The organism is Lacinutrix algicola (assembly GCF_001418085.1).
Lineage (GTDB): Bacteria > Bacteroidota > Bacteroidia > Flavobacteriales > Flavobacteriaceae > Lacinutrix > Lacinutrix algicola.
This window is the reverse complement of the sequence record NZ_LIQH01000027.1, coordinates 173,014-230,684: the sequence shown is the minus strand read 5'-3', so window position 1 is coordinate 230,684 and position 57,671 is coordinate 173,014. Positions and strand designations below refer to the sequence as shown.

59 protein-coding genes (2 of these 59 only partly in view) are annotated in these 57,671 nt (G+C 30.6%); 33 read left to right on the top strand and 26 right to left on the bottom strand.

Features of this window, described 5'->3' with window-relative positions:
- A protein-coding gene (locus ASC41_RS17280) for a carboxypeptidase-like regulatory domain-containing protein (protein ID WP_338034458.1) crosses the window boundary here: on the bottom strand, positions 1-81 show its 5' end (the start). The gene continues 240 nt to the left of window position 1, outside the view; only the first 81 of its 321 coding nucleotides appear in the window; its start codon is at positions 79-81; its stop codon lies off the left edge, out of view.
- A gap of 168 nt (positions 82-249) precedes the next feature.
- On the opposite strand from ASC41_RS17280, the gene ASC41_RS04755 reads away from it, so the two are divergent.
- Entirely contained in the window at positions 250-612 is a 363-nt protein-coding gene (locus ASC41_RS04755; RefSeq protein ID WP_055435492.1) for a CoA-binding protein, read from the top strand.
- Here ASC41_RS04755 and ASC41_RS04750 read toward each other — a convergent pair.
- Positions 596-2,053, bottom strand: a complete 1,458-nt coding sequence (locus ASC41_RS04750) for a sodium:solute symporter (protein WP_055435491.1) — start codon at positions 2,051-2,053, stop codon at positions 596-598. The two genes, ASC41_RS04755 and ASC41_RS04750, sit on opposite strands and share 17 nt — an antisense overlap.
- 366 nt (positions 2,054-2,419) lie before the next feature.
- Here ASC41_RS04750 and recR point away from each other — a divergent pair, with 366 nt between their 5' ends.
- The 3 genes from recR (at position 2,420) to ASC41_RS04735 (ending at position 5,580) form a co-directional block, all read left to right on the top strand.
- The gene (gene recR, locus ASC41_RS04745) at positions 2,420-3,037 is read left to right on the top strand and encodes a recombination mediator RecR (RefSeq protein WP_055435490.1); all 618 of its coding nucleotides are present in this window, start codon (positions 2,420-2,422) and stop codon (positions 3,035-3,037) included.
- A 14-nt stretch (positions 3,038-3,051) separates the two neighbouring features.
- On the top strand, positions 3,052-4,149 hold the full coding sequence (locus ASC41_RS04740; RefSeq protein WP_055435489.1) for a glycosyltransferase family 2 protein: 1,098 nt from the start codon (positions 3,052-3,054) through the stop codon (positions 4,147-4,149).
- Between the two features lie 114 nt (positions 4,150-4,263).
- The gene (locus ASC41_RS04735) at positions 4,264-5,580 is read left to right on the top strand and encodes a dihydrolipoamide acetyltransferase family protein (protein ID WP_055435488.1); all 1,317 of its coding nucleotides are present in this window, start codon (positions 4,264-4,266) and stop codon (positions 5,578-5,580) included.
- A 267-nt stretch (positions 5,581-5,847) separates the two neighbouring features.
- Here ASC41_RS04735 and ASC41_RS04730 read toward each other — a convergent pair whose 3' ends face one another.
- The 4 genes from ASC41_RS04730 to ASC41_RS04715 form a co-directional block, all read right to left on the bottom strand.
- Positions 5,848-6,564 carry a hypothetical protein gene (locus ASC41_RS04730; protein ID WP_055435487.1) on the bottom strand — a complete coding sequence of 239 codons (717 nt, stop codon included), beginning with the start codon at positions 6,562-6,564 and terminating at the stop codon, positions 5,848-5,850.
- Between the two features lie 171 nt (positions 6,565-6,735).
- Positions 6,736-7,335 (bottom strand): GNAT family N-acetyltransferase, encoded by a 600-nt coding sequence (locus ASC41_RS04725; protein WP_055435486.1) that lies wholly within the window; start codon positions 7,333-7,335, stop codon positions 6,736-6,738.
- A gap of 135 nt (positions 7,336-7,470) precedes the next feature.
- A complete protein-coding gene (locus tag ASC41_RS04720) occupies positions 7,471-8,190 on the bottom strand; it encodes a 3-ketoacyl-ACP reductase (RefSeq protein WP_055435485.1) in 720 nt (239 codons plus the stop codon).
- Positions 8,191-8,248: 58 nt separating this feature from the next.
- The gene (locus tag ASC41_RS04715) at positions 8,249-8,887 is read right to left on the bottom strand and encodes a glutaredoxin family protein (RefSeq protein WP_160318794.1); all 639 of its coding nucleotides are present in this window, start codon (positions 8,885-8,887) and stop codon (positions 8,249-8,251) included.
- Between the two features lie 88 nt (positions 8,888-8,975).
- Here ASC41_RS04715 and ASC41_RS04710 point away from each other — a divergent pair, with 88 nt between their 5' ends.
- The 8 genes from ASC41_RS04710 to ftsY all read left to right on the top strand — a co-directional run bounded on the left by ASC41_RS04710 (position 8,976) and on the right by ftsY (position 14,170).
- On the top strand, positions 8,976-9,749 hold the full coding sequence (locus ASC41_RS04710) for a 3'-5' exonuclease (protein WP_055435483.1): 774 nt from the start codon (positions 8,976-8,978) through the stop codon (positions 9,747-9,749).
- A 123-nt stretch (positions 9,750-9,872) separates the two neighbouring features.
- Positions 9,873-10,484 carry a fumarylacetoacetate hydrolase family protein gene (locus ASC41_RS04705; RefSeq protein WP_055435482.1) on the top strand — a complete coding sequence of 204 codons (612 nt, stop codon included), beginning with the start codon at positions 9,873-9,875 and terminating at the stop codon, positions 10,482-10,484.
- Positions 10,485-10,826, top strand: a complete 342-nt coding sequence (locus ASC41_RS04700) for a hypothetical protein (protein WP_055435481.1) — start codon at positions 10,485-10,487, stop codon at positions 10,824-10,826.
- 10 nt (positions 10,827-10,836) lie between these two features.
- Positions 10,837-12,084 (top strand): competence/damage-inducible protein A, encoded by a 1,248-nt coding sequence (locus ASC41_RS04695; RefSeq protein WP_055435480.1) that lies wholly within the window; start codon positions 10,837-10,839, stop codon positions 12,082-12,084.
- Between the two features lie 78 nt (positions 12,085-12,162).
- A complete protein-coding gene (gene rpmB, locus ASC41_RS04690) occupies positions 12,163-12,399 on the top strand; it encodes a 50S ribosomal protein L28 (RefSeq protein ID WP_055435479.1) in 237 nt (78 codons plus the stop codon).
- A 27-nt stretch (positions 12,400-12,426) separates the two neighbouring features.
- The gene (gene rpmG, locus ASC41_RS04685; protein WP_055435478.1) at positions 12,427-12,609 is read left to right on the top strand and encodes a 50S ribosomal protein L33; all 183 of its coding nucleotides are present in this window, start codon (positions 12,427-12,429) and stop codon (positions 12,607-12,609) included.
- A gap of 9 nt (positions 12,610-12,618) precedes the next feature.
- Complete coding sequence (locus ASC41_RS16590; RefSeq protein ID WP_083477141.1) at positions 12,619-12,771, top strand: DUF4295 domain-containing protein; 153 nt, start codon at positions 12,619-12,621, stop codon at positions 12,769-12,771.
- A 424-nt stretch (positions 12,772-13,195) separates the two neighbouring features.
- Positions 13,196-14,170 carry a signal recognition particle-docking protein FtsY gene (gene ftsY / locus ASC41_RS04680; protein ID WP_055435477.1) on the top strand — a complete coding sequence of 325 codons (975 nt, stop codon included), beginning with the start codon at positions 13,196-13,198 and terminating at the stop codon, positions 14,168-14,170.
- Positions 14,171-14,244: 74 nt separating this feature from the next.
- On the opposite strand, the gene ASC41_RS04675 is transcribed toward ftsY, so the two are convergent.
- On the bottom strand, positions 14,245-15,321 hold the full coding sequence (locus tag ASC41_RS04675) for a serine hydrolase domain-containing protein (protein WP_055435476.1): 1,077 nt from the start codon (positions 15,319-15,321) through the stop codon (positions 14,245-14,247).
- A 108-nt stretch (positions 15,322-15,429) separates the two neighbouring features.
- Here ASC41_RS04675 and rimO point away from each other — a divergent pair, with 108 nt between their 5' ends.
- Positions 15,430-16,737: a 30S ribosomal protein S12 methylthiotransferase RimO gene (gene rimO / locus ASC41_RS04670; protein ID WP_055435475.1), complete on the top strand. Its 1,308-nt coding sequence runs from the start codon at positions 15,430-15,432 to the stop codon at positions 16,735-16,737.
- A 22-nt stretch (positions 16,738-16,759) separates the two neighbouring features.
- Here rimO and ASC41_RS04665 read toward each other — a convergent pair whose 3' ends face one another.
- The gene (locus ASC41_RS04665) at positions 16,760-17,182 is read right to left on the bottom strand and encodes a hypothetical protein (RefSeq protein WP_152971416.1); all 423 of its coding nucleotides are present in this window, start codon (positions 17,180-17,182) and stop codon (positions 16,760-16,762) included.
- Between the two features lie 185 nt (positions 17,183-17,367).
- On the opposite strand from ASC41_RS04665, the gene ASC41_RS04660 reads away from it, so the two are divergent.
- Positions 17,368-17,922 (top strand): thioredoxin family protein, encoded by a 555-nt coding sequence (locus ASC41_RS04660; RefSeq protein ID WP_055435473.1) that lies wholly within the window; start codon positions 17,368-17,370, stop codon positions 17,920-17,922.
- 7 nt (positions 17,923-17,929) lie between these two features.
- On the opposite strand, the gene ASC41_RS04655 is transcribed toward ASC41_RS04660, so the two are convergent.
- Positions 17,930-18,418, bottom strand: a complete 489-nt coding sequence (locus ASC41_RS04655; RefSeq protein ID WP_055435472.1) for a hypothetical protein — start codon at positions 18,416-18,418, stop codon at positions 17,930-17,932.
- Between the two features lie 195 nt (positions 18,419-18,613).
- Between ASC41_RS04655 and ctlX the strand changes: the two genes are divergently transcribed.
- A complete protein-coding gene (ctlX, locus tag ASC41_RS04650; RefSeq protein ID WP_055435471.1) occupies positions 18,614-19,546 on the top strand; it encodes a citrulline utilization hydrolase CtlX in 933 nt (310 codons plus the stop codon).
- Position 19,547: 1 nt separating this feature from the next.
- Here the strand turns inward: ctlX and ASC41_RS04645 are convergent, their stop codons facing one another.
- Positions 19,548-21,614, bottom strand: a complete 2,067-nt coding sequence (locus ASC41_RS04645; protein WP_055435470.1) for a tetratricopeptide repeat-containing sensor histidine kinase — start codon at positions 21,612-21,614, stop codon at positions 19,548-19,550.
- A gap of 414 nt (positions 21,615-22,028) precedes the next feature.
- On the opposite strand from ASC41_RS04645, the gene argS reads away from it, so the two are divergent.
- The 4 genes from argS (at position 22,029) to ASC41_RS04625 (ending at position 27,140) form a co-directional block, all read left to right on the top strand.
- Complete coding sequence (argS, locus tag ASC41_RS04640; protein WP_055435469.1) at positions 22,029-23,831, top strand: arginine--tRNA ligase; 1,803 nt, start codon at positions 22,029-22,031, stop codon at positions 23,829-23,831.
- A 130-nt stretch (positions 23,832-23,961) separates the two neighbouring features.
- Positions 23,962-24,561: a SprT-like domain-containing protein gene (locus ASC41_RS04635; protein WP_055435468.1), complete on the top strand. Its 600-nt coding sequence runs from the start codon at positions 23,962-23,964 to the stop codon at positions 24,559-24,561.
- A gap of 8 nt (positions 24,562-24,569) precedes the next feature.
- Positions 24,570-25,649, top strand: a complete 1,080-nt coding sequence (locus tag ASC41_RS04630; RefSeq protein WP_055435500.1) for a mannose-1-phosphate guanylyltransferase — start codon at positions 24,570-24,572, stop codon at positions 25,647-25,649.
- 3 nt (positions 25,650-25,652) lie between these two features.
- Complete coding sequence (locus tag ASC41_RS04625) at positions 25,653-27,140, top strand: DUF389 domain-containing protein (protein ID WP_055435467.1); 1,488 nt, start codon at positions 25,653-25,655, stop codon at positions 27,138-27,140.
- Positions 27,141-27,191: 51 nt separating this feature from the next.
- Here ASC41_RS04625 and ASC41_RS04620 read toward each other — a convergent pair whose 3' ends face one another.
- Both ASC41_RS04620 and ASC41_RS04615 read right to left on the bottom strand, forming a co-directional pair.
- On the bottom strand, positions 27,192-27,959 hold the full coding sequence (locus ASC41_RS04620; RefSeq protein WP_055435466.1) for an ABC transporter ATP-binding protein: 768 nt from the start codon (positions 27,957-27,959) through the stop codon (positions 27,192-27,194).
- Positions 27,959-28,696 carry an MlaE family ABC transporter permease gene (locus ASC41_RS04615; protein ID WP_055435465.1) on the bottom strand — a complete coding sequence of 246 codons (738 nt, stop codon included), beginning with the start codon at positions 28,694-28,696 and terminating at the stop codon, positions 27,959-27,961. Before ASC41_RS04615 ends, ASC41_RS04620 begins: the two co-directional genes overlap by 1 nt.
- A 198-nt stretch (positions 28,697-28,894) precedes the next feature.
- Between ASC41_RS04615 and pafA the strand changes: the two genes are divergently transcribed.
- On the top strand, positions 28,895-30,556 hold the full coding sequence (pafA, locus tag ASC41_RS04610; protein ID WP_055435464.1) for an alkaline phosphatase PafA: 1,662 nt from the start codon (positions 28,895-28,897) through the stop codon (positions 30,554-30,556).
- Between the two features lie 116 nt (positions 30,557-30,672).
- Here the strand turns inward: pafA and ASC41_RS04605 are convergent, their stop codons facing one another.
- The 7 genes from ASC41_RS04605 to rsfS all read right to left on the bottom strand — a co-directional run bounded on the left by ASC41_RS04605 (position 30,673) and on the right by rsfS (position 35,850).
- Positions 30,673-31,023, bottom strand: coding sequence for an SdpI family protein (locus ASC41_RS04605; RefSeq protein ID WP_152971415.1), 351 nt, complete (start codon positions 31,021-31,023; stop codon positions 30,673-30,675).
- Positions 31,024-31,042: 19 nt separating this feature from the next.
- Entirely contained in the window at positions 31,043-31,309 is a 267-nt protein-coding gene (locus tag ASC41_RS04600; RefSeq protein WP_055435462.1) for an acyl-CoA-binding protein, read from the bottom strand.
- 4 nt (positions 31,310-31,313) lie between these two features.
- Positions 31,314-31,961, bottom strand: a complete 648-nt coding sequence (locus tag ASC41_RS04595; RefSeq protein ID WP_055435461.1) for a phosphatidylserine decarboxylase family protein — start codon at positions 31,959-31,961, stop codon at positions 31,314-31,316.
- Positions 31,951-32,772 carry a phosphatidate cytidylyltransferase gene (locus tag ASC41_RS04590; protein ID WP_055435460.1) on the bottom strand — a complete coding sequence of 274 codons (822 nt, stop codon included), beginning with the start codon at positions 32,770-32,772 and terminating at the stop codon, positions 31,951-31,953. Before ASC41_RS04590 ends, ASC41_RS04595 begins: the two co-directional genes overlap by 11 nt.
- A 3-nt stretch (positions 32,773-32,775) precedes the next feature.
- On the bottom strand, positions 32,776-33,381 hold the full coding sequence (locus ASC41_RS04585) for an LUD domain-containing protein (RefSeq protein WP_055435459.1): 606 nt from the start codon (positions 33,379-33,381) through the stop codon (positions 32,776-32,778).
- A 115-nt stretch (positions 33,382-33,496) separates the two neighbouring features.
- Positions 33,497-35,470, bottom strand: coding sequence for an ATP-dependent zinc metalloprotease FtsH (ftsH, locus tag ASC41_RS04580; protein WP_055435458.1), 1,974 nt, complete (start codon positions 35,468-35,470; stop codon positions 33,497-33,499).
- Between the two features lie 8 nt (positions 35,471-35,478).
- Positions 35,479-35,850, bottom strand: coding sequence for a ribosome silencing factor (gene rsfS, locus ASC41_RS04575; RefSeq protein ID WP_055435457.1), 372 nt, complete (start codon positions 35,848-35,850; stop codon positions 35,479-35,481).
- A gap of 106 nt (positions 35,851-35,956) precedes the next feature.
- Between rsfS and ASC41_RS04570 the strand changes: the two genes are divergently transcribed.
- A complete protein-coding gene (locus tag ASC41_RS04570) occupies positions 35,957-36,688 on the top strand; it encodes a biotin--[acetyl-CoA-carboxylase] ligase (RefSeq protein ID WP_055435456.1) in 732 nt (243 codons plus the stop codon).
- A gap of 14 nt (positions 36,689-36,702) precedes the next feature.
- On the opposite strand, the gene ASC41_RS04565 is transcribed toward ASC41_RS04570, so the two are convergent.
- On the bottom strand, positions 36,703-37,098 hold the full coding sequence (locus tag ASC41_RS04565) for an SRPBCC family protein (protein WP_055435455.1): 396 nt from the start codon (positions 37,096-37,098) through the stop codon (positions 36,703-36,705).
- A 63-nt stretch (positions 37,099-37,161) separates the two neighbouring features.
- Positions 37,162-37,806, bottom strand: a complete 645-nt coding sequence (gene pyrE / locus ASC41_RS04560) for an orotate phosphoribosyltransferase (RefSeq protein WP_055435454.1) — start codon at positions 37,804-37,806, stop codon at positions 37,162-37,164.
- A gap of 132 nt (positions 37,807-37,938) precedes the next feature.
- Here pyrE and ASC41_RS04555 point away from each other — a divergent pair, with 132 nt between their 5' ends.
- A complete protein-coding gene (locus tag ASC41_RS04555) occupies positions 37,939-38,520 on the top strand; it encodes an NUDIX hydrolase (protein ID WP_055435453.1) in 582 nt (193 codons plus the stop codon).
- Between the two features lie 173 nt (positions 38,521-38,693).
- On the top strand, positions 38,694-40,988 hold the full coding sequence (locus ASC41_RS04550) for a T9SS type A sorting domain-containing protein (protein WP_055435452.1): 2,295 nt from the start codon (positions 38,694-38,696) through the stop codon (positions 40,986-40,988).
- Between the two features lie 55 nt (positions 40,989-41,043).
- On the opposite strand, the gene ASC41_RS04545 is transcribed toward ASC41_RS04550, so the two are convergent.
- The gene (locus tag ASC41_RS04545) at positions 41,044-42,777 is read right to left on the bottom strand and encodes a M14 family metallopeptidase (RefSeq protein ID WP_055435451.1); all 1,734 of its coding nucleotides are present in this window, start codon (positions 42,775-42,777) and stop codon (positions 41,044-41,046) included.
- Between the two features lie 98 nt (positions 42,778-42,875).
- Between ASC41_RS04545 and ASC41_RS04540 the strand changes: the two genes are divergently transcribed.
- Both ASC41_RS04540 and ASC41_RS04535 read left to right on the top strand, forming a co-directional pair.
- Positions 42,876-44,537 (top strand): SulP family inorganic anion transporter, encoded by a 1,662-nt coding sequence (locus ASC41_RS04540; protein WP_055435450.1) that lies wholly within the window; start codon positions 42,876-42,878, stop codon positions 44,535-44,537.
- A 307-nt stretch (positions 44,538-44,844) separates the two neighbouring features.
- Positions 44,845-46,917 carry a tetratricopeptide repeat-containing hybrid sensor histidine kinase/response regulator gene (locus ASC41_RS04535; protein WP_055435449.1) on the top strand — a complete coding sequence of 691 codons (2,073 nt, stop codon included), beginning with the start codon at positions 44,845-44,847 and terminating at the stop codon, positions 46,915-46,917.
- 2 nt (positions 46,918-46,919) lie between these two features.
- Here ASC41_RS04535 and coaD read toward each other — a convergent pair whose 3' ends face one another.
- Positions 46,920-47,378 (bottom strand): pantetheine-phosphate adenylyltransferase, encoded by a 459-nt coding sequence (gene coaD / locus ASC41_RS04530; protein ID WP_055435448.1) that lies wholly within the window; start codon positions 47,376-47,378, stop codon positions 46,920-46,922.
- Positions 47,379-47,396: 18 nt separating this feature from the next.
- Positions 47,397-48,371: a D-alanine--D-alanine ligase gene (locus tag ASC41_RS04525; protein WP_055435447.1), complete on the bottom strand. Its 975-nt coding sequence runs from the start codon at positions 48,369-48,371 to the stop codon at positions 47,397-47,399.
- Positions 48,372-48,581: 210 nt separating this feature from the next.
- Here ASC41_RS04525 and ASC41_RS04520 point away from each other — a divergent pair, with 210 nt between their 5' ends.
- The 4 genes from ASC41_RS04520 (at position 48,582) to yaaA (ending at position 52,215) form a co-directional block, all read left to right on the top strand.
- Entirely contained in the window at positions 48,582-49,139 is a 558-nt protein-coding gene (locus ASC41_RS04520; protein WP_055435446.1) for a PASTA domain-containing protein, read from the top strand.
- A gap of 7 nt (positions 49,140-49,146) precedes the next feature.
- Positions 49,147-50,193, top strand: a complete 1,047-nt coding sequence (locus ASC41_RS04515) for an RluA family pseudouridine synthase (protein ID WP_055435445.1) — start codon at positions 49,147-49,149, stop codon at positions 50,191-50,193.
- 26 nt (positions 50,194-50,219) lie between these two features.
- The gene (locus tag ASC41_RS04510; protein WP_055435444.1) at positions 50,220-51,371 is read left to right on the top strand and encodes an erythromycin esterase family protein; all 1,152 of its coding nucleotides are present in this window, start codon (positions 50,220-50,222) and stop codon (positions 51,369-51,371) included.
- A gap of 85 nt (positions 51,372-51,456) precedes the next feature.
- Complete coding sequence (gene yaaA / locus ASC41_RS04505; RefSeq protein ID WP_055435443.1) at positions 51,457-52,215, top strand: peroxide stress protein YaaA; 759 nt, start codon at positions 51,457-51,459, stop codon at positions 52,213-52,215.
- Here the strand turns inward: yaaA and ASC41_RS16585 are convergent, their stop codons facing one another.
- Entirely contained in the window at positions 52,216-52,347 is a 132-nt protein-coding gene (locus ASC41_RS16585) for a 30S ribosomal protein THX (RefSeq protein ID WP_083477139.1), read from the bottom strand.
- Positions 52,348-52,432: 85 nt separating this feature from the next.
- Here ASC41_RS16585 and ASC41_RS04500 point away from each other — a divergent pair, with 85 nt between their 5' ends.
- Both ASC41_RS04500 and ASC41_RS04495 read left to right on the top strand, forming a co-directional pair.
- Positions 52,433-53,155, top strand: coding sequence for a TRAFs-binding domain-containing protein (locus ASC41_RS04500; RefSeq protein ID WP_055435442.1), 723 nt, complete (start codon positions 52,433-52,435; stop codon positions 53,153-53,155).
- Between the two features lie 122 nt (positions 53,156-53,277).
- Positions 53,278-53,970, top strand: a complete 693-nt coding sequence (locus tag ASC41_RS04495) for a uracil-DNA glycosylase family protein (protein ID WP_055435441.1) — start codon at positions 53,278-53,280, stop codon at positions 53,968-53,970.
- A 1-nt stretch (position 53,971) separates the two neighbouring features.
- On the opposite strand, the gene ASC41_RS04490 is transcribed toward ASC41_RS04495, so the two are convergent.
- Positions 53,972-55,231 carry a carboxypeptidase-like regulatory domain-containing protein gene (locus ASC41_RS04490; RefSeq protein ID WP_055435499.1) on the bottom strand — a complete coding sequence of 420 codons (1,260 nt, stop codon included), beginning with the start codon at positions 55,229-55,231 and terminating at the stop codon, positions 53,972-53,974.
- Between the two features lie 130 nt (positions 55,232-55,361).
- On the opposite strand from ASC41_RS04490, the gene bshC reads away from it, so the two are divergent.
- Together bshC and guaA are read left to right on the top strand one after the other, a co-directional pair.
- The gene (bshC, locus tag ASC41_RS04485; protein WP_055435440.1) at positions 55,362-56,957 is read left to right on the top strand and encodes a bacillithiol biosynthesis cysteine-adding enzyme BshC; all 1,596 of its coding nucleotides are present in this window, start codon (positions 55,362-55,364) and stop codon (positions 56,955-56,957) included.
- A gap of 55 nt (positions 56,958-57,012) precedes the next feature.
- Positions 57,013-57,671, top strand: partial view of a glutamine-hydrolyzing GMP synthase gene (guaA, locus tag ASC41_RS04480; protein ID WP_055435439.1) — the 5' end (the start) only. Its footprint extends 874 nt past the window's final position; 659 of the gene's 1,533 nt are visible here — the first part of the coding sequence; its start codon is at positions 57,013-57,015; the stop codon falls past the right edge of the window.

Genomic DNA, 57,671 nt, shown 5'->3' with positions numbered 1-57,671 from the left:
TGTGGGTAATTGTTTTACTGAAGTTTGCGCTTGTACTAATGTGGTTACTAGTAACAAACAAAGGAAGGTGATTTTTTTCATTTGATTGATTGATTGATTGATTGATTGATTGATTGATTTTGTTTTGGTGTTATTATTAAGACGACTAGTTTTATATTGTGTTACTGTTTTTAATAAACGTTAACATTGTTTTAACAAAAAAGAAGTTTTCGCTTTCGCGGAATTAACCCAGTATTAAATAAAATTTATATGAATAAAAAAACATTAGTAATAGGAGCATCAACAAAACCGCAGCGTTATTCTAACATGGCTATGCGAAAATTAACAAACTACAATCACGAAACTGTAGCTTTTGGTTTGCGAGAAGGCGTAGAATATGGTGTTACAATAGATACAGAGTTGAAGCCTTATAAAGATATAGATACAGTTACTTTATATTTAAACCCAACAAGACAAGTACAGTATTACGATTACATTGTGTCTTTAAAACCAAAGCGCGTTATTTTTAATCCGGGAACAGAGAATCCTGAATTTTATACTATTTTAAAGGAAAACGATATTAAATTTGAAGTTGCTTGTACTTTGGTTTTATTATCTACAAATCAATATTAGAAGTTTCTTTTGTTCTAATAATTAGCAATCCTAAAAATGTAATTAGGCCGTTTAAAATTAGAATAAAGAAACCAAATTCAAAACCAAACCATTTTAAACTATTCACACTTATTATGTAAGATAGGATAGGAGAAAGTATAGCAATAATTGGTACAATTTTATCTTTAATTTGCCATTTTGTAAATAGGCCAAAAGCATATAATCCTAAAAGAGGTCCATAGGTGTAACCAGCAAAAACAAAGAGTTTAGCTATAACGCTTGCGTCTTTAATAATATATTTAAAAGCAACAATAACAAGTATTAAAATAAAAGAAATTGCAACATGTATACGTTTTCTAATTTTTACTTGTTCTTGCGGCGTATGTTTTTTTTCTATATCTAAAATATCAATACTAAAAGAAGTCGTTAAAGAAGTTAAAGCAGAATCTGCACTACTGTATGCGGCAGCAATTAAACCTAATAAGAAAAATGCAAATACACCAACACCTAAATGGTTTTTTGCTAGAATAGGAAAAAGATCATCCTTATGGGCATCAATTCCATTTTTTTGAGCATAAACAGTTAGTAATAAACCAAGACTTAAAAAAACAAAGTTTACAATTGTTAGTACCAAAGTAAACCAGAACATGTTTTTTTGTGCATCTTTTAATGTTTTACAGGTTAAGTTTTTTTGCATCATATCTTGATCTAAACCAGTCATAACTATTGCTATAAATGCACCAGAAATAAACTGTTTCCAGAAGTAGTTTCCAGATTTAAAATCATCAAAAAAGAAAGTCTTACTTAAATCACTATCTAATACAAAAGTTAAAACGTTACTACCGTTTAATCCTAATTCAGCACTCACAAAATAAATGGCTACACCAACTGCAATAAGCATAAATAAGGTTTGTAAAGTATCGGTCCAGACAATGGTTTTTATTCCAGATTTAAACGTGTAAAGCCAAATTAGAAGTACGGTAATAGTAACGGTTTGCCAGAATTCAATACCTAGTTCGTCAAACAAAACAATTTGTAAAACATTAGCAACTAAAAATAATCTAAAACTCGCTCCAATTACTCTAGAAATTAAGAAAAATGAAGCTCCCGTTTTGTAGGAGTAATTACCAAAACGTTCTTCTAAATAGGTATAGATTGAAGTTAAATTAAGTTTATAGTATAAAGGCAGTAAAACGGTTCCAATTACTAAATAACCCACAATATATCCTAAAACAACTTGCATATAGCTAAACTGAGAGGCTTCAATCCAACCAGGAACCGAAATAAAAGTAACACCAGAAAGTGATGCGCCTATCATACCAAAAGCAACAACATACCAAGGAGATTGTTTGTTACCTTTAAAAAAAGCATCATTTCCTGACCTTCTTCCAGTAAAATATGAGATTAATATAAGCACGCCAAAATAGGCTGCAATTAGTAGTAATATTAAAGTTGCTGACATGTAGATTATTTTCTGAGAGCCAAAATACGGAAAAGTAAAAAGTTAAGAGTTATAAGTTATAAGTATTTAAAGTTGTGTTCTAGTTATAGAAAGGAAGACTGCAGAATGAAGGAAGAGAATAAAGAGAATAGAGAAAAGAAGAAAGAGAATAGTGTGTATAATAAAACATAGGAGTAATCAGCGAAGAGTAATAATCCGAGAAAATCTGAGAAATCCGTGTCTAGAAACACAAGAGTAATCCAAACCAAGTTAGCAGTAATTCATGATAATCAATAAAATTCATGTCTAAAACCTACAAGAATAATCGCATAAAAATCAAATAAATAAATGCGTCAATTCGTAACAAAAAGATTAATTTAGCAGGCTATGGAATTCTCTTCAAAACTTTTAGAAAATGCAGTCAACGAAATCGCACAATTACCCGGTATTGGTAAGCGTACAGCTTTACGTTTGGCATTACATTTACTAAAACAACCTAAGGAACAAACACAAAATCTATCTAATGCATTATCGCATATGCGAGAAGATTTAAAATTTTGTAAATCGTGTCATAATATAAGCGACGTCGAGTTATGCGAAATTTGCTCAAACCCATTAAGAAAAGACGATATTATTTGTGTTGTAGAAGATATTCGCGATGTTATGGCAATAGAAAACACAGCATCGCATAAAGGATTATACCACGTTTTAGGCGGAAAAATTAATCCTATAGAAGGTATCGGTCCTCACGATTTAAACATTGTAAGTTTAGTAGAGAAAGTACGGTCTGGAAATGTAAAAGAACTCATTTTTGCATTGAGTCCAACTATGGAAGGCGATACAACTAATTTCTATATCTTTAAACAATTAAACGGTTTAGAAGTTGAAACGTCTACAATTGCGAGAGGAATTTCGGTTGGTGATGAATTAGAATATGCCGATGAGATTACACTCGGCCGTAGTATATTAAATCGTATTCCGTTTGAAGCTTCATTAAAACATTAAAATACTAATTGCATTTGCAACTTTCTGTAATCATATTAAACTACAACGTACACTACTTTTTACAGTTGTGTTTGCAAAGCGTAGAAGCTGCTATTCAAGGTTTAGATGCTGAAATTATAGTAGTAGACAACAACTCTCAAGATAGTAGTTGTGTAATGGTTAAAGAGCAATTTCCAAATGTAAAACTTATAGAAAATAAAGAGAACTCAGGTTTTTCTAAAGGAAATAATATTGGAGTTAAACAAGCGAAAGGCGAATACCTTTGCATTCTAAACCCGGACACTGTTGTAGCAGAAAATACTTTTAAAACACTTTTGGCTTTCGCCGAAAAACAAAACAATCTCGGAATCGTTGGATGTAAATTAATAGATGGCAACGGAAACTATTTGCCGGAAAGTAAACGCAATGTTCCAGTTACTAAAATTGCAATTAATAAAGCATTAGGAAATTCTAAACACTATTATGCAAATCATTTAAAAGAAAACGAAATTGGTAAAGTAGATGTGTTTGTTGGTGCTTTTATGTTATTAAAACGTAGTGTTTATAATGAGGTTAAAGGTTTCGATGAAGATTACTTTATGTATGGGGAAGACATAGATTTAAGTTACAAAATTAAAACAGCCGGTTATCAAAGTTTCTATTTTGGAGAAACTTCAGTTATCCATTATAAAGGAGAAAGTACATTAAAAGATAAAACTTATGCGAAGCGTTTTTATGGTGCGATGCAAATTTTTTACAAAAAGCATTTTAAAAGTAATCTTGTTTTCGATGCTTTGGTATTCTTCGGAATACAATCTGCAAGATTATTTGAAAGTAAAGCTTCAGATAAGAGACAAACGTTTCAAGATTATACTTTGATTTCTGGTACTAGCAATAAAAGATTAGCAATTAAATTAGAAAAAGCTTTAGTACAGGCTTCTAATGTTTCCGAAGTGAAAAATAATACTCAAATTATTTTCGATGCTAATTATATTAGTTTTCAGGAGATTATCCACCAAATGGAAACTTCAGAAAAAAATAAAAATTTATCATTCAAAATACTTCCAAAAAGTACTAATTTTATACTCGGAAGTAATTCCTCGAAAAGTAGAGGAGAAGTGGTACACTTTTAAGTATCAAAGCATTACAGAGGTAGAGTTTAAAATTATATTGAATAATCAGATAAATCGACTATTTTTTAGTAATTTTGCACTCTGAAATTACAAAAAGACACATTTTTTATTAATATGGCAAGATTTGAACTAAAATTACCGAAAATGGGAGAAAGCGTTGCAGAGGCAACGATTACTTCATGGTTAAAAGAGGTTGGTGACACTATAGAACAAGATGAAGCAATCTTAGAAATTGCAACAGATAAAGTGGATAGTGAAGTACCCAGTGAAGTAGATGGCGTTTTAGTTGAAGTGCTATTTAATGTGGACGATGTTGTGCAAGTTGGACAAACGATAGCTATTATCGAAACAGAAGGAGAAGGTAATGCTTCTGCTCAAGCTCCAAAAACACAAGAAGTTGTAGATGAAAAAGCAGCTCCTGCAGTTGCTGAGGTTTCACAAACAGTTGTTGCAGCTCAAGAATCTGCAGCACCAATTAGTTCTAATGGAGAGCGTTTTTACTCACCGTTAGTAAAAAATATGGCTAAAGCCGAAGGTATAGCGCAAGCAGAACTAGATGCTATTCCAGGTTCTGGAAAAGACAGCCGTGTTACTAAAGCAGATATGCAAGAGTATTTAAAAACTAGAGGTTCTCAACCAGCGAAAGCAGTTGCGGCTCCAGTAACTAAAACACCTGCAAAACCTGCTGCTAAACAAGTAGCAGCTCCAGTGGTATCTGCAGAAGGTGATGAGATTATAGAAATGACTAGAATGGGCAAGTTAATTGCACATCATATGGTTGAAAGTGTACAAAAAAGTGCACACGTACAGAGTTTTATAGAAGCAGATGTTACAAATATCTGGAATTGGAGAAAGAAAGTAAAGAACGATTTTATGAAGCGTGAAGGCGAAAACCTTACGTTTACACCAATCTTTATGGAAGCTATAGCGAAAGCATTACGCGATTTCCCAATGATGAATATCTCTCTTCAAGGTGATACAATTATTAAAAAGAAAAATATTAATCTTGGTATGGCTGCCGCATTAGGTAACGGTGATTTAATTGTACCTGTTATTAAAAATGCAGATCAACTTAATTTAGTTGGCATGACAAAAGCGGTAAACGATTTAGCAAAACGAGCTAGAGAAAATAAATTAAAGCCAGACGATATACAAGGTGGTACTTATACGGTAACTAACGTTGGTACTTTTGGTAGTATTATGGGAACACCAATTATTAATCAACCACAAGTTGGAATTTTAGCTTTAGGAGCAATACGTAAAGTACCTGCTGTTATAGAAACTCCAGATGGTGATTTTATTGGTATCCGTTACAAAATGTTCTTATCGCATTCTTACGACCATCGTGTTGTAAATGGTGCACTTGGTGGACAATTTGTTAAAGCAGTAAAAGATTATTTAGAAGCTTGGGATTCTAATCGCGAGATTTAACAATCAATTCCTTTTGAAAAAAGGAATTTCATATAAGCTTCTTCAAATTATAAAATTTTTTAAAAAGCAAAAAGCACAGTTTTAAAACTGTGCTTTTTTTTGTTTATGTTTTAGTAAGAGTTCGTTTAACGTTGTTGTATATGGTTTGTTGCGTGTTTCAAGCAACTAATTTAGTAAATAATTACCGACCAAGAAAGTCCGCGAGGACTTTCGTAAGTAGACGAGAAGCCAGCAATAAATTATATACGGTGTTAGCAGCCGGCTTTTTCAATTTCTCAGCTTTTCAATTTCAACGTATAATTCGTTTATAGTTTCTAACTTTTTTTGACTTTTCTGTCTGTCTTTATATACTTTAACAATCTCAAATAAAGAAGTTCCCCAAGCTGTAAAGTCATAACGAGTTCCACATTCATCTCTTTGTTTATTTGGACAAAGGCATTTCCAAATGAAATCATTAATTTCTGTCCAACCAATAAGTTTGTCAGCGTTATTCAAATCAATTCGTTCTGGACTAAATAGAATAGGTCTAATAGATAAAAGACCAAATTTCGTATGTAATACTCTACTTGATTTTAAATTAGCTAGTTTAGAGTTTTCCTTTGTTTGCACTAAATCAATTAATTCAGGAACAATGTTTTCTATTTCTTGATTATCTAAAATTCCAATCCATTTCAGAATTTTCGTCCATACTTCGACTGCATTTTGTTCTTGTCTTAAAGGTTTATTAAATTGGACTGATTTTCCATTACTTTTTATTTCCGCAACAACTAAGTCAATCGTTTTTGGTATTTCTAAGAATTCAGATGAATTATGTTCAGTATCATCTTGAGAATGATTTGGAAACCTAAGTCCTAAAATATCTAATTCACCCGAAATTTTTTTCTCACTATGATGAATTATAAAACTAGTTGTTAAATATCCATTTAGTCTAAGATAAAGAGTAGATAAGCTTTCTTGAATATTAGATTTTTCCTTTGTTGTCATTCTGTTTTTCGCTTGCTGCTAATGTTTCGTTGATATAAAATCGTTTCAATGTTTTATATCATACGTTAAACGAAGTTCGACTATTTTTTTTAGAAAGTCAAGCCTTTATAAAACACAAAAAGCACAGTTTTAAAACTGTGCTTTTTTATATGTTTTATGATATACGTATTCTTAATAAACTAAAAACTCTGGGAAAATTTCATCTTTTAAAGCCTGCCATTCGTCTTTTATTATACTGTAATAAATATCGGTTCTGCTGTCTCCACTTGGTGCGACGTTGTTGTTTCTAAAAACACCTTCTTTTTGCGCTCCTAATTTTTCTACAGCTCTTTGTGCTTTTATGTTTTTACTATCGACGCAAAATTGTATTCTTTTAAAACCAATAGTTTCGAACCCAAATTGTAACAATTCATGCTTTGCAGCTTTGTTTAGTCCTGTGCCTTGAAAGTCTGTTCCAAACCAGGTCCAGCCAATTTCACATTTTTTATTTGCAGCATCTACGTTTCCGTATCTTGTGCAACCAGCAACTTTATTAGTTTCTTTATCGATAATTAGAAAGGGATAACAAAGACGGTTATTTTTGTCTTTAATCGTTTTTGCGATATAGTTTTTTAAACCTTGTTCGTTATTTATGTTCGATCCCATAAACTCCCAAATTTCTCTATCGAAAATGATATCTTTAAGTTCTTCGTTTCTTTCATCGGTAAAAGGAAGAAGTAAGACTCTGTCGTTTTCAAGTTGAATATTTGATTTTAGAATTTTTATTTTCATGTCTTAAAACTATTGTCAGTGTTTTTATTCCCGAAATTTCGAGATTAAACGAAGGTCGGCTATTTTTTTTCGGTAAAGTGAGTCTTGTTTAAATATCTAAAAGAAACGTTTCACTATTATTTAATAAATATAAAATTATGGATTTGTAGACCATAACGCTACACTTTTAAGCATAGCTCTTCTTGGTAATTTTAAACCTGCAACTACAAGCTCTGCAAAATCTTCTGGTTGTAAAACGCTGTCTTGAGAGTCTTTATCTGCAATACCTAATTCTACAGACATATCCGATGCTATTGTGCTTGGCGTTAATGTGCAAACTCTAATATTGTTTTTACGTACTTCTTTCATTAAAGATTCCGACATACCAATTACCGCAAATTTAGAAGCAGAATAGGCAGAAGTTGTGGCGTTTCCATTTAATCCTGCAGTAGAAGATACATTAATAATATCGCCTTCATTTTTCTCTATTAAATAAGGTAAAACCTCTTTAGTTACATAATACATTCCCATAAGGTTGGTTTGTATTATTTGGCTCCATTGCTTAACATCCATATCATTAAATGTCCCAAAGGCAGCAATTCCGGCATTATTTACTAAAATATCTATAGTGCCAAATGTGTCTATAATGCTTTTTATAGCGGTTTTAACTTCGTCATAATTGCCAACATCAAAAACAGAATAGATTGCATTAACTCCTAATGCTTCTAGTTCTAAAACTGTTTCTTTTAAAACACTTTCATTTCTTCCTGTTATGGCTACATCAATGCCTTCTTTTGCAAAAGCAATGGCAGTAGCTTTTCCTAAACCTCTTCCGCCTCCAGTAATTATTGCTTTTTTGTTTTTTAAATCTTTCATTATATTATGTTTTTTATTTTAAAATGTATTTTCTTATTAATTGGTTTTTAAATAAAGTTTAATTAAAAGCCTTTCGTAAAGCTGAAATAAAATCTTCAACACTTTCAATGTTATTGTAGACTTCTTTTTCCACTTTTAAAAGCGGAATACTATTTTCGAAACGGTTCTCTTTGTCCGCTTGAAATTCTTTAATTATTTTAAGATAAGTTGTGCTATCTGTATCAATATTATATTCGGTAAAAGTAATTTTATTATTATCTAAAATGCGTTTTGTGTCTGGGCAAATGGCGCAGTCGTCTTTAGTAAAAAGAGTTACTTTTTTATCTTTAATAGCGCGATCTAGTTTAAAATCGAAACCTTCAAAGTCCTTTTTAATGTCTAAAGCATAAGCAACCTCGTTAACAATAAAAACGGTGTCGTAGTTGCCTTCTTTTTCAGCCAGTTGAATAAGTGTCATTATTTTTACTTTACTATTAGCGGCAATATTTCTAATAATAGGTCGGTTACTACTACGTCTAAAATCTTTAGTGTCTACTTTTAAAAAAACATCGTAAGAAATAGAATCTGTATTGGTAACGTAAAGTGTTGTGCGTTTGCCTTTTTTTTCTTTGGAAAGCTTAACGTATTTATGGTCGTTTTGAGCAAAACTGTTTAATGTAAGTAATAAGAAAGCTATTGCTGTAAAGTATGTCTTCATATTTATAATTGATATCAAAGTAAAAATAACATAATACATTTATATTTGCATAAATCGTACCAGTTTTTGGTGCAAAACTAACAATTACATGCAATTAAATCTCACAAAACCAATTTGCTTTTTCGATTTAGAAACAACAGGAATTAATATTTCTAAAGATAGAATTGTTGAAATCTCTATTTTAAAGGTATTTCCAAACGGAAATAAAGAAAGTAAAACCTGGTTAGTAAATCCAGAAATGCCAATTCCAGCAGAAGTATCACTCATTCATGGTGTAACAGATGAGCGTGTGGCTAACGAGCCAACATTTAAGGAGTTAGCAAAAGAGATTAGTATAATGACCAAAGACTGCGATTTAGCAGGATTTAATTCTAACCGTTTCGATATTCCTTTATTAGCCGAAGAAATGCTTCGTGCAGATATGGATTTCGATATGAAAGGAAGAGTAGCCGTAGATGTCCAAACTATTTTTCATAAAATGGAAAAGCGAACACTTGGTGCTGCTTATAAATTTTACTGCGATAAAAGTTTAGAAAATGCACACACTGCAGAAGCAGACACATTGGCAACATACGAAGTGTTAAAAGCGCAATTAGACCGTTACGAAGATTTAGAAAACGACACTAAGTTTTTAGCAGAGTTTAGTGTGCATAAAAAGTTTGCAGATTTTGCAGGTTTTATTAATTTTAATGAAGATGGAGAAGAGTGTTTTTCTTTTGGGAAGCATAAAAACAAAAAAGTATTAGACGTTTTAGATAAAGAACCAGGCTACTTTGGTTGGCTTTTAAATGCCGATTTCCCTCTTTACACTAAAAAAGTATTAACAGCGATTAAATTAAGAGCTTTTAATAATAAGATTTAAAAAAAGAAAAGTGAGAATAGAGTCAAGGAGTAAGACTTTATTCTATTTATAATTATAATACAGACGAGTGGGAGTCTTTGCTCTAATAGCGAAGCAGTCTATTCTCTTTAGTCTTAAAGAAAAATGAAACTAATCTGCATAGGTAGAAATTACACAGATCATATTAAAGAGTTGGAAAACGAAAAACCAACAGATCCTGTTGTGTTTTTAAAGCCAGACACCGCAATTTTATTAAAAAAACAGCCGTTTTTTATACCAGAATTCTCTAACGATGTGCATCACGAAGTAGAGGTTTTGGTAAAAATTAATCGTGTAGGAAAATATATAGATAAAAAATTTGCACATAAGTATTATAATGAAATCGGACTAGGAATCGATTTTACAGCCCGCGATTTACAAGCACAATTAAAAGCTAAAGGATTGCCTTGGGAAAAAGCAAAGGCTTTTGATGGTGCAGCAGTAATAGGTAATTGGTTGCCAAAAGAAGACTTTAAAGATTTAAATAATTTAGATTTTAGTCTAAAAAAGAACGATGAGGTTGTGCAGCAAGGGAATACAAGTCTCATGCTATGGAAAATTGATGAAATCATAGAATATGTCTCAAAATATTTTACTTTAAAGATTGGAGATGTTATATTTACGGGAACTCCAGCAGGAGTTGGCAAGGTAATTGCCAATGATAAATTAAAAGGATACATAGAAGATAAGCAATTGTTTTCTATAACAGTAAAATAAATGGAAGAAAACTACAAACTACACAGGTTAAGAGAGCTAGCGGATAACGATGAAGAGTTTATCTTGGCATTAGCAGAAACTTTTTTAGAAGAAGTTCCTGCAGATGCTAAAATCTTAAAAGAAGCTGTCGAAAATGCTAACTTTCTTCAAACTTACCAGACAGCACATAAAATGAAGCCTACAGTCGATGTTTTCGAATTAGGCGTTCTAGATAAATTAATTATCGTCCAAGATTGGGGGAAATTTGAAAAAGCAAACGAAGATGTTTCTTCTCAATTAAAAGACGTTTTAGAAGCAGTAGAAAATGCTGCAAACGAAATCAGATCAGATTTTAATTTATAATATACAATACATGCAAGCCGAAATAATTACCATTGGAGACGAGATCCTCATTGGGCAAGTAGTAGACACTAATTCGGCGTTTATTGGTAAAGCACTTAATAATATAGGTGTTTCTGTTTACCAAATAACATCCGTTCAAGACGATAAACAACATATTTTAAAAGCATTGGCTGAAGCCGAAGAAAATGCTGATATTATTATTGTTACAGGAGGATTAGGCCCAACCAAAGACGACATAACAAAACATACCATTTGCGAATATTTTAACGACACTTTAGTTAGAAACGCATCAGTTACAGAAAACATTGAAAGACTGTGGCGTGATTATGTAAAGCAACCCATGCAGCAAGTAAATTTAGATCAAGCATTTGTGCCTTCAAAAGCAAAAGTGCTTATGAATTTAGTTGGTAGTGCACCTGGGATGTGGATAGAAAAAGGAGATAAGGTATTTATATCAATGCCAGGCGTACCATTCGAAATGAAAGCATTAATGGAAGAAGAAGTGCTTCCAAGGCTAACCATAAAATACAAACGTCCATTTATTATTCATAGAACATTACTAACCTATGGCATGGGAGAAAGTAGATTAGCGACCAAGATAGAAGCTTGGGAAGATAATTTACCAAAGCATATTAAGCTAGCCTATTTGCCAAATTTAGGAAAAGTAAGACTAAGACTTTCTGGAAAAGGATTTGACGAACAAGTTTTAAAAGATGATCTAGAAAAGCTAATTAAAGCTGTTTTACCATTAATAGAAGACGTATTTGTAGGTTTCGAAGAAGACGGTGATATTGAGGTTTTAATAGCAAAACAGCTTACTAAAAAGAATAAAACGTTAGCAGTTGTAGAAAGCTGCACAGGAGGAAAACTAGCAGAAACGTTTACAGAACATCCAGGAGCATCGTCTTTTTTTAAAGGCGGAATGATTACGTACGCAACTCAAACAAAAATTGATGTTTTAGGTGTTTCCGAGCAAACAATTAAAAAGTATTCGGTTGTAAGTGAGGAGGTTGCAAAGGAGATGGCAGTGCAATGTAGACTATTATATAAAAGTGACTACGCTATTTCAACAACAGGTACTGCAGGACCAACAAAAGGCGATGCAGAAGCAGAAGTTGGAACAGTCTTTATCGCATTAGCGACAAAAGAAGGTGTTTTTTGTGAAAAATACGAACTGGGCAATAATCGCACAAGAGTAATAAACAAGGCGGTTAATAAGGCTTTAGAGCAACTTCAAAAAGAAATTTTTAAAAATTGATAAAAAACAGATTGTCAATACTAAAACATTTCCTATATTTGCACCTCGAATTTTAATAACAATTTAAAGTTATAAGTAATGTCAAGAGTTTGTGAACTTACAGGAAAGAAAGCAATGGTTGGAAACAACGTGTCGCATGCAAAGAATAGAACTAAACGTACGTTTGATGCTAATTTAATCAAAAAACGTTTCTTCATACCTGGAGAAGATAAGTGGGTAACTTTAAAAGTTTCTACGTCTGCTTTAAAAACAATCAACAAGATTGGGATCGTAGCAATGTTAAAAGATGCAAAAGCTAAAGGATTTATAAAATAATAGCCAAGCTATATAACGAATAAGAAAATGGCAAAAAGAGGAAACAGAGTACAAGTAATATTAGAGTGCACAGAGCACAAAGAGTCTGGACAACCAGGAACTTCTCGTTATATTACAACTAAGAATAAAAAGAACACACCAGATAGAATGGAGATTAAGAAATTTAATCCAATCTTGAAGAAAATGACTGTTCATAAAGAAATTAAATAATAAGGAACCATGGCAAAGAAAACCGTAGCGTCTTTACAGACATCGTCAAAAAGATTATCAAAAGCAATAAGAATGGAAAAGTCTCCAAAAACAGGAGCTTACATGTTTGTTGAAAAAATCATGGCACCAGATTTAGTAAATGATTTCTTAAACAAGAAATAATTTTTACTATTTAGTATTTTGTTTATCAAAATACATAATAATATACATCCCACGCTATAGTGGGATAGATTACAATATTAGCTGCTCTCTAAAAGAAAGCGGCTTTTACTTTTTATATCGTTTTTTCTCCTTCCTTAAAAACAGTATACAATAAATCTAGTTTTATAACTGGTGCTTTTAGTATGCTCGAATAAATATCTTCAATAATTCCAAAATATTGCGTTACTTTACAAATATTAATGACAAAGTAGCAGTTTTAATAAAAAAGGCTTAACAATTGTTATTATAATTTTGGCGTTACCTAAAGGTCGGGCTTTCCACTGTATCTTTTTGTAGAAAAACAAAAAGGATGCCGTTGCAATCCCTAACGCAGAAATAACGTAGAGTATCAACTTTACCACCCAACAACAAACAACAAACAGTAATGAGTTTTTTTAAAAAAATATTCTCTTCAGAAAAAAAAGAAACCTTAGATAAAGGTTTAGAAAAAACAAGCACAAGTTTTTTAGGTAAACTAAGTAAAGCAGTTGCAGGAAAATCTAAAGTAGATGCAGATGTATTAGATAATTTAGAAGAGGTATTAGTGTCTAGTGATGTTGGTGTAAACACAACATTAAAAGTAATAACTCGTATAGAAGAACGTGTAGCAAAAGATAAATATTTAGGAACAGACGAGCTAAATAAAATTTTAAGAGAAGAAATTGCAGGATTATTAAGTAAAACAAACTCTGGAGAAGACACAGAATATACAATCCCTAAATTACCACCTCAAGCCAACGGCACAAAAACACCTTATGTATTAATGGTAGTTGGTGTTAATGGTGTAGGTAAAACAACTACAATTGGAAAACTAGCTTATCAATTTAAAAAGCAAGGATTAAATGTAGTATTAGGTGCGGCAGATACATTTAGAGCAGCAGCAATAGATCAATTACAAGTTTGGGCAGATAGAGTAGATGTGCCAATGGTAAGACAGGACATGGGAAGTGATCCAGCAAGTGTGGCTTTCGATGCTTTAGAATCTGGAGTTACACAAAATGCAGATGTTATTATTATTGATACCGCAGGACGTTTACATAATAAGATAAACTTAATGAATGAGTTAACAAAAGTGAAACGCGTTATGCAAAAAGTAATTGGAGATGCGCCACACGATGTTTTACTTGTTTTAGATGGTTCTACAGGTCAAAATGCATTCGAACAAGCTAAACAATTTACAGCTGCGACCGAGGTTACATCATTGGCAGTAACAAAACTAGACGGAACAGCAAAAGGAGGAGTTGTTATTGGTATTAGTGATCAATTTCAAATTCCTGTAAAATATATAGGTGTAGGAGAAGGCATTGAAGACTTACAAGTTTTTAATAAACATGAGTTTGTAGATTCTTTCTTTAAATAATAAATTCCTGCGAAAGCAGGTTTTTTTGATTAAAACTTACATAGAAAAATGTGTCGTTTTTTTAGTATGGATGATTAATCTATTAAAAAATTAATTTTCTCCCATAAATCATTATCAAAAGTAGAGAGCGTAAAATTAGAATTATCTGCTGCTGCTCCCATTCTTACAATAACTAAATTTTTACTAGGCACAACGTATATTTTTTGATCGTTCTTTCCTAGAGCAGCAAACATATCGCCAGGAGCGTTAGGAATTAGTTCTCCATTAAATTCAAGCTGACTTTGTGGTAAATAGTAACAGTTTTTTCCGTTTAGCCACCATAAATAACCATAAGCTTTATTAATATCTTGAGATGTGGAAGTTGCTTCATTTATAAAGTTTTCTGGAATAATTTGAGATGTTTCCCATTTACCATTTGCAGACATTAATAAACCAAAACGAGCCATGCTTCTTGTGTTACTCCAATATACACTTAAGTCATTAAAAGGAATCCAAGTCCCTGTCATGCCAATTTTATCTCTAAGTTTTGTATTGAAATAGTTAGGCCAATTTTGGTTACTTGCTTGTGCAATTATATCTTGCATTTTTACATAAACATTATGGTATGCCCATCTTTCTCCTGCATTTGCAACATATTGTAAGTTTTCTGGTAAAACCGAATCACCCAAACTATCATCAATACCTGTTGTCATAGATAATAAGTTTTTACAAGTTATTAATTGTTCTTTTTCTATTGAAGCGCTTGTCCATCCAATACCTAAATAATCAGATACTTTATTGTTAATATTTATTAGGTTTTCGTCTTGAGCAATTCCCGATAGGGCTGTTGTTAGTGTTTTTCCTGCACTTGCCCAATACCAGTTAGATTCAACATCATGATTATTAAAATAGTTTTCGATAACAATTTTACCATTGTGAAGCACAATAAAACCTTTGGTATTTTTTTCTTCTAAATAATCTAAAAGTGGTTGTAATTGGCTTTCATTCCAATTCAAGTTATTTGTAGATTTTGTTTCCCAATTAGTGCTATCAATTGGAGGAAAATAAATTGATTCTATTTCTGTAACACCTTGAATTACTGTTTCATTTGTACTACAGTTACTAATTAAAAGAAAGAATAATAAATAAAATGACGGTATTAAAACTTTCATGGACAGTGATTTTTATAATTAGACCATAAAGAAAACAAAAAGTTTAATAGTTCACTATTAATCATATATCTTAAATCATTGCGTATATTTGCAGTCCAAAATTAAGATATGCGTACTAAGTCACTTAAGAAGAACAAAATCAATGTAATAACACTAGGTTGTAGTAAAAATGTTTACGACAGCGAAGTGTTAATGGGACAACTTAAAGCCAGCGGCAAAGATGTTGTGCATGAGGAAGAAGGTAATATTGTTGTGATTAATACTTGTGGTTTTATTAATAATGCCAAAGAAGAAAGTGTTAACACAATCTTAGAGTACATGCAGAAAAAAGAAGATGGAGATGTAGATAAAGTATTTGTTACTGGTTGTCTTTCTGAAAGATATAAGCCAGACTTACAAGAGCAGATTCCTAATGTTGATCAATATTTTGGAACTACAGAATTGCCAGGCTTATTAAAAGCTTTAGGAGCAGATTATAAACATGAATTAATAGGTGAACGTTTAACAACAACACCTAAAAATTATGCGTATTTAAAAATTGCTGAAGGTTGCGATAGACCTTGTAGTTTTTGTGCTATACCATTAATGCGTGGAAAGCATAAAAGTACGCCTATAGAAAATTTAGTTATCGAGGCAGAAAAACTTGCTGCAAACGGTGTAAAGGAATTAATACTTATTGCTCAAGATTTAACATATTACGGATTAGATATCTACAAAAAAAGAAACTTAGCCGAGCTACTTGAAAACTTAGTAAAAGTAGAAGGTGTTGAGTGGATTCGTTTACATTATGCATTCCCAACAGGTTTTCCTATGGATGTGCTTGATATAATGAACCGTGAACCTAAGATTTGTAACTATTTAGATATACCATTACAACATATTAGTGATTCTATATTAAAAAGTATGCGTCGTGGTACTACAAAAGAAAAAACTACTAAGTTGCTTAAAGAGTTTAGAGCTGCTGTTCCAAACATGACCATTAGAACAACATTAATTGTTGGTTATCCAGGAGAGACTCAAGAGGATTTTGAAGAGCTTAGAGAATGGGTTCGCGAGATGCGTTTTGAGCGTTTAGGTTGTTTTACTTATTCTCATGAAGAAAATACACATGCCTTTAATTTAGTCGATGATGTACCTCAAGAGGTTAAACAGGATCGTGCTAATGAAATTATGGAAATTCAATCTCAAATTTCTTGGGAGTTAAATCAAGAAAAAATTGGTCAAGAATTTAAAGTAATTATCGATAGAAAAGAAGGTGAATACTTTATTGGAAGAACAGAGTTCGATTCTCCAGATGTTGATAATGAAGTCCTTATTAATGCTACTACTACCTATTTAAAAACAGGAGAATATACAACAGTAAAAGTTACAGAAGCAGCAGATTTTGATTTATACGCAGAACCAATTATTAAATAGAAATTAGTTTCTAATAATAATTTTATAATTGCGCTAAAGCAGTGTAAGCATCTATACTAGAGAAATTAGCTTCTTGAGAGAATACGTTGTACTCTAATATCTCAACAACTTTCATAAGCTTATTAAAGTTTTTCTTTTTGTAAATACGCATTAAGCTATCATCTGCTTTAAAATACATTTGTGTAGTATTTTTTGCTATATCGTTTCCGAAGAAAAATAAAATTTCATTTTTTTTTGGTTTAAAATAACGATAGTCTGAAGTAATGTCTCCATCTTTTAAATAATAAATTTTAAGATTTATTTTTTCTGCTTCAACATCATTTTGAATATTTAATTCTGTCGGATGCAGCTTGTAACGTGTAACTTGTAATAAGTTGTTACTATTGTTTTGAGCTGAAATAAAAAAGGACACAAAAAGAAATGCGAGTATAAGGGAATACTTCATTTAAGGGATAATGTTAAGGGTTGCTATTAATCTTTGTCAAGAAAACAATAATTTTTGAAATACTCTAACAAAATGGTAAAAAATATTAAAAACACTTATCAAATTGATTATTGGTGTTTGCGTGATATACTTAATTGTTGCAAATCTCTAAATTTTCGAGTAATTTTAAATTCAAAATAAAAAATATGGCATTAACAGAATCTAATAGTTTCGAAAACGGAACACTTGCACCTCAATTTTCATTACAAGATGTTGTCACAGGTAAGTTGGTTAACCTTCAAGAGCTTAAAGGAGGTAAAGGAACTGTAATAATGTTTATATGTAATCATTGTCCATTTGTAGTACATGTAAACACACAATTAGTAAAATTAGCTAATCATTACTTGTCTAAAGGTATTGGATTTGTTGCAATAAGTAGTAACGATGCTAATAGTTACCCTCAAGACAGACCAGAGTTAATGAAACAGGTGGCGACAAATTTAAAATATCCTTTCCCTTATTTATACGACGAAACTCAAGAGGTTGCAAAAGCATATGCTGCTGCTTGTACTCCAGATTTTTATGTGTTTGATGCTAACTTAAAAGCAACATATCATGGGCAATTAGATAATTCTAGACCTGGAAATGGTGCTGCTGTAACTGGAGAAGAATTAAGAAAAGCTATAGATGCTGTATTAAATAATGTACCACCTTTAGAAAATCAAAAGCCAAGTATAGGTTGTAATATTAAGTGGAAGTAAAATTAATTTATAGCGCTTTTATTATTTCCTTTTTATAAATTTTAGTGTAACGTTCTCCAAAAGTATCTATAATGGTGGCCATTGCAAGATGAATCATTAAAGCTGTTAAAATCCCAAAGGTTATAGATTTTATATCTGTTTTAGATAAAACGATTGCTAAAACCAAGAAAAGTGTAGCGTAAGTACATTTTAGAATAAAGAAAAGTTTTAAGTTTCTTTCTATCATTATTTTATCTTTTTCAAGGTAGCCTTTAGGCGACTCTTGATACGTTTCTATTTTACTATGCACCTTGTTTGTGTTGTTTACTAGAAAGTATCCTGTGATAAATACGCCAGCTTCTATGGCACCCAGTATAAGCATGGTAATAGCAAACACCTTAAATTGAGGTTTAGATATTAAAAAGAATATTCCTAGAGAAATAGAAAATAGACCAAAAAGTCCAGTGCTTAATCCTAGCAAGCGTTCGCTTTGCAAATAATGAGATACAAATTCCATAGTTATTAATTTTATTGAAGTTTATTTTTTTGATTGTATTTTATTGCTACTAGCTTAGTCCTTTGTTAATTATTGGAATAATTATTTTATTTTTTGCAAGTAAACATTTTTAAAAATATGTAATACATAATTTTATGAAAAATAGAATATATCATTTACATATTCTCTATTTTTACACTCTAAAAATTACAGATAATGCAACAAACAACAAATACTATATTAATGATTCGTCCGGTTCACTTTAGAATGAACGAACAAACTGCAATTAATAATTACTTTCAAGAAGACTTAGATATTAAAAATGCTGATATTAATGCAAAAGCACAAGAAGAATTTGATGCTTATGTAGAAAAATTAAGAGCTGTAGGGATTAATGTAATTGTTGAAGAAGATGATAAATTATTAGATACTCCAGATTCAATTTTCCCTAATAATTGGGTGAGTTTTCATGAGAATGGAAATGTAGGTTTGTATCCTATGTTTGCCGAAAACAGAAGAAAAGAACGTCGTGAAGAAATATTTACGCGCTTAGAAAAAGAAGGTTTTAAAATTAATAATATAGTAGATTATACAGAAGCAGAAGCAGAAGGTGTCTTTTTAGAAGGAACTGGTAGTTTGCTTTTAGATCGTGTAAATGATAAAGCATATTGCGCATTATCTCCTAGAGCAGATGAAGGTTTGTTTATAGAATTTTGTGAAGATTTTGAATACACACCAGTTGTTTTTACAGCTTTTCAAACTGTAGATGGTAAACGTATGCCAATTTATCATACAAATGTAATGATGTGTTTAGCAGAAACATTTGCAGTTATTTGTTTAGACACTATAGATGATAAAAAAGAACGCAAAAGCGTAATTAAAAGTCTTAAAGAAGATGGTAAAGAGATAATTATTATTACCGAAGATCAAGTTGCTAATTTTGCTGGTAATATGTTACAAGTAAAAGGAAAAGATGATAAGTTATATTTAATAATGAGTCAAGCAGCTTTCGATTCTTTATCAGTAGAGCAAATAAAAACAATAGAAAAGCACTGTAATATACTGTCTAGTTCTTTAGAAACTATAGAGACTTGTGGTGGCGGAAGTGCACGATGTATGATGGCAGAGGTGTTTTTACCAAAAGCGTAGTTTAAGTAATTACAAGTTCTTCAACTTTAGGCAGCTCTATAAAAAAGGTGCTGCCTACATTTAATTCGCTATCTACCCAAATACGTCCTTGGTTTAGTTCTACTAATTCTTTACAAATAGTTAAACCTAGACCTGTACCTTTTTCATTTTCGGTTCCAATAGTTGAAAACGTATTATTATCAAATATTTTATGTTGATTTTCTAAAGAGATACCAACGCCAGAATCCGTAACACTAATTATACTATAGCCATTATTTACACTATTAGCTATGGTAATTTTATCGTCTTTTTTACAAAACTTAACGGCATTTGCTAATAGGTTTTGAATAATAATTTCGACCATACTTCTATCTGCATAAACAAAATCACGTACCGTAGTATCTATTAAAAGAATACCTTTTTTGTGCATCTTTTGTTCAACTAATTTTACTTTTTCGTTAAAAACTTCTTGTACATCAAACAAAGAAGGTTTTGGACTTAAAGACTGCATTTGCGACTTAGACCAATTTAGTAAGTTAAAGAGCAAGAGTGAAGCGTTATTTGCATTTTCACTCAATTCTGGCAATAAACTATGAAACTCTTCATTAGATAATTGTCCATCTTTTAATAAATCGATAAATCCTTTTGTAGAGGTGAGCGAATCTTTTAAATCATGAGAAACAATAGAGAACAATCTATCTTTAACTTTATTAATGTTTTCTAGATGTTTACTTTGTTCTAAAATAGCTTCGTTTTGTAATTCTATTTTTTGATTTTTATCTTCTAAATCTCTAGTGTATTTGGTGCTATTGCCACGTTTTATATAAAATAAAATAAAGAATATTAATAGAATAGCAAATGCTGCTAGTACAATATAAAACGCAATATTTAAGCGGTCTAGCTTCTTTTTACTATCATTATTATCCATTTTAACAGGAGCAATGGTGCTTAAAGTAACTAAAGGTTCTTTCTGCACTTCAATTATAGAGTCTTCTTTAAAAATAGGAGCAATATCTTTTTGTTTTTTAGCATCAATACTTGTTTTTATTTTAAAGTATTCTCTTTGCCATGCAAAGGCTCTTTCAAAATCACCTTTTGTAGAATCTAAGGTTTTCATAAGCTTGTAGTTTTTTAATAACTCAAGTTTATTGTTATTTTGTCTGCCCATATTACCTGCCTCTAAAAGCTGTAACTCTGCAGTTTTGTAATGTTTTTTGAGGATGTTTAATTCCCCTAAATTATTAAGCGATTTTAAAATGCCTTGTTCGTTTTTTACGGTTCTATTTAGTTTTATGCTTTCTGTTAAATAATCCGAAGCTATTTTTAAGTCCTCATTTTTTATATAAGCAGCTCCTAAGTCTGGAAGAATGCTTGCTTTTAACTCCAGGTTATTATCCTTTACATGTTTAAGAGCATTCTCGTAATATTGTATTGTTTTTTTTAAGTCGTTTTGCTCAAGATATAATTGAGCTAAACTTATATTGCTTTTAACAATACCTTCAATGCTATTAATGCGTTCTTGTACTTCTAAGCTTTTTAAATTGTAATCGATTGCTTTTTCTGTAGATCCAGTTTTTTGGTAAGCCTTTCCTAAACTTTGATATGCAATTGCTAAATCTTCAAATAAATCTCTTTTTTCTAGCTCATTAATGCCTTCGAGAGCATATTTTAAACCTTTTTTGTAATTACCACGTTCTATTTCTAAAATTCCTAATTGGTTTTTTGTTCTAACTATAGATAATGTATCTTTTAATGCAATAAATAACTGTTCTGCTTTTGTAAATTGATTAGAAGCATTAATATAATCGTTTCTTCTATTGTAAATAAGTGCCTTATAAAAAGTTATCTCAGCAATACCTTTTCTGTATTTTAAATTCTCAGATAATTTTTCGGCTCCATTAATATACTTTAAAGCACTATCGTAATCCTTAGTGTTATATAGTAATTTTATTATTTTAAGAGAAGTTTCAATTTTGGTAGTATCGGGATTCTGAAAAGTTAATTCTATGCGTAAACTTTCTAATTCTTCATCTTGCGAAAAAGCAGTTAGAGAAAATAAAAAGCAAAAAAGAACAATTAGTCTTATCATAGGTACTTGCAACAATGCAACGAAAATTAACTAAAGGTTTTTAATGTTTTATAAAAACATAAACATTAGTTGGTTAAGGGTTTAATAGCTTACCAAAAATTAAAAAAAGACATCTATTATACTAATTTATAGGTTTTAAAGCCAATATATTAGTTTAAGTGAGTCTATTAATAAAACACTTCGGTAATTTATCGATGAATAGGAAAAATAATACAAATATGCTCGGTTTTTCGTTGAAAGGCATTATGTTGTCTTTTTGGTAATTACATAAGTAATACTAAGATATTAGAACAGTAATTTTTAATATAATACATAAGATTAGTATTGCATTTAAATCAAATATAGAAATCAATAGATAATAAATTATGTTTAGGCAATATATACTATATTTGTCAGTCTAAAATTACAAATAAAATGAACCTTCAAGTAACATTAACACAAGCAGTAAAACAAGCTGTTAGTACAATTTATAAAGCAGAATTAGAAAACGTAGAATTTCAAGCTACTCGTAAAGAGTTTGCAGGAGATATTACAGTAGTTGTGTTTCCAATGTTGCGCGTAGTTAAAGGCAATCCTGTACAAATAGGAGAAGCAATTGGTACATTTTTAGTAGATAACGTTGATGAAGTAAAAGCATTTAACGTAGTAAAAGGCTTTTTAAATATTGAAATTGTAGATGCACACTATGTTTCATTTTTTAATACAATTAAAGACGACTCTACTTTTGGGTTTACAGCACCTAAAGCAGACGACAAAGCTATAATGGTAGAATATTCTTCACCAAATACAAACAAACCTTTACACTTAGGACATATACGTAATAATTTATTAGGTTATAGTGTAGCCGAAATTATTAAAGCCTCTGGAAAGAAAGTTTATAAAACGCAGATAATTAACGATCGTGGTATTCATATTTGTAAGAGTATGTTAGCTTGGCAGCGTTTTGGTAATACAGAAACACCTGAGTCTACAGGATTAAAAGGAGATAAGCTGGTTGGAAATTACTATGTAAAATTCGATCAAGAATATAAAAAAGAAATAGCAGCTTTAATAGCCGAAGGTAAAACCGAAGACGAAGCAAAAAAAGAAGCACCAATTTTAATTGAAGCACAACAAATGCTTCAAAAATGGGAAGCCGGAGATAAAGAAGTCGTTGCATTATGGGAAACCATGAACCAATGGGTTTATAATGGTTTCGATGTTACTTATAAAAATTTAGGAGTAGATTTCGATACTTTGTATTATGAAAGTCAAACTTATCTATTAGGAAAAGAATTTGTTGATGAAGGTTTAAAAACGGGAGTATTCTTTAAAAAAGAAGATGGTTCTGTTTGGTGCGATTTAACCGAAGACGGCCTAGACGAAAAAATAGTACTGCGTAGCGATGGTACAGCTGTCTATATGACACAAGATATTGGTACGGCAATACAACGTTTAAAAGATTTTCCAGATGTTGGCGGTATGGTTTATACTGTTGGTAACGAACAAGATTATCACTTTCAAGTCTTATTTTTAATTCTGAAAAAATTAGGATTCGATTGGGCTAAAAACTTATTTCATTTAAGTTATGGAATGGTAGATTTACCTAGCGGAAAAATGAAAAGTAGAGAAGGTACTGTTGTAGATGCCGACGATTTAATTTCAGATATGGCTACTACAGCGCAAGAAATCTCTGAAGATTTAGGGAAACTAGACGGGTATACAGATCAAGAAAAATTAGATTTATATAGCACAATAGGCCTAGGAGCTTTAAAATATTATATACTTAAAGTAGATCCGAAAAAGAGAATTTTGTTTGATCCAAAAGAATCTATCGATTTTCAAGGTAATACAGGACCTTTTATACAATATACTTACGCTAGAATACAATCTATTTTACGTAAAGCAGAGGCAACTTTAAAAAACGATAATATTACATTAAGTAGTATTAATGCTGATTATACGTTAGAAGATAAGGAAAAAGCAGTATTAAAACATTTACAGCTTTTTCCAGAAGTAATACAAAATGCTGCCCAAAATTATAGTCCAGCTTTAATAGCAAACTATATTTACGAATTGGTTAAAGAGTATAATTCATTTTTTCAAAACTTACCAATTGTAATGGGTAACGACAATAAAGATTCTATAGCGTTTAGAGTTCAATTGTCTAAAGCGGTAGGAAATGCAATTAAAAATGCTTTCGGATTGCTAGGTATTAGTGTGCCAGAGAGAATGTAGAACAAACATATATTAAAATATAAAAATCCCAAAATTTAATAGTTTTGGGATTTTTTATGCCACTTAACTAATTATGAGTTATAGCATAAAAATTATATAAAATTAATTCCCTTTTATTATTTTTGTTTCAATGCAGAATACTATAATAAACCACATTCCAGAGCAAGCTATTTCTAAGGTTTTAGAACTTTTAGAGCATGATAATTTAACGGTTTTAGTAAAAAAGGAAAGGAAAACTAGGCATGGAGATTACAGGAAATTATCAAACGGAAAACATCAAATAACAATAAATAATAATTTAAATAAATATCGTTTTTTAATTACACTTGTTCATGAAGTTGCTCATTTTGAAGCTTATAAAAACTACGGAAGACTTATTAAACCACATGGATTAGAGTGGAAACGTACGTTTCAACATTTAATGTTACCTTTTATAAATCCAGAAGTATTTCCTTTAAATTTATTACCTTTATTAGCAAGACATTTTAAGAATCCTAAAGCAAGTAGTGATACAGATTCTGATTTAGCTTACGCATTAAAACAATTTGATGCTAATAGTGACAAAACATATGTTTTTGAGGTGCCTTTTGGAACTGTTTTTAGATTTAGAGACAAAAAAACTTTTAAAAAAGTAAGCAAACGTGTAAAACGTTTTGAATGTGTTGAAATTAGTACAGGAAAAGTGTATCTTTTCAGTCCTAATGCAGAAATAGATATTATTGAAGAATGAGAGATAAAATGAATAAAAATTATTATGCCATATTAATGGCTGGAGGAGTAGGTTCTAGGTTTTGGCCAGTAAGCACAACAGATTTTCCAAAGCAATTTCACGATATGTTGGGAACTGGAGATACGCTAATTCAAAAAACGTTTAATCGTTTAGCGACTTTAATTCCGAAGGAAAATATTTTTATTCTAACTAATGAGATTTATAATGATTTAGTTTTAGAACAACTACCAGAAGTAACTAAAAGGCAAGTTGTTTTAGAACCGGCAATGAGAAACACAGCACCTTGTATTTTATATGCTTCTTTAAAAATTCAAAAAGAAAATAAAGATGCAGTAATGATAGTTGCACCAAGCGATCATTGGATTGAAGATGAAAAAGCGTTTACAGATAACGTAGAACAAGCTTTTAAATACTGCGAGAATAATGATGCCTTAATGACTTTAGGTATTAAGCCAACGTTCCCAAATACGGGTTATGGTTATATAGAATACGATAAGGACTCAAATAGTCCTATAAAAAATGTAAATCAGTTTAGAGAAAAACCAGATTATGAAACGGCTAAAAGCTTTATCTCTCAAGGTAATTTTTTATGGAATGCAGGTATTTTTATATGGAGCGCAAAAAGTGTAGTGGAAGCCTTTAAAAATAACCAACCAGAATTATTTCAACTTTTTGAAAATGGAATCAATACTTATAATTCAGATTTAGAAAACGATTTTATAAAAGAAAATTATGGCAAAGCCGAAAATATATCGGTAGACTATGCTATTATGGAAAAGTCTAAAAATGTATTTGTTTTACCTGCTACTTTCGATTGGAATGATCTTGGAACTTGGGGAAGCTTATACGATAAGTTAGAAAAAGACGAAGATAATAATGCTGTAGTAAATGCAAGAACACTAGCAGAGGATGCCTCTGGAAACATGATACGTACCAAGACGAATAAAGTAGTGGTTGTAGATGGTTTAAAAGATTATATAATTGTGGATAAAGATGAAGTTTTACTTATTTATCCAAAGGCAAAAGAACAAGATATAAAAAAAGTACTTCAAAAAGTGAAAACTCAATTTGGAGACCATTTAGGATAATATATGAGTGACGAAAACAAATTTAATTTTGCTGAAGATTCTAAAAAAGATGAAGCAGAAATATTAAAAGAAGTAGCAGATAAAAAAGACGAAGCTGTACAGCAGTCTAAAGAAACTGTAAAGAAAGACGCAAAAAGTTTTTTTGAAAGCATAAAAAAATTCTTTATTGAGCTTCTTGATTTTAGAGAAGATACAGATAGAGATGCAACAATAGAAGCGATTAAGGCAGATATTCCTTTTAAAGGAGCAACTGCGTGGATTTTAATTTGTTCTATTTTTGTGGCCTCCATAGGTCTAAATGCTAATTCAACCGCAGTTGTAATTGGAGCCATGTTAATTTCTCCATTAATGGGACCAATATTAGGTATTGGTTTAGCTATTGCAATTAACGATATCGATACTCTAAAACGATCGTTAATAAATTTAGCAACTATGATTGTGTTGAGTTTATTAACCGCTTTTTTATTCTTTTATTTCTTTCCATTAAGTGAAGATACCTCAGAACTTTTAGGTCGTGTAAGTCCAGATATTAGAGATGTGTTAATTGCCTTTTTTGGTGGTTTAGCATTAATAATCGCACGTACTAAAAAAGGAACTATAGCTTCTGTTATTTTTGGTGTAGCTATTGCAACTGCATTAATGCCTCCACTTTGTACAGCAGGTTATGGATTAGCTAAAGGTAATTGGGTTTATTTTGGAGGAGCAATGAACTTGTTTACTATTAATACCATTTTTATTGCATTGGCAACTTTTATAGTTTTAAAAGTATTACGTTTTCCAATGCTTAAATATGCTAATTCTGCTAAACGAAAAAGAATTGCACAATTTGCAGCACTTGTAGCAATTATTGTCATGATTTATCCAACTATTACTTTTGTAAAAGTGTTAAGAGAGAGTCAATTAGAAATTAATTACGATAATTTTATTAAAAATGAAATTGCTCCAAATAGTGAACTTTGGTTTCAAAAAGGAATTCCTAATTATGAAGAAAAATTAATAACGCTTTATTTTAATGGTGAAATTACTGAAGCCACAGAAGTAGATTTACGTAACGAATTAAAAGGTTATGATAAAATAGGAGAGTTTGAATTAAAAATAAATGGAAACAAAAATAGAAGTTTCGATAAAATTTCTGATGCCTACGATAGAGCAATAAGAATCTTAGACGAAAAAGATAATATTATTTTAGGCTTGCAAACTGAAGTCAATAATTTAAGAAGTGAACTACAAAGAGTTAATAATGATAATAATACTATTTCATTCTCTATTTTATCAAAAGATGCTAAAATAAAATTTAATGATTTACAGTATTTTGGTTATTCTAAAATGTTAGTGTCTAATAATTTTACATCGGTAGATACAATAGATGTTGCAACTGCAAAATGGAAAGTTGGTATAAACGATAGTATTGCAGGAGTTAAAGATAAAGAGTTGGTTGAATGGCTTAAAACAAAAATTAAAACAGATACAATTGTTTTAAAAAGACAATAATCAATACGTTTTAGATTATGTTTTTAATGTATTTAAGAAGTTGTAAATGACTTATTTATTTTCTTTAATTATAGCTTCACGTACTTTTTTAAATAAGTTCGAAGAATAAACAAAGTCTGTAACAACTTCATTATCTGTTCTAAATATTGTGTCTTTAGTGCCTTCCCAGGCTTTCAATCCATCTTTTAGAAACATAATATGATCTCCAATTTCCATAACAGAGTTCATATCGTGAGTATTAATAACAGTTGTTATTTGATACTCTTCTGTAATTTCATGAATTAAATTATCTATTACAATTGCTGTTTTAGGATCTAATCCAGAGTTAGGCTCATCGCAAAATAAGTATTTAGGATTGTTTACAATTGCTCTAGCAATGGCAACACGTTTTTGCATACCACCAGAAGCTTCACTTGGCATTTTTTTGTGGGCACCTTCCAGGTTTACACGCTTTAAAACAACGTTTGCACGATCTCGCATTTCGTCCTTTTTAAGTTTAGTAAACATACGCAAAGGAAACATTACGTTTTCTTCAATTGTTAAAGAATCAAACAAAGCACTACCTTGAAATACCATGCCAATTTTCGCACGCATATCTCTTTTTTTGTCTTCACTTAAATCTGCAAAAATTTCACCATTATATTCTATGCTGCCTTGCTCGTAAGAATATAAACCTAATAAGCATTTCAAAAATACAGATTTTCCAGAACCACTTTGTCCAATAATTAAATTGGTTTGCCCTTGATGAAATGTTGCGCTAATACCTTTTAAAATATGAGCTTCTCCAAACGATTTATGTAAATTTTTTACTTCTATCATTAGCTTAGTAATAATTGAGTTGCTAAATAGTTTATAATAATAATTGCAACACTAGTCCAAACAAAAGAGGTTGTACTTGCTTTTCCTACTTCAAGAGCACCACCTTTCATATAATAGCCATGAAAAGAAGGTATTGTAGCCAATACAAAGGCAAATAAGAATGTTTTAATAAAAGCATAAACAATATGAAAAGGTTCAAACTCTTGTTGTATACCTGTAATAAAATCATCTACAGATGCATAACCTCCATATATACATGCCATTAATCCACCAATAACACCTAGAAACATAGCAATAGATATTACAAAAGGATAAAATGCCATTGCAATTAATTTAGGAAAAACAAGATAGTTTAATGAGTTTATACCCATAACCTCTAAGGCATCAATTTGTTCTGTAACACGCATGGTTCCTATACTAGAAGTAATAAAAGAACCTACTTTACCTGCCATAATAATAGACATAAAGGTAGGAGCAAACTCCAATAGAATAGATTGTCTTGTTGCAAAACCAATTAATTCTTTTGGAATCAAAGGATTATCAATATTTAATGCTGTTTGAATGGTTACTACGCCACCAACAAAAAAAGCAATAAATGCAACAATACCTATAGAACCAATTATTAAATCGTCTATATCTTTAAGTATAAGTTCTTTCATTACAGACCATTTCGTTGGTTTACGAAATAGCTCTATAATCATTAAAAAGTAAGCGCCAATATTATGTAGATACTGCATATAAGTATTGAAACGATTTTTGTTTCATTATTAATTTAAAAACCGAATTGTATTAATTGCTAAAGTATAAAAATCTAAAACCAATGTTCTATAAAATGGTATAATATATTCAGATAATTATAACAGGTATTTAACGCTGTTTTTAAATTAGAATATTTTAAATAGTTTATTTTTGTCTTGTAAACTAAAGCTTATAACATGAGATTTTTATCAAGTATTTTTATAGTATTATTTTTTTTTAACTGTACAGCACAGAATAAAGTAATACAAACTAATTTAGAAAAAGAAGTATCACTGCATGCTAAACCTAAATTAGTGATTGGTATAGTGGTGGACCAAATGAGATACGATTATTTAACACGTTTTTATAATAAGTTTGGAGACGATGGTTTTAAACGCTTAATTAACGATGGTTTTAATTGCAAAAACAACCATTATAATTATGTGCCTACTTATACAGGACCAGGTCATGCTTCAATATTTACTGGAACTTCTCCAAAAAATCATGGAATAATTGCTAATTATTGGTACAATAAATTTAGTAAGAAAACGATGTATTGTGCAGACGATTCTACTGTTATTGCTATAGGTAGTAAAACTGATACAGATCGTATGTCTCCTCGTAATATGAAAACAACAACTTTTGCAGATGAGAATAGATTATTTACTCAAATGCGAGGAAAAACTATTGGAATATCTGTTAAAGATCGTGGTGCAATTTTACCAGCTGGTCACTCTGCAAATGCTGCTTATTGGTTTAGAGGTAAAGATGAAGGTAATTTTATTACTTCTAGTTATTATATGGATAGCCTTCCAGAATGGGTAAAAACTTTTAATGCAAGTAATACTGCTGAAAACTATTTACGCGAATGGAATACACTGTATGATATTAATACATATACAGAAAGTGGAAGTGATTTAAATTCGTTTGAAGGCGGTTTTAAAGGTAAAGAAAATGCGACTTTTCCTTATGATTTAGCAGTTTTAAAAGACGATAATAAAGGATTCGATATTATTAAAGCAACACCATTCGGAAATAGTATAGTAGCAGATTTTGCAATTCAAGCACTTGCAGGAGAGCAATTAGGTAAAGATGATATTACAGATGTTTTAACGGTTAGTTTTTCGAGTACAGATTATGTTGGTCATAATTTTGGTGTTAACTCTAAAGAGATAGAAGATACATACATTCGTTTAGATAAGGATTTAGAGCGTTTATTTAAAGCATTAGATGCCCAAGTTGGTGCAGGTGAGTATACTTTATTTTTAACTTCAGATCATGGTGCAGTAGAAGTGCCTGCATATTTACAAAGTGTAAAAATACCTGCTGGGTATTTTAATAAAAAAGAATTTAGAAAAAAACTAAACGGATTTTTAGTTGAAAAATATGCTACTTCAGATTTAATAGAGAGCTTTAGTAACGATCAAATATTTTTAAACAAATCACGCTTAAAAGCATTGAACTTAGATTTAAGGGAAGTGCAATATGCTATTGTAAACGAAGTAATAAATTATAAAAATATTGATAAAGTATATTCATCTGAAACGATGCAGAATACTACATTCTCTAATGGAATTGAAGCTTTAATACAAAATGGTTACCATCAAAAGCGATCTGGAGATATCATTATTATTAAAAATCCTGCCGTAATTAGTTATAGCGAAACAGGTTCTACACATGGTTCTGGTTCTACTTTTGATACTCATGTACCATTATTATTTTACGGAAATGGTATTAAAAAGGGAAGCACATTGGCTAAAACTGAAATTATCGATATCGCTCCAACAATCTCTGCACTATTAGGAATAAGCTATCCTACAGGGACTACGGGTAGTGTGTTAGATTTTGTTATAGATTAAGAGAGACTACTTTATTACTGTGGGTTTCTGCTAAGGCAGAAACTCATTTTTTTTTATATTAGATGAAGTAAATATTTTGACAAGAAAGTCTTAATATATTAATAATTTAAAACAGCTTAATGTTTCTTAGAATTTGTTCTAATAGCATTTTCTGTTTTTAAGAATAAGTATAGAACACTAAATAGAAGTAGAATAAGACCAATAATTATTATTTGATTGTTACTGAAGTTTATTACTATAAAATTGATGCTTATAAGAAGCATTATAATCCCAATTACTATCATTTTTTTAGCAGAATAAACTTGAGCAAAATCCCAATTTTGTTGGTTTTTCATGGATGCTGCAGTTCTGTAACCGTAAAGAGAATTTATTTTCTTTGGAGGAAATTTATACATAATAAAACCAACAATAATAAAAACAATACCGCTTAAAGATAATGGATTGATTAAATGTTCTAGGTTTTCCAAAATGTGCTTATGTCTAGGCTTACTTTCTGTAGATAAAGTAATTGTTAACCAATTCTATATAGGTTTGTTTGGCTTCATCATTGGTAATACCCTGAATTTGAAAAAGCGCATTGGTTTTAAAAGCATTAATAATAGGAGTACGACTACTTGGTCTTTCGTAGTTGTTAGTAGCCTTTTTATAATATGCATACAAACGTAGAAGGAAATCTGCAGGGAAAGGTTCTGTATGAGCGTTAATACGTTCTACAGCTTCATTAAATGCGATATCTATTTCTTCGGATGTCATTTTCTTACAATTCGGCAATTACACTTTCTCCTCCTTTTACTTTTTCGTTTAGTTTTACTTTAATTTTAGTGTCTAAAGGTAGATATAAATCTACTCTAGAACCAAATTTAATAAAACCAGAATCACTACCTTGAACAGCTGTATCATCTACTTTAGCGTAGTTTACAATACGTTTTGCAAGTGCTCCTGCAATTTGTCTGTATAATACTTTGCCGTAGGTTTCATTCTCTACAACTACTGTCGTACGTTCGTTTTCTTCACTTGCTTTTGGGTGCCAAGCGACTAAGTATTTTCCTGGATGATATTTGCTAAACAATACTTTACCATTAATAGGGTAGCGAGTTACATGTACATTTAAAGGAGACATAAAAACACTAACTTGTAATCTCTTTTCTTTAAAATATTCTTTTTCAAAGACTTCTTCAATTACAACAACTTTACCATCAACAGGAGATAATACATGATTGTTATTATTTACAGTGTTCCTTTTCGGGTTTCTAAAAAACTGAAGTATCAAATATAGAAATACTGCAAGTGTTGCAAATACTAAATATTTAAGCCATGCAATATTTATGAAATCTGCAGCCAAATACGATGCAATGACAATAATAAAAGTAATGACAATAATTTTATGGCCTTCTTTATGAAACATAGTGTAGAATTCTTAAAAATAAATATATGAATGGTGCGGCAAATATAATACTATCAAAACGGTCTAACAAACCACCATGACCTGGCATAATTACACCACTATCTTTTACGTTTGCTTGACGTTTAAATTTTGATTCGATTAAATCTCCTATAGTACCAATAACACTAATAATAACAGCTAAAATTAACCAGTTATTAAAGTTTAAAGTTTCGGTATAAGTAGCAATAAAATAACTTGCAATGCATGAAAATAATAAGCCTCCAAGAAAGCCTTCCACTGTTTTTTTAGGCGAAATACTTGGAAACAGTTTCTGTTTACCAAAGTTTTTACCAACTATGTAAGCAAAAGAATCATTAACCCAAACAATAATAAATGAGCCTAATAAAAGCTTAGGAGTAAAAGTGTGATTAAAGTTTGCAATTAATATTAAAAATACAAATGCGCTGGAAACATAAAATGTAGTTAGTATAAAGCGTTTTGTTATAAATAATGGTATTACTTTTTCTGAAAATAAATCTTTAATTAGTAGTAACTGAACAAATATAGTTATGACTTGTAATATCTGCGTAGCTTCGTCTAATCCTTCCGAAGAATTCATAAGTAGCTGCCAATAACCAAATATAAAATATAGTATTGTAAATACAATGTATGGCACAAAGCTCTTTAATCCAATTAGTTTTTTAAACTCTGCAATAGCTATAATTCCAAAAATAAAAAATAAAATTATTAGCGCATGCTGATTTAATAACGATGCTACAAGCAACGAAATAAATAGGATACCTGAAAGTGCTCTTGTAATGGTTTCTTTCATTAATTATAAATCTTCAAGAAGCAACAAATATAGGTTTTTTGAAGCACTACCATAGGTTAAAAAGTCTTTTTCATCAAGATCTTTAAAGTGTTTAATAGTAGTAATATTTGTTGGTATTTTTTGCGCGTTTTTGTTTTTTATTTGGCGTAATCCTTCGCCAATATTTGTAACAATCTGGCTTGTAGTAGCAAATACTATAAAATTGTTTGGAAACTCTATTAGTTTAGATTCTGCTATTTGATGAGAAGATATAAGTATAGAACCATCGTCTGCAATTAAGTTTTCGCAAGTTGTAAAAAAATAGGTAGCATCTTTAAGCGAGTCTATCTTTAGGTTTAAACTTTCAAAACGTTCTTTTAGATTTTTATCGTAAAAATAGCCTGATTTATCTACCCAATTATTTTCTTGAAAAATAAGGTTCGTATTTTCAAATACTTCGTTCAAATTCTCGCAATACAAGAATTTACCACCATTAGCTTTAAAGTTTATTGTAAAACTTTCGTCTATTGGTAGTTTAACTTGAGGCATGTATTTACCTCTATTATCAGTACTAATCTCCTCTTTCTTATTGTTAGATTTAGAACGGAAAAAGTTTTTAAAAATGCTCATTTATCTATTGCTATTAACCTAAGCCATTAACGTAATTATCAAATATAAAAAATCTCAAACTAACATAAGGGTTAATTTGAGATTTTAAGACTATTTTATTATTAAGTAGTACTTATTATTCGTCTGCTTTCGTTTCTTTATTCTCTGTAAGGAGTTTTTCAGAAGGTTTTTCTGCAGCAGAATCAAAAGGACGTTTCCCTAAAATTTCTTCTAAATCATCTTTAAAGATAACTTCTCTTTCCATAAGTCTTTGCGCTAATTTTTCTAACACATCACGTTTAGAAGTTAATAACTCTAAAGCACGATCGTATTGTGTTTCAACAATGTTTTTTATTTCATTGTCAATAAGCTCAGCAGTACTTTCACTATAAGGTTTTACAAAGCCGCTTTCTCCAGCAGGATCGTAATATGTTATGTTTCCAACCTTTTCATTTAAGCCATATATCATAACCATAGCTTTTGCCTTTTTGGTTACATTTTCTAAATCGCTAAGTGCACCTGTAGAAATCTCGTTAAAGATTATTTTTTCGGCAGCACGTCCACCCATAGTTACACAAATTTCGTCTAAAAACTTGCTTGTTCTTGTAATGTATGCTTCTTGTGGTAAATACCATGCAGCACCTAAAGAACGTCCACGAGGAACAATCGTTACTTTAACTAATGGATCTGCATGCTCTAAGAACCAACTTACAGTTGCATGTCCTGCTTCGTGGTATGCTATTGTTTTCTTCTCTTCAACAGAGAAAAGGTGACTTCTTTTTTCTAATCCACCAATAATACGGTCTACAGCATCTAAAAAGTCTTGTTTATCAACTGCTTTTTTATTGTTTCTTGCTGCAATTAAAGCGGCTTCATTACATAGGTTAGCAATATCTGCACCAGAAAAACCAGGAGTTTGCTTTGCTAAGAAATCTAAATCTAAACCTTCAACCTTTTTTAAAGGTCTTAAATGTACATCAAAAATAGCACGTCTTTCAGTTAAGTTAGGTAAATCTACATGTATCTGTCTATCAAAACGTCCAGCACGCATTAAGGCTTTATCTAAAATATCTGCTCTGTTGGTTGCTGCTAATACAATAACATTTGTATTAGTACCAAAACCATCCATTTCTGTAAGTAGTTGATTTAGCGTGTTCTCACGTTCGTCGTTACTTCCAGACATCGCATTTTTCCCTCTTGCTCTACCGATAGCATCAATTTCATCTATAAAAATAATAGCAGGAGATTTTTCTTTAGCTTGTTTAAATAAGTCTCTTACACGAGAGGCTCCAACACCAACAAACATTTCAACAAAATCTGATCCAGATAATGAGAAAAATGGCACTTTTGCTTCACCTGCAACAGCTTTTGCTAATAAGGTTTTACCTGTTCCTGGAGGGCCTACTAGTAAAGCTCCTTTTGGAATTTTACCACCTAAAGAAGTATACTTCTCTGGGTTTTTAAGGAAATCTACAATCTCTTGTACTTCTTCTTTAGCTCCTTCTAAACCTGCAACATCTTTAAAAGTTGTTTTAACTTTAGTATTCTCATCGAATAACTTGGCTTTAGATTTTCCTATATTAAAAATCTGTCCACCAGCACCTCCGCCAGCTCCACCAGACATACGACGCATAATAAAGATCCAAACACCAATTAATAGAATAAATGGTAACAGACTAAATAATAAATCTGCTAGAACATTTTCTTCTCTGTCATTATCGTACTTTGTAGTAAGATTGTTTTCGTCTATAATTTGAGTATACTTATCTTCAAAATTACTTAAATCACCATATTGAAAAACATAGTTAGGTAATTCTGTAGAGCCAAGTTTAAAACCTGTAGATACAGTTTTTGCGTGCTTTTTTAATTTAGCAGCATCATCTGTAAGGTATACTTTTACATATCCTGTATTTTTAATAATATCAAAATGATCTATTTCACCAGCTTTTAGAGTTTGAAAAAACTCTATTGGTGTTATTTTTTTATTATCATTAGTATCGCTTGTGCCAAAAACTTGAAATGCAATTAATGCAATTAAAAGCGCTCCAGAGATCCAATACGGATTAAACTTAGGTTTTTTAGGAGCTTGTGGTTTTTTATTTTCTGCCATGTATGGGTTTAAAATTTAGATTCGATAACTGTAGTCTTGGCATCTCCCCAAAGACTTTCAATATCATAATATTCGCGAATATGTTTTTGGAAAACATGTACTACAACATTTACGTAATCCATTAAAATCCATTCAGCATTATCTTCACCTTCAATATGCCAAGGCTTATCTTTAAGTTCTTTGCTTACCTTTTTTTGTATTGAACTAACGATTGCGTTAACTTGAGTATTAGAAGTTCCTTCGCAAATTATAAAATAATCGCAAACAGTATTATCAATCTCTCTTAGGTCTAGAATAATTGTTTCTTTTCCTTTTACATCTTCAATGCCACTAATAATTGTTGCTATTAGTGTATCTACATTTGCTTGTTTTTTAGTCATTAATGAAATTTAATTTGTGCAAAGTTATTATTTTTTGGTTCTTTATACTTTAAAATTATTATAAACATTTGTTATAAAAATTTAATCACGAAGATAACCAATTTATATGCGTATAATCAAACTTGATGCCATCGATTCTACAAATACTTTTCTTAAAGGGATTAGTAGTACAGAAACACTTGAAGATTATACAGTTGTTGTTGCAAAACAACAGACCAATGGGCGTGGACAAATGGGTAAACTATGGGAAGCAAAAACAGGTGAAAACCTTACGTTTAGTATGTTTAAAGGTATTAGAGGTTTAACTTTTTCTAATCAGTTTTATCTTAGTATTGTTACTTCTCTTGCATTGTATAATACGTTAAAAGTGTATAATGTGCCTAATTTATTTGTAAAATGGCCTAACGACATTTTGTCAGCGAATAAGAAAATAGCAGGTGTTTTAATAGAGAATGTTGTAAAACAAAATAGATTAGAGTATTCTGTTATTGGTATTGGATTAAATGTTAATCAAATTGAGTTTAATAATTTAACGAGTGCTACTTCTTTAAAAGAATGCTGCGGTAAGCATTTTGATTTAGATGAAATACTTTATAAATTTTTAATCGAGTTTAAAAGTGCTTATAAGAGATTAGACTTTGGATCTTTTGAGTCACTAAAGGCAGATTATGAATCTAAACTCTTTAGAAAAAACAAACCTTCAACATTTAAAAATATTGAAGGCGATTTATTTTCAGGTTTCATAAAAGGTATTTCTTCTAATGGTAATTTAGTCGTCTTATTAGAGGACGAAATTATTAAAGAATTTACTTTAAATGAAATTACTTTATTGTATTAATATAAACTGTTATCTTAAACAGCAGCTACCATATTTGTTGCCAATGTATCTATAAAGTTGCTTATTGGTCTTTTAATCATCATGGCCATCATAGCATTAAATTCGCCATCAAAGTTAAGTTTTACTTCACTTTTGTTACTGTCAATTTCTGTAATAGTTGCTATTAAAGAAAAATCTAATTTACCACCAGCAGCACCAAGTACTATTTTGTTATTAGGTATCGTTTCTTTCTTTTTAAGTACAATCTCTGGCATTCCTTTTAATGCGAATAGAAATTTATCTTCACCAAGAAGTTCAAACTTACTTATAGTATCTGGCATAAGTGTTTCAAAGTTTTTAACATCGCTTAAAAAATTGAACGTCTCTTCAGCAGATTTTTCTATTGTTACTTTTTGTGATTCTAAATTCATATTAGGGAGTGTAATTATTAATTCTTTATAATAGCTGAAATAGCCTTTTTTTGTATTTAGATATCAAGAAGCATTCCATTCGCTTGGATTACTGTTCCAAGCAGACAAAGTTTCTAATTGTTCTTCTTTTATGTAATTGGTTTCGGCAGCTTCAATAAGTAAATTATCATAGTTACTTAAAGTTTGTAAGTCTATGTTTTCTGCTTCAAAGTTGGTTTTAGCAATATCAAAACCATAAGTAAAAATAGCAACCATGCCTTTTACATTTACATTTGCTTCTTTTAAAGCTCTTACCGCATTAAGACTGCTTTTTCCTGTACTAATAAGATCTTCAACAACAACAACATTTTGTCCGCTTTCAATAAAACCTTCAATTTGGTTTTGGCGACCATGTCCTTTTGCTTCAGGTCTTACATATATAAAAGGTAGCCCCAAATATTCAGCGACTAGTATCCCAATACCTATTGCTCCGGTTGCAACACCAGCAATAGCATCTGGTTTACCATAGTGCTGTTCTATAAATTTTGCCATTTCCTCTCGAACATAATTTCTTACGGGTGGGAATGATAAAATAATACGGTTGTCGCAATAAATAGGAGATTTCCATCCAGAAGCCCATGTAAATGGCTCTTTAGGACTTAATTTTATAGCGTTAATTTGTAATAATACCTTAGCGGCTTGCCTTGCAATGTGTTTGTCGAAAATCATAAGAGCAAAAATAAACAATAATTTAAATTTATTGGCTTAGATATAAAGCTAAAAAATATTTTTTTAAGAGGTGCTTAACTAAAATAAAAATAATATTTTTACAGAAGTTAACTATTAGCTAGATCTTAAATTATGCATTACATTTTTGTAAACGATAAACCAATCATTCTAACAACTTTAGTTGAGAAGGAAACAGACTTTAAAAATTTTCTTTTAAAGGATGTTGATATTGAGCAGGCTTTAAAGGTGTTAAAGAAGAAAAGAATAAAATCTATTAGATTTATTCATCATAATGAAGACACAATTCTAAAAAAGTTTCTAAAAAAATTACCCAATGTTATTGCAGGTGGAGGTAAAGTATATAATAAGAATAATGAAATCTTATTTATTTATCGAAACAATAAATGGGATCTGCCAAAAGGTAAAGCCGAAAAAAAAGAGACTATTGAAGATACTGCAATCCGTGAGGTAGAAGAAGAGACAGGTGTTTCTGGATTAAAAATAGATAAGCCCTTAGAGACAACCTATCATATTTTTAAAAGAAATGATAAGTTGAAAATAAAAATCACATATTGGTTTAAAATGACAACCAACTTTGATGGAGAATTATTTCCTCAAGAAGAAGAAGGTATTACAAAGGTGCAGTGGCTTAATAGAGAAGAATCTACTCAAGCATTAACAAACTCTTATGCGAATATAAGGAGATTGGTTTAAGTTATTTTTTTTAGAAGCAACGTTTTAGAAATCCCATAAAACATCTTAAATAATAGTTAAATATGCTCTTTTACACCCTTTAAAGGGATTAATTGTATTATGACTAAAATATTATACAGTTAAATTTTGTTTTTTTATTTTCCCGCGATTTTACTAATTATAATTAATTAATCATGGAAAAAAAATTACCTATTTACCTCCCTCAGGTTAAAAGGCTGCAGAACTTTTTAATGCTATTTGTATTGTGTTTTTCAATACAATCTTACGCAACAACTATTGAAACATTTGAATCTAGCGAAGACACTTATTGTGGGTCTATTTCTGGTTTTGAGTTTTCTAATGGAAATTCATCTACACCAATTCAATATGGTGGAGAGTATATATTGTCTCAATTACCAAGTAACTTTTATGTAAACTTAAAAGTTAATGGTTACTTAAGAAGTGCAAAATTTAGATTAGTAAACTTAGATACTGGTCAATATTATAATATTAACGAAAGTTTGTTGCCTTATACGTTTCCAGGAGGAAATGGAGCATGGTGTTATGGAACAGGAAGATTTAAGGTTGTAGCTAAAGTATATAAATATAATAATTGTTATGGATGGTATTGTGATAAGGAAGTAACTAAATTTACAATAACAAACAATCCTTCATGTGGAACTATTTCTGGATTCGAATTCACAAATGGAAACTCTTCAGTAACAATAGAAGACAATGGAGAATATTCTTTAGATCAATTACCAAATAATTTCTATACAGATGTTATTGTTGATGGTTTTTCAGAAAGTGCAAGTATTAAGGTTAAAAACAAAAATACAGGGCAACAATATACAATAGGTGAAAACTATTTGCCATATACATTCCCGGGAGGAAATGGAGCTTGGAATTTGCCTGCTGCAGAATATGAAATTCAAGCTAAAATATTTAAATATGGTAATTGTGCTGGTTCGTATTGTGATAGAGAAACAATTAGTTTTACATTAACTAATTCACCGTCTTGTGGAGAGATTGATGGTTTAACATTCTCTAATGGAACAGATACAGTTGCTATTACTAATGGAGGGAGCTACGATGTTGCTTCATTACCATATAATTTTTATGTAGATGTAGTAGTATCTGGAATTACAGAAAGTGCTTCTTATAAAATAAGAAACTTAGATACAGGAGAAGTATTTAATAATGGAACTAATTCTTTACCTTATACTTACCCAAGTGGAAACCAAGCATGGAACTTAGGAACAGGAACTTTTCAATTTTATTCAGAGATATTTAAGTACGACAATTGCGCGGGAACACGATGCGACCACATTTGTTATACTTTTACTATATACGAGCAAAATTGTGGAGATATAGCAGAATTGCAATTCTCTAATGGTGCAGATATGCTTACCATTGAAGATGGAGAGACATACAATATTAACAGCTTACCATCTAATTTTTATATAGATGCAATTGTGAACGGAGTATCGGAAAGTGTTAAGCTTGAGGTTGAAAATCTAGAGACAAATGAAGAGTATTCTATAATAGAAAACTATATTCCATATACATTTCCAGCAGGAAATGGTGCCTGGAACTTAGGGTTAGGTACTTTTGAGATTAAAGCATCAATGTATAGCGGTAATTATTGTAATAGTACACTTTGCGATGAGAAGACGCTTACATTTACAATTTCAGATGCAAATACTTTATGTGAAGTAAATACTGGTACTATAACATTAGCTAATAGTATTATTTCGATTCTTAATTTAAGTTCGCCTGTAACGGTTAACATAACTTCAAATGGAGATGCGGTTGTACCACAAGGATATGATACTGCAATTCTTTTATCTAGAACCAATTCAAGTAATAATATTGTAATAGAAGAATATAAAGTGGCTAGTAACTTTTTCTTTTTTGCTAATGGATATAATTCTATAGGTAGTTATAAGATACATTCATTAGTTTATAATCCAACATCTTTAGATTTAAGTTCTATTTCTTTAGGTAACACTACTATTGCAGATGTAGCAAATACAATAACTAATAATGATGTTTGTGCATCGTTTGATGAAGTTGGAATGCCATTTTCTATTATTGCACCACCACCTAGAACTATAGAAGAAACATCAACAGATGTTAAGCCAATTAAAGGAGAAACTCTTATTAATGAAACAGTGGTTGAAGTCTTTGATACAGATACTGTGGTTAAAACAGAAGCACTACCAGGTACAAAAAATAGCTTAGATATTAAATTATATCCTAATCCAGTTGTAGATAACTTAAGTGTTGAGTTGTTATTATTAGATGCAGAAGTAGTGAAATATAATATGGTAGATTTAAATGGAAGACAAGTTCTTCAAGGTTCTTTCGATAATTCTACTTTTGGTAAAACAAGCGTAAATGTTAATGGGCTATCTAATGGGTTATATATAATAACTTTTAGATCTAACTTTAGAACATTTAGTAAAAAGGTTCAAGTTAATCACTAATATAATTAACGAGTTAAATTTTAAAAGGCCACTACAATTGTAGTGGCCTTTTTTATTAATACAATACTCTATAAACAGGATATTGTAAATGAGCTTTTTCGTAGTTTTCACTGTGTTTATGGAGCCAATCTAATTGTGCGTACCAACTTTTAGCAAAGTCTAATTCGGCATTTTTTTTAGCTTCAAATTTAGCTTTTAATATATAGTCTTTATTTAATATTTCTAAAGCCTTGTCTTCCCAAACATAAGCAGAGAAGCCTTCTTTTTGCTGTAAAATAGTATCGAAAAAATTCCAATTAAAAAAGGAGTCCGGAGCCTGAGGCTCTAAAGTCTCTACAATGTATCTAAAACTTGGTTGATTGGTTTTAATGATATAATCTCCTTCCTTAAAAGTTGTTGTTTTTGGGCTAGAAGAAATAGAAGTGTCAAAATGGAGATAGTGTCCTTCGTATGGTGTTTTCTTACTTTTGTAATCTTCAATCCTATAGCTTTCTACAGTTAATGTAGAATCTTTTTTTAGCTGAAACATGTCAGTGTTATTCAACTTTAATAAGTCGATAACAGTATACCAACCTTTAGGAATAATATAAGCCTTCGGGATTGTTACTTCAATATTTGGTTTAAAGTAATTCAGATAATTTACTTCTTTTTCAAAGGGCATCTGTCTATTATATTTTAGGCGATTTTTTCCAGTAACTTCACTAGTTATAACCTCTCCTTCAAAACCTTTAAAGTTTAGGATAGACTGCTTTAATGTGTCTATTTTCCAACTTAAGGTGTAATTTTTTTGTGTAATAAAATTGGTGTTAGCTTCTTTACGTAATTGCTTTATTTTTTTGCCATCATTTTCGGTTATCTCAATCATGCTTTTCATTAACTCATAAGTCCCTTCAACACGTTGTTTATATGGTTTTAACATGTGTGTTTCTACCATCATTCCTAAAGTATTAAAGAGTGTAGTGTAACCTGTAGAGTAACGAGGAGAATCTTTAAATTGAGAGAAGCCATTATCTGGAGTTCTGTTGTAAACATTAACATAAGGAGTAATGTCCCATTCTTTATCTGTTAGTTTTTGTTCTAAATTTGGCATCATTTCAGTATGTATATAGTTACCTAATTTTCCACCAAGTTTATTGTGTTGTGTAAATAAGTGTGTTAAAGTATATTGATAATCAGCACCATTACTAACATGGTTGTCTATAAACACATCGGGTTGGACTAAATGAAATATTTCTGCAAAAGATTTAGCGTTTTTAGTATCACATTTAATGAAATCTCTGTTTAAATCGTAATTTCTAGCATTACCTCTAAAACCATATTCTTTAGGTCCGTTTTGGTTTGTTCTAGAAGTAGAGTTTCTATTTAAACTACCTCCAATATTGTAAATAGGAATAGTTACAATTACTGTGCTATCTGGTATTGTTATTTTGCCTTTAGCAAGATCGCGATAGAGCATCATAGTTGCGTCTATTCCATCGCTTTCTCCAGGATGTATGCCGTTGTTTATTAGAAGAATACGTTTGTTTTTTCTTATCTCCGAAAAATCAAAGTTTTTGTCTTTATTAAGTGTAATAATATGAAGCGGTTTCCCAGAATCTGTTTCTCCTATAGAATCAATAGCTATAGAAGTGTATTCTTTAGATAGAGCTCTATAATATGCAATAGTTTCTGCATAAGTTGCAGTTTCTAAGCCGTTCGATTTTTCGAAAACAGTTGTGAAATCGAAATTAGTTTTAGTCTCGCAACTAAAACTAATAATAACAAGTATGAGTATAAGTATTTTCTTCATTTTAAAATATTTAATAATAGAGAATGAAACAAATATAGGAATTGCAAGTTTGTGTATCTATTAATTAAACGTACTTTTGCAGCTTCAAAAAATAGATAATGACTGAGTTTATAAGAAAGATAGTGCCAAATGCAAAAGATGATGTTTTAGCCGGAATAACCGTGTCTTTAGCAATGATTCCTGAGGTTGTTGCTTTTGCCTTTGTTGCGCAAATAGATCCATTAATGGCTTTGTCTGGAGCATTTATTATAGGATTAATTACAGCTATTTTTGGAGGTAGACCAGGTTTAATTTCTGGTGCTGCAGGAGCTGTTGCTGTAATTTTTGTTACAATGATTGCAGATGGACATACTAAAGGAATGTTAATGGATGTGCCTATTGAAAACATGGGCTTTTTCTACCTTATGGCCTGTGTGGTGTTAATGGGGATTATTCAAATTTTTGCAGGAGTTTTTAAATTAGGTCGTTTTGTGCGTTTAATTCCGCACCCAGTAATGATGGGTTTTGTAAACGGTTTATCTATCGTCATCTTTATGGCACAGGTAAAAATGTTTTCACATAAATCTTTACAAGTTTCAGATGCAGGAGTAAAAGAATATGTAGGTACTTATATGCAAGGTTCAGAATTATATATCATGATTGGTTTAGTTCTATTTACTATGGGAATAATTTGGGGATTACCTAAAATTACTAAAAAAATACCTGCTGCATTAACAGCTATTTTAATAACCAGTCTTATTGTGGTTGGTTTTAATATGGATGTTTCTACTGTTGGGTCTTATATTGTTGAAGGTGGAGGAACAGGTTTAAAAGGAGAATTTCCAACACCAAACATGGAACTTTGGGAAAAGTTACCGTTTAATTTAGATACACTTAAATTTATTGCATTACCAGCCTTTTTAGCTGCTTCGGTAGGTTTAATAGAATCTTTAATGACTATGAATTTAGTCGATGAGTTAACCGATACAAGAGGAAATGGAAACAGAGAATGCGTAGCGCAAGGAGCAGGAAACATTGTTTCTGGTTTATTTGGAGGAACAGGTGGTTGTGGTATGATTGGTCAAACTGTAATTAATGTAAATGCTGGTGGACGTGGGCGTTTATCTGGAATAATGATGGCTGTTACTTTATTGTCCTTTATTTTATTTGCAGATAAGTTAATAGAAATGGTGCCAATTGCAGCTTTAGTAGGTGTAATGTTTATGATGGTTATTGAAACTTTTGCATGGTCTAGTTTTAGAATTTTAAAGAAAATACCAATGTCTGATGCTATCGTGCTTATTACAGTATCTTTAGTTACAGTATTTGTAGATTTAGCAGTTGCAGTTTTTGTAGGTGTAATAATTTCAGCTTTAGTATTTGCTTGGGAGAATGCTAAGAAAATTAGAGCTAGAAAACGCATAAAACAAGATGGGACTAAGGTTTACGAAATTTGGGGACCACTATTTTTTGGAAGTATTCAAGCCTTTAACGATAAGTTTGATGTTAAAACCGATCCGGAAAATGTAGAGATTGATTTTGTTGAATCTCGTGTTAGTGATCATTCTGCTTTAGAAGCTATTTTTAATTTAGTTGAAAAATATAGAGCTGAAGGAAAAACAATTAAGCTTAAGCATTTAAGTGAAGATTGTAAAGTTTTAATGTATAAGGCAAATCCTAAGTTTAGAGAAGTTATAGTTGAAGATATAGATGATCCAAGATATCACTTAGCTGCAAATCCAGAAGAGTTCCCAAAACCACTTTCTGAATATAAATTTTAGAAAAATAGGCTCCTAATTTAGGAGCCTATTTTTATATATTAATACTGTATAGGCTATTTTTTTTCTTATTTTTTGTGCTAAGTGTTTGATAGTTATTGTTTAGGGTGAAATGTTTTTAACATTTTTTTAAGTTTAATATAAATACATACATCGATTAAAATACGTATTTTTACGTTTAAATGTTGTTTTGCCCTTTATTATGACTAATTTTTTTATAATGAAACGCTACTTCTTGTGTTTCATTCTCTTATTAAGCATATCCTCTTCTTTATTCGCTCAAGATAAGATTGATGCAAAGCTTGACTCTATGTCTATTTACATAAGGGATGCTTTCGATTTAATGGAGAATAATAAATATGGAGAAGCCATAGTGATGAGTAATTCTGTTCTAGAATTTGCTATAGAAAACAATGAGGAAGGATTAATTGCTAAAACTTATAATGTTCTTGGAAATGCTTATTTCTATGCCAAAAACGATTCTTTAAGCTATCATTACTTATATAAATCTTTAGATCTTTACACTAAATTAAAAGATACTTCTGGTGTTATACTTGTTTACAATAATTTAGGTGTTAATTATAGAGATTCTGAGCAAATAGAAAAGTCTAACGAAAACTTTGAACGAGCATTAAAACTTGCTAGAAAATTAGATAATAATTCAGCTTTAATTTATCCTTTATATAATGTAGGTTATAATTTAGTAGATAAACAAAAGAAATACAAAGAGGCGTTGCCATATATTATGGAAGCTCTAGATGTTTATAATTCTACTAAAGAATTAAAAGGAGATGTAATTCTGGCACATATTTATGAAACGTTAAGTTATATCTATTTTAAATTGGAAGATGAGAAAAAATCTACAATGTATTATAATAGAAGTATTGCTTATTGTGAGAAACATAATTTTCAAGTAGCTATTGCGGAACTTTACAGAGGTAGTGCAAATTTAAATGCCGAAAAAGGAGATTTTGAAAAAGCATATGAATTGCAGAGTAAATTCATTATAGCAAACGACTCTATCGTTTCAATAAAAGAATTTGGAAAAGTTAAAGAAATTGAGGCTGCTTATAAAATTAAAGAAAATGAAGAGAAACTTAATTTTGTAAAAAAAGAACAAGCCATACAAAAAGAGATTATTAAAAAATCTAAGATTTATAATATTCTTTTAGTTCTTTTTAGTTTAGTATTGCTTTTTAGTGGTTATTGGATTTATAAAAAAAATAAACAATTAAAGTTAGCCAAGGATAAGGCTGAAAATCTATCTAAGGTGAAAAGTGATTTTTATTCAGAAATTAGCCATGAACTTCGTACTCCTTTGTATGCTGTTATTGAGCTTTCTGGATTGTTATTAAAAGAAAATGTAAGCGTAAAGCACAAAGAATATATAGAGTCTCTTCGGTTTTCTGGAAACCATTTAATGTCTTTAATAAATAACGTATTAGAGCTTAATAAGGTGGAATCTGGTAAAATGAAAATACAGCAAATAGATTTTGAATTAAAAAATCTTGTATCTAATATTATTGAGAGTTTAGAATATGCATTAAGAGATAGTAATAACACTATAAGCTTTAAATACGACGAAAATATTCCTCAATCATTAACCGGAGATTCTTTAAAAGTGTCTCAAATACTCATAAATTTAATCTCAAATGCTATTAAATTCACCAATAATGGACATATAGAAATTGAAATAGATAGGTTAAAAGATGTTGAGGAGGATGAGGTTAGATTAGCATTTAAGATTGTAGATAATGGGTCTGGTATTTCTGAAGAAATGCAAAGTCAAGTATTTGAAGATTTTTATCAAGAACATTCTAAAAATGGAAGATCGTATAAAGGAACAGGTTTAGGTTTATCCATTGTTAAGCGTCTATTAGTAGTAATGGGAAGTGATATAAGTGTAACAAGTAAAAAAAATGAAGGTTCTACTTTCTTTTTCGAACTTAATTTTAGAGTTACTGAAATTGATAGTTTACCTATTATTATATATAAAAGTCAGTTAGAATATATTAAAAACAAGAGTTTTTTAATTGTAGACGATAATAAAATAAATCAATTAGTAACTCGTAAAGTACTCGACCATTTAGATATCAAATCAAAAGCAGTGGATTCAGGTGCTAAAGCAATAGCGTTAGTTAAAGAGGAAGAGTTTGATTGTATTTTAATGGATATACATATGCCTGAGTTAGATGGTTATGAAACAACAGAACTAATTAGAGAGTTTAATAAAGATGTGGCAATTGTTGCTTTAACCGCTGCAACAAAAAATGAAGTAGAAGTAAAAGCTAGTATGCACGGTATGGACGACTATATATTGAAGCCTTTTATAACTAAAGATTTTGTAGAAACCATTACAAAAGCAATGCATAGAAGGCAGTAAATTTACTTTTTAACCCTTACACTATTTGGAACTAGTTTAGTATAATCTCCATTATTTCTTATTACTTCTCTAACAATAGAAGATGAAATGTAGCTTGTACTTGCAGCGGTTAATAGAAATACTGTTTCTATAGGAGCTAAATCTCTATTGGTATGCGCAATGGCTTTTTCAAACTCAAAATCTGCAGGATTTCTAAGTCCTCGAAGAATAAAATCTATTCCTAATTCTTGACAAAAATGTACAGTTAAGCCTTTGTAGCTTACAACCTTAATTTTTGGTTCATCTTTAAAGGCTTCTTTTATAAAATCCATTCTTTCTTCTAAGGAGAACATGTATTTTTTTGCAGAATTTACACCTATAGCAACTATAACTTCATCAAACAAAGTAACGCCTCGTTTAATAATATCGTAATGTCCAGAAGTTATAGGGTCGAAAGATCCTGGGAATAGTGCTTTTCTCATACTATAAAATTACAATTTTTATTTTAAAGCCTCGTTAATTGCGCTCTCAAATAGTTCAGACATTGTAATTCCTGCCTTAGCTGCTTGTTGTGGTAAAATGCTTTCGTTGGTTAAACCAGGTATAGTATTCATTTCTAGTAAATGTGGTTCTCCGTCTTTAAAAATAAATTCACTTCTCGAGAAGCCTTTCATTTTTAAAACATTATATACTTTTTTAGCAAGGATATTTACTTTGTCTTCTTGTGTTTTAGATAATCTTGCAGGCGTAATTTCTTGAGATTTACCAAGGTATTTTGCTTCGTAGTCAAAAAAATCATTCTCACTTACAATTTCTGTTATTGGTAATACTTTAGTTTCACCTTTATAGGTAATTACACCAACCGAAACTTCAATGCCATCAAGAAAAGATTCTATTATAATTTCATCATCTTCTTTAAAAGAGTTGTCTATTGCTGCTTGTAGTGCCTCTTTTTTATGGACTTTAGAAATCCCAAAACTACTACCAGCTTTATTCGCTTTTACAAAACAAGGCAATCCTACTTTTGTAATAATCTCATCTTCATTTACAGTATCACCTAAATTTAGATAGTAACTTTCGGCAGTTAAAATACCGTAAGGTTTTAGTACGCTTAAGCAATCTCGCTTATTAAATGTTAAAGCTGCTTGGTAAGCATTACAACTTGTTTGCGGCATTTTAATAAGTTCGAAGTAAGATTGCATAAAGCCATCTTCTCCGGGAGAGCCATGAATAGCATTAAAAACACAGTCGAAAGTAATTTTAATATCATTAACCAAAACGGAAAAATCGTTTTTGTCAACTGGAAATTCAGTATCAAAAGTGTCTACATATACCCATTTGTTTTCAAATATGTGTATGCGGTATGCGTTATACTTATTTTTGTCTAAATTATTATAGACAACGTTACCGCTTTTTATAGAAATTTGGTATTCGCTAGAATAACCACCCATTATTATGGCAATATTTTTTTTCATCTTTAATTTCCGCGAAAGCGGTAGTCTTAAAACCGTTAAATTTCGTATAAATTATAAGAAGCAAACCATAAGCTTCAAATTTATTTACAGAGCTAAAATATCATTTATTTTATAGCAAACGAAAACCTTTTTGTTTTTATATATTTGCATACCTTTTTAGTTGTGAAAATAACGATAAAGCTTTTAACCTCTTTTAATTAAAATTAACCAATGAGTATTATTAAATTTCTAACAAGTAAAACGTTTTTTAAGCAGCTTGCCTTAGCTTTAATTGCACTATTAGTTTTATGCTTTATTATTATTAAGTGGTTAAATATTACCACTAATCACGGTAACTTTGAAGTTGTTCCAAATTTAACAGGAAAGTCTATAGATGTTGCTAAAATAGAATTAGATGAAAACAATCTAGTTATGGAAATTCAGGATTCTGCTAATTTTAATCCAGATTATCCTAAATATTCTGTTATAGAACAAGAACCTCCGGCAGGAGAAAATGTAAAAGAAAATAGAAAAATATACCTAACACTTAATCCTTCAGGATATAGAAAAATACCAGTACCAAATATTGTTAACCGTACGTTTCGTCAAGCTAGGCCTACTTTAGAGGCTTTAAATTTTGAAATAGGTAAGAAAACATATGTAGACAATATAGGTAAAGACGAAGTGTTAAACTTACGTTTTGAAGGCAAGGTTTTAAAACCTGGGACTTTACTACCAAAACACTCTAAAATAGATGTTGTTTTAGGAAATGGTAACCGTCCTAACTAAATTTTAAATGGATAAATATACACCACAATTACCAGAGCAAAACGAAGCTGGAGAAACAGTTTACGAGCACCACGCATTTATAGCAGATAAAGGGCAGTCACCTTTACGTATAGATAAATGGCTTATGAATAAAGTCGAAAATGCAACTAGAAGTAAAATTCAAGCAGCAGCTAAAGACGGACATATTTACGTAAACGACATCGCAGTAAAATCTAACTATAAGGTTAAGCCAGAAGATAAAATAAGAGTACTACTATCGCATCCTCCTTTCGAAAACTTATTGGTTGGAGAAGATATGCCTTTAGACATCGTTTACGAAGACGAAACACTTTTGGTAGTTAATAAACCTGCAGGAATTGTAGTGCATCCAGGACATGGAAACTATTCTGGAACTTTAATTAACGGATTAATTTATCACTTTGAAAACTTGCCTAAAAATTCTAGTGATAGACCTGGATTAGTACATAGAATAGATAAAGACACTAGTGGACTATTAGTTGTTGCTAAAACCGAAAAAGCAATGGCACATTTATCTAAGCAATTTAAAGACAAAACTAGCGAACGCGAGTATGTTGCTATTGTTTGGGGAAATATGCAAGAAGACGAAGGTACTATAGAAGGTAACATTGGGCGTCATCCTAAAAACCGATTACAAAACACAGTGTTTTTTGATGATGATGCAGATAAAGGTAGACACGCAGTAACACATTATAAAGTTTTAGAGCGTTTAACTTATGTAACTTTAGTGGCTTGTAAGCTAGAAACTGGTAGAACACACCAAATTCGTGTGCACATGAAACACATTGGGCACACTTTATTTAACGATGAGCGTTATGGTGGTGAGCGTATTTTAAAAGGAACAACATTTACCAAATACAAGCAATTTGTAGATAACTGTTTTAAAATATTACCACGTCAAGCACTACATGCTAAAACATTAGGTTTTGTACATCCAGTAACAAATGAGTTTATGAGTTTTGAAGCTCCAATACCTCAAGACATGCATGAATGTATAGAGAAGTGGAGAGGTTATAGTACGCATTTAGAGGCTTAAATTGATGTAGTTAGTAGGTTTATATTATGAGGAAGGTTGTAGCAATATTTTTTATAGTTTTGGGTTTAAATTCTGTTTTAGCTCAATTAGATAAGAATATTTACGAGTTAGATTCCATGCAAAATCTTTTAACTAGAGATGTTAAAGATGTAATCGATAATAATTTAACTGATAAAAAAGTTGTGTTTTTAGGAGAAGCACAACATAGCTTTGGATCAGATTTTTTAGCTAAAACAGAATTTGTAAAGTATTTAGTGTTAGAAAAAGGATATAAAAATATTGCTTTCGAGAGTGATTTTTTTGCACTTTATTTCAATCACAATAAAAGTGATTTATTCTATTTTTGGTCAGGTTCAATACAGTGCAAAGCACTTTTTGAATTTTTAAAAGAGCATAACGTTACTATTTGGGGCTTCGATAATCAACTGTATTCTATTTATACTCAAAATAATTTCGCAATTAAATTAGAAGAGTTTTTAAAGACTAATGTTATTGATTTTGATGAAAACTTTATAAAAACAACAGAAATCTATATCAAAAACAGAAAAAAGGCTAATAAAGTAGTTGGTAAAGATAATTTAGCCTATTTGCTCCGTGAAGTAGAAAGGCTATTAAAAGACAATAAAGTTATTGAAGATAAGCTTTGGTTTCAATTCTTAGAAAGTTACAAAAGTGATATTTTAATAAATTCAACACACAAAAGTAATAACAAGGGAATACCAATTAGAGATCGCCAAATGGCTAGAAATCTAGACTTTCTTATTAAAACAAATCCTGAGAAAAAGTTTATTGTTTGGTTAGCAAATGCACATATGGCAAAGCATGAATATAAGTTTATGAAAGGTCAAACCATGGGCAGTCAATTTGTAAATTTAAATCCTGATATTTCTTATCATATTGCTGTTTCATCTGTTTTTGCGCAATGGAGAAAACCTAAATGGTTAGAGAAAATGAGTAAGGACGAGAATAATTTACTTCATTTTTTACCTTCAATTGATAAAAATTATTTTATAGATTCTAAGCAGCTTATTAGCGATAATCCTGAATACAAAGACAAAGAGTATGTGGGAATGTTTAATTTAAATAAGCATAAAACCAATTGGTTTAAACACTTTGATGCTTTAGTCTTTATTTCTAAAGGAGAGGCAGTAGCATATCCTGAGCGAAAATTAGAATAGCCTATTTTAGAATAGAATAAATCTTTGTTAATGGTATTTTAAAAGCACTCATATTATTGTAAATTCGTAGTAGAAAAAAGAATTTATGAAACTAGTATTGTCACCAGCAAAATCTTTAGATTTTGAAAGTAAATTACCAACAGAAAAAACAACCGAAGCTCAATTTTTAAATCAGTCAGAGCGTATTAGCAAAGTGCTTAAAAAGAAGTCCGCTAAGGCAATTTCAGAATTAATGCATGTTAGTGATGCTTTAGGGCAACTTAACTACGAGCGTAATCAAGATTGGCAATTACCATTTACTAAAGACAATGCAAGGCAAGCAGTTTATGCTTTTAGTGGTGATGTTTATAGAGGTTTAGATGCTTATACAATACCGGCAGATAAAATAGAAGTACTACAAGATAAAGTAAGGATCCTTTCCGGTTTATATGGTGTTTTAAAACCATTAGATTTAATGCAAGCGTATAGATTGGAAATGGGTACAAAATTACCAATTGCAACAAAAAAGAACCTTTACGAATTCTGGAAAAAAGATGTGGTAACCGCTTTAAATAAAGAATTAGAAGACGATGAGGTTTTTGTAAATTTAGCAAGTAAAGAATATTTTAAAGCTATAGATGTAAAGGCGTTAAAAGTGCCAGTTATAACTGTAGATTTTAAAGAATTTAAAGATGGTAAATATAAAATTGTTGCCTTCTATGCTAAACTAGCAAGAGGATTAATGGCTAGATATATTGTAGACACTAATGCACAAACAATAGACGATTTAAAAGGATTTACAACCGAAGGTTATGGTTTAAGCGATGAGCTTTCAACCGAAAATCATCTTATTTTTACTAGATAATTAAGGCTTAATTTTTTTAGTAATTTCAATTTTGGTTTCTGGTCTAACACGTTTTTTAATTTTAGGTCTTCTCACACCGTGAGTTCCTCTATTAATTTTTCCGCGTTTTGTCTTTTTATCTCCTCTTCCCATTTAATTTTGTTATTGGTTTCCTTGAAGATACTAATATTTTGAGGCTTTCTTTACTATATTTAGAGCTTTAAACTAATTTTAACTAATGTATTATTACCTAATTGTTGCACTACAAGTATTTTGTATTTATCATGTAATTAAGAATAGAAACCAATATTATTGGATATTTCTTATCTTATTTGTGCCAGCAATTGGTTCAATTATATACCTAATTACTCAGGTTTATAATAAGCGTGATGCTGCAATTATAAAAGAAAACTTAACATCGGTTTTAATACCAACAAAACGCGTTAAGGACCTAGAGAAGAAACTTCAGTTTTCCGAAACCTTTCAAAACAGATTAGAGCTGGCAGATGCTTTGTTCGAAATGAAAGATTTTAAAAATGCAATCACGCATTACGAAGTCGCTTTAAAAGACGAAACTCAGAATAAGTATTTCATATTAGAAAAATTAATAGCTGCTTACTATAGTTTAAAAGATTATAACAAAACAATCGCTTACGCGGAAGAACTAAAGAAGCACCCGGAATTTAGTAAATCGAAATCAGAATTTATCTACGGACTAGCATTAGATAAAACAGGACAGTCTGAAGCTGCCGAAAAATATTTAAAAGCGATAGATCAACGCTATTCAAACTATAGCGAACGTTTAGTATTGGCTAAATTTTATATTGAAAGTGATAAAATTGAAGCAGCAAAAGAGATTCTTAGCGAAATAACAATAGAATCTCAACACATGACAAAGCCTAACAAAAGCAAATACAGAGCAACAATCAACGAAGTTGAGAAGCTGTTAAAAACACTATAATATTTCTAGTAAGTGTGTTAAATGATTTGTAGTCCTTCCTGCGAAGTCAGGAATCCACTAAAAAAAAGCAAATGCTTAGCAAGAGAATAATTTAAAAAGATTTCTGCCTTCGCAGGAAATATATGTTTCAACACAAACATCCATATAAACCATTCATAAAAAACGACACAAAAAAGCTTATTGTTGGTACGTTGCCACCGCCAAGATTTACTACAGGAAATCTTTTAGAGAAAGATGTAAATTTCTGTTATGGTAGTTATTATAATAGTTTGTGGTTGTTTATAGAGAAGATTCATAATCTTAATTTGCGTTACGATCAATCTAGCGAAGCAATTAAACAAAGACAAGATTTTTTAATTAAACACAAAATTGGTGTTTGCGATATTGTAGAAAGTTGTGAACGTGAGAAAATTGATGCATCAGATATTGGAATGCAAAACATTATACTTCGCGATGTAATTGGTTATATAAAACAATATCCAAGTATAGAAACAATTATATTTATTGGCGGAAAATCTAAAAATGGTCCAGAGTATTTCTTTAGAAAACATATAAAAGACTACAATATAAAGCTAGAATTGGTTTCAAACGAAACACCAAGAGTTCATCAGTTTGAGTTAGTATGTCATTCAGAATGCAGTATAGAATCTCTACAAAGCAAGAATAGAATTATTAAAACAGTCTCGTTAACTTCGTCTTCTGGAGCAGCAAATATTTCTATAGGCAGTAATCCATTATATAAACAACTTAAAGCTACTAATCCTAAATTTAATACGTTCGATTTTAGAGTGCTTCAGTATAGCGAATACCTTTAAATTAAGATTTTTTCAGGTGTTTATTAATTTTCTTAATAGCAGATTCAATAGATTTTTCGGGTTCAATAATATTGTATTCTCCCCAAAACTCAGGATCGGAGAAACCTGAGGCTTCATCGGCTAAAATAGTATGGTGTTTTAATCTGTTTTTTGGTCTGTTAACAAACTCCGTAGTGTTGTTATTCCAATCTGTAATTGCCATCTCACTATGTAAGGTATAACGGCTATTAAACAATCTATTATCCCATTTAACTTTAAAGGTTAAAAAGATGTTGCTGTAGCCAAAATACCATTTACCATCTTTAACTCTGTAGTTTACACGAAAGGAAGCTTCGCTAGGATATACGGTAGCTTTACTAGGTTTCTTTTTTACAAATAGTGCGCTTGCTTGCTCTCTATTACTTACATTAAGATTATATACAGCACTTGTTAAAGCGTAATCTTCGGCATCAATATAGAGCTTACCATAATACATTGGTCTTGTAATATTCTCCTTTTGCACAAAACTCACAACAAAAACTAATTTGTTATTTATTTGCGTAGACTTACTAAAACTAAAATTATAATCTTTAAAATCTTCGTTATTAAAAATGTACTCAGGGTATTTAATAATGTCTGTATGTAATGCACTAAAAGGGCCGCCTTGTAATTTTAAGGCTAAAGTATCTAATCTAGTGTAGTCAGTATTTTTTCGTGCTTTAATTAGCTTAATAGCATCTTTTTTATTTGTAGTGTAAGGTTGTTTGTGTATTTCTAAAACAGCTTCAGAAAGTGATGCGTTCTTGTTTCTTTTCTTAATCGTTTCTCTATAGAAACTAGTCATAACAGTTTCTGCATTTAAATAATTTTCAGCTTTTAAGCTTAACGTCTTTTTTACTAATGTTTCTGCATCTTTAGGAGCATTAACATCTATTTGCGCTAATACAGTTGCTGCTACAATTAGTTCTATTTTAGAGTTTTTTTTCTTTAATTCAGAAAGTGGTATTTGTAATTTTTTATACCCTAAATAAGAGACTAAAACAGCTTTGTCTTTATGTGCAATTGGGACTTTAAGTAAAAACTCTCCTTCGTTATTAGTTACGGTACTAATATTGGTGCCAATAATAATTAAATCTGCCAACCCTAATGCTTTATTAGAATCTGTATCAATAACTTTTCCTTTGTATTCTAAACTGTTTTGCGAGAAGCAAAGACAGGATATTAGTAAAAAGACAACAGTAGTAATTCTTTGATTTAACGGACTAATATTTAAGTTTTTCATAATTTTTAGTGTATAAAAATACCATTTAAAGTTAGTTGTTTTTAACATATTTCCACTCGCTTTTTATGTTAATTTTAAGAGTCTACTTAGTATAAAGAATCTTATATTTACACATACTTATCAATTATATATGCCATCAGACTGTATTTCGTTTAAAGACACTGGATATTTTTCTCAACTTATTTGTGATTATTTAGCTGAAGCTGAAACGCTAAAGCCATTCTATAATCGTTTTCCTAAGCTAGAAAATTTTAAAGCTCAAATAGAAGAAAAAAGTACTTCTTTTAAGCAAGAAACAAGAACTATTTTAGTTGATGTTTTAAAAAAACAATATAAAAACACTGAAGCTTCTCAAGCCACTTTAGATAATATTACAGCGCTTAAAGACAGTAAAACATTTACAGTAACTACAGGTCACCAGTTAAATTTATTTACTGGACCATTATATTTTTTACATAAAATTGTATCCACTATAAATTTAGCAAAGCAATTAAAAGCTGAATATCCCGAAAATAATTTTGTCCCTATCTATTGGATGGCTTCCGAAGATCATGATTTCGATGAAATAAACTATTTCAATTTTAAAGGAAAAAAAATACAATGGAATAGAGACGCATCTGGAGCAGTTGGAGAGCTTAATACCCAAGGATTAGAAGAAGTTTTCAATACTTTTTCTAAAGAATTAGGTGTTGGAAGAAATGCCGATACACTTCGAAAACTTTTTAAAAACGCTTATTTAAAACACGATAATCTAGCAAAAGCAACTAAATATATAGCAAACAATTTATTTGCAGACTATGGTTTAGTAATTGTTGAAGCTAATAATAAAGAATTAAAGCAATTATTTATTCCGCATGTAGAAAAGGAATTAATAGAGCAAATTTCAGAACAAAAAGTTCTAGAAACAAATGCTAAAATAGAAGCTTTAGATTTTGGAATACAAGTAAATCCAAGAGCAATAAATCTTTTTTATATAACCAAAAATATAAGAGAACGTATAGTTTTAGAAAACGGTATATATAAAGTTTTAAACACAAATATAAGTTGGAGTAAGAGTGAGATACTAAAAGAAGTCCATGACTTCCCAGAACATTTTTCGCCAAATGTAATTTTAAGACCATTATATCAAGAAGTAATCTTACCAAACCTATGTTATATTGGAGGAGGAGGAGAATTAGCCTATTGGTTTCAATTAAAATCTAATTTCGAGGCTCATAACGTGGTGTTTCCTATGTTGCTGCTGCGTAATTCGGTGTTAATAAAAACCAAGCAGCAAGCCGATAAATTAGTAAAGTTAAACATCTCGAACAAAGACATTTTCTTAAAAAGAGAGTCTTTCATAAATAAAAAAGTAAGAACGATTTCTAATATCGATATCGATTTTTCAGAACAAATAAATCATTTAAAAAATCAGTTTAAAGATTTATACGAATTGGCTAAGCAAACCGACGATTCTTTTGTTGGAGCAGTTTCTGCACAAGAGAAAAAACAAGTTAATGGTTTAGTAAATCTTGAAAAAAGATTGTTAACAGCTCAAAAAAGAAAACTAAAAGATCAGGTCGAGCGCATGACAGATCTTCAAAATCAACTATTTCCTAATAACAGTTTACAAGAGCGAAATACCAATTTTAGTGAGCTTTACCTTGAGTTTGGGACAGAATTAATTCCAGAATTAGTAAAAAACTTAGAGCCATTAAAAGGAGAGTTTACAGTGTTAACAATTTAATTCAAAATTCACAATTCTGCATTCGTAATTTAGAAATCTATTACTATTTTTGCGTATGCAACACGACAAAGTACTTATTTTAGATTTCGGATCGCAATACACACAACTTATTGCGCGTAGAGTTAGAGAATTAAATATCTATTCAGAGATATTTCCATTCAATAAAATTCCAAACAATTTAGACGACTATAAGGCGGTTATTCTTTCGGGAAGCCCAATGTCTGTTAGGTCTGATGATGCTTTTCATCCAGAGCTAAAAGGTATTCGTGGTGTAAAACCAATGCTTGCAGTTTGTTATGGTGCTCAGTATTTAGCACACTTTTCTGGTGGAGAAGTTGCCGAATCTAATACTAGAGAATACGGCCGTGCAAACTTAAGTTTTGTAGAAGAAGATGCGTTTTTAAAAAACATATCTGCAGGAAGTCAAGTGTGGATGAGCCATAGTGATACAATTAAAAGTTTGCCAACCAACGGTAAATTATTAGCAAGTACGCACGATGTTAAAAATGCAGCGTACAAAATAGAAGGCGAAATTACATACGCTATTCAGTTTCATCCAGAAGTTTACCACTCAACAGATGGAAAACAATTACTAGAAAACTTTTTAGTAGACATTGCAAATGTAAATCCAGATTGGACACCAAATGCATTTGTAGGTGAAACGGTAGAAGCATTACAAGAAAAAATAGGAACCGATAAAGTGGTACTAGGTTT

Bases quoted from the DNA above. Each gene is read 5' to 3' on its own strand.
- ASC41_RS04755 (WP_055435492.1), top strand. From the start codon at position 250: ATGAATAAAAAAACATTAGTAATAGGAGCATCAACAAAACCGCAGCGT.
- ASC41_RS04750 (WP_055435491.1), bottom strand. From the start codon at position 2,053: ATGTCAGCAACTTTAATATTACTACTAATTGCAGCCTATTTTGGCGTG.
- recR (WP_055435490.1), top strand. From the start codon at position 2,420: ATGGAATTCTCTTCAAAACTTTTAGAAAATGCAGTCAACGAAATCGCA.
- ASC41_RS04735 (WP_055435488.1), top strand. From the start codon at position 4,264: ATGGCAAGATTTGAACTAAAATTACCGAAAATGGGAGAAAGCGTTGCA.
- ASC41_RS04730 (WP_055435487.1), bottom strand. From the start codon at position 6,564: ATGACAACAAAGGAAAAATCTAATATTCAAGAAAGCTTATCTACTCTT.
- ASC41_RS04725 (WP_055435486.1), bottom strand. From the start codon at position 7,335: ATGAAAATAAAAATTCTAAAATCAAATATTCAACTTGAAAACGACAGA.
- ASC41_RS04720 (WP_055435485.1), bottom strand. From the start codon at position 8,190: ATGAAAGATTTAAAAAACAAAAAAGCAATAATTACTGGAGGCGGAAGA.
- ASC41_RS04715 (WP_160318794.1), bottom strand. From the start codon at position 8,887: ATGAAGACATACTTTACAGCAATAGCTTTCTTATTACTTACATTAAAC.
- ASC41_RS04710 (WP_055435483.1), top strand. From the start codon at position 8,976: ATGCAATTAAATCTCACAAAACCAATTTGCTTTTTCGATTTAGAAACA.
- ASC41_RS04705 (WP_055435482.1), top strand. From the start codon at position 9,873: ATGAAACTAATCTGCATAGGTAGAAATTACACAGATCATATTAAAGAG.
- ASC41_RS04700 (WP_055435481.1), top strand. From the start codon at position 10,485: ATGGAAGAAAACTACAAACTACACAGGTTAAGAGAGCTAGCGGATAAC.
- ASC41_RS04695 (WP_055435480.1), top strand. From the start codon at position 10,837: ATGCAAGCCGAAATAATTACCATTGGAGACGAGATCCTCATTGGGCAA.
- rpmB (WP_055435479.1), top strand. From the start codon at position 12,163: ATGTCAAGAGTTTGTGAACTTACAGGAAAGAAAGCAATGGTTGGAAAC.
- rpmG (WP_055435478.1), top strand. From the start codon at position 12,427: ATGGCAAAAAGAGGAAACAGAGTACAAGTAATATTAGAGTGCACAGAG.
- ASC41_RS16590 (WP_083477141.1), top strand. From the start codon at position 12,619: ATGGCAAAGAAAACCGTAGCGTCTTTACAGACATCGTCAAAAAGATTA.
- ftsY (WP_055435477.1), top strand. From the start codon at position 13,196: ATGAGTTTTTTTAAAAAAATATTCTCTTCAGAAAAAAAAGAAACCTTA.
- ASC41_RS04675 (WP_055435476.1), bottom strand. From the start codon at position 15,321: ATGAAAGTTTTAATACCGTCATTTTATTTATTATTCTTTCTTTTAATT.
- rimO (WP_055435475.1), top strand. From the start codon at position 15,430: ATGCGTACTAAGTCACTTAAGAAGAACAAAATCAATGTAATAACACTA.
- ASC41_RS04665 (WP_152971416.1), bottom strand. From the start codon at position 17,182: ATGAAGTATTCCCTTATACTCGCATTTCTTTTTGTGTCCTTTTTTATT.
- ASC41_RS04660 (WP_055435473.1), top strand. From the start codon at position 17,368: ATGGCATTAACAGAATCTAATAGTTTCGAAAACGGAACACTTGCACCT.
- ASC41_RS04655 (WP_055435472.1), bottom strand. From the start codon at position 18,418: ATGGAATTTGTATCTCATTATTTGCAAAGCGAACGCTTGCTAGGATTA.
- ctlX (WP_055435471.1), top strand. From the start codon at position 18,614: ATGCAACAAACAACAAATACTATATTAATGATTCGTCCGGTTCACTTT.
- ASC41_RS04645 (WP_055435470.1), bottom strand. From the start codon at position 21,614: ATGATAAGACTAATTGTTCTTTTTTGCTTTTTATTTTCTCTAACTGCT.
- argS (WP_055435469.1), top strand. From the start codon at position 22,029: ATGAACCTTCAAGTAACATTAACACAAGCAGTAAAACAAGCTGTTAGT.
- ASC41_RS04635 (WP_055435468.1), top strand. From the start codon at position 23,962: ATGCAGAATACTATAATAAACCACATTCCAGAGCAAGCTATTTCTAAG.
- ASC41_RS04630 (WP_055435500.1), top strand. From the start codon at position 24,570: ATGAATAAAAATTATTATGCCATATTAATGGCTGGAGGAGTAGGTTCT.
- ASC41_RS04625 (WP_055435467.1), top strand. From the start codon at position 25,653: ATGAGTGACGAAAACAAATTTAATTTTGCTGAAGATTCTAAAAAAGAT.
- ASC41_RS04620 (WP_055435466.1), bottom strand. From the start codon at position 27,959: ATGATAGAAGTAAAAAATTTACATAAATCGTTTGGAGAAGCTCATATT.
- ASC41_RS04615 (WP_055435465.1), bottom strand. From the start codon at position 28,696: ATGCAGTATCTACATAATATTGGCGCTTACTTTTTAATGATTATAGAG.
- pafA (WP_055435464.1), top strand. From the start codon at position 28,895: ATGAGATTTTTATCAAGTATTTTTATAGTATTATTTTTTTTTAACTGT.
- ASC41_RS04600 (WP_055435462.1), bottom strand. From the start codon at position 31,309: ATGACATCCGAAGAAATAGATATCGCATTTAATGAAGCTGTAGAACGT.
- ASC41_RS04595 (WP_055435461.1), bottom strand. From the start codon at position 31,961: ATGTTTCATAAAGAAGGCCATAAAATTATTGTCATTACTTTTATTATT.
- ASC41_RS04590 (WP_055435460.1), bottom strand. From the start codon at position 32,772: ATGAAAGAAACCATTACAAGAGCACTTTCAGGTATCCTATTTATTTCG.
- ASC41_RS04585 (WP_055435459.1), bottom strand. From the start codon at position 33,381: ATGAGCATTTTTAAAAACTTTTTCCGTTCTAAATCTAACAATAAGAAA.
- ftsH (WP_055435458.1), bottom strand. From the start codon at position 35,470: ATGGCAGAAAATAAAAAACCACAAGCTCCTAAAAAACCTAAGTTTAAT.
- rsfS (WP_055435457.1), bottom strand. From the start codon at position 35,850: ATGACTAAAAAACAAGCAAATGTAGATACACTAATAGCAACAATTATT.
- ASC41_RS04570 (WP_055435456.1), top strand. From the start codon at position 35,957: ATGCGTATAATCAAACTTGATGCCATCGATTCTACAAATACTTTTCTT.
- ASC41_RS04565 (WP_055435455.1), bottom strand. From the start codon at position 37,098: ATGAATTTAGAATCACAAAAAGTAACAATAGAAAAATCTGCTGAAGAG.
- pyrE (WP_055435454.1), bottom strand. From the start codon at position 37,806: ATGATTTTCGACAAACACATTGCAAGGCAAGCCGCTAAGGTATTATTA.
- ASC41_RS04555 (WP_055435453.1), top strand. From the start codon at position 37,939: ATGCATTACATTTTTGTAAACGATAAACCAATCATTCTAACAACTTTA.
- ASC41_RS04550 (WP_055435452.1), top strand. From the start codon at position 38,694: ATGGAAAAAAAATTACCTATTTACCTCCCTCAGGTTAAAAGGCTGCAG.
- ASC41_RS04545 (WP_055435451.1), bottom strand. From the start codon at position 42,777: ATGAAGAAAATACTTATACTCATACTTGTTATTATTAGTTTTAGTTGC.
- ASC41_RS04540 (WP_055435450.1), top strand. From the start codon at position 42,876: ATGACTGAGTTTATAAGAAAGATAGTGCCAAATGCAAAAGATGATGTT.
- ASC41_RS04535 (WP_055435449.1), top strand. From the start codon at position 44,845: ATGTCTATTTACATAAGGGATGCTTTCGATTTAATGGAGAATAATAAA.
- coaD (WP_055435448.1), bottom strand. From the start codon at position 47,378: ATGAGAAAAGCACTATTCCCAGGATCTTTCGACCCTATAACTTCTGGA.
- ASC41_RS04525 (WP_055435447.1), bottom strand. From the start codon at position 48,371: ATGAAAAAAAATATTGCCATAATAATGGGTGGTTATTCTAGCGAATAC.
- ASC41_RS04520 (WP_055435446.1), top strand. From the start codon at position 48,582: ATGAGTATTATTAAATTTCTAACAAGTAAAACGTTTTTTAAGCAGCTT.
- ASC41_RS04515 (WP_055435445.1), top strand. From the start codon at position 49,147: ATGGATAAATATACACCACAATTACCAGAGCAAAACGAAGCTGGAGAA.
- ASC41_RS04510 (WP_055435444.1), top strand. From the start codon at position 50,220: ATGAGGAAGGTTGTAGCAATATTTTTTATAGTTTTGGGTTTAAATTCT.
- yaaA (WP_055435443.1), top strand. From the start codon at position 51,457: ATGAAACTAGTATTGTCACCAGCAAAATCTTTAGATTTTGAAAGTAAA.
- ASC41_RS16585 (WP_083477139.1), bottom strand. From the start codon at position 52,347: ATGGGAAGAGGAGATAAAAAGACAAAACGCGGAAAAATTAATAGAGGA.
- ASC41_RS04500 (WP_055435442.1), top strand. From the start codon at position 52,433: ATGTATTATTACCTAATTGTTGCACTACAAGTATTTTGTATTTATCAT.
- ASC41_RS04495 (WP_055435441.1), top strand. From the start codon at position 53,278: ATGTTTCAACACAAACATCCATATAAACCATTCATAAAAAACGACACA.
- ASC41_RS04490 (WP_055435499.1), bottom strand. From the start codon at position 55,231: ATGAAAAACTTAAATATTAGTCCGTTAAATCAAAGAATTACTACTGTT.
- bshC (WP_055435440.1), top strand. From the start codon at position 55,362: ATGCCATCAGACTGTATTTCGTTTAAAGACACTGGATATTTTTCTCAA.